At 61.1% G+C, this 55385-nt stretch carries 57 protein-coding genes and 1 pseudogene; 22 read left to right on the top strand and 36 right to left on the bottom strand.

Annotated features, from left to right (window positions below; translation table 11 throughout):
- The 4 genes from R3280_RS03820 to R3280_RS03835 form a co-directional block, all read left to right on the top strand.
- Positions 1 to 303 (top strand): 3-hydroxyacyl-CoA dehydrogenase family protein (locus tag R3280_RS03820; RefSeq protein WP_318997254.1); only part of this gene is annotated, 303 nt, incomplete at its 5' end.
- 353 nt (positions 304 to 656) lie between these two features.
- A complete protein-coding gene (gene katG / locus R3280_RS03825) occupies positions 657 to 2858 on the top strand; it encodes a catalase/peroxidase HPI (RefSeq protein ID WP_318997308.1) in 2202 nt (733 codons plus the stop codon).
- A gap of 168 nt (positions 2859 to 3026) precedes the next feature.
- The gene (gene amrS, locus R3280_RS03830; RefSeq protein ID WP_318997255.1) at positions 3027 to 4148 is read left to right on the top strand and encodes an AmmeMemoRadiSam system radical SAM enzyme; all 1122 of its coding nucleotides are present in this window, start codon (positions 3027 to 3029) and stop codon (positions 4146 to 4148) included.
- A gap of 91 nt (positions 4149 to 4239) precedes the next feature.
- Positions 4240 to 4755 carry a hypothetical protein gene (locus R3280_RS03835; RefSeq protein WP_318997256.1) on the top strand — a complete coding sequence of 172 codons (516 nt, stop codon included), beginning with the start codon at positions 4240 to 4242 and terminating at the stop codon, positions 4753 to 4755.
- Here the strand turns inward: R3280_RS03835 and R3280_RS03840 are convergent.
- Entirely contained in the window at positions 4749 to 4961 is a 213-nt protein-coding gene (locus R3280_RS03840) for a penicillin-binding protein (protein ID WP_318997257.1), read from the bottom strand. The genes R3280_RS03835 and R3280_RS03840 overlap by 7 nt on opposite strands.
- 156 nt (positions 4962 to 5117) lie before the next feature.
- On the opposite strand from R3280_RS03840, the gene R3280_RS03845 reads away from it, so the two are divergent.
- On the top strand, positions 5118 to 6695 hold the full coding sequence (locus R3280_RS03845) for a hypothetical protein (protein ID WP_318997258.1): 1578 nt from the start codon (positions 5118 to 5120) through the stop codon (positions 6693 to 6695).
- A gap of 9 nt (positions 6696 to 6704) precedes the next feature.
- Here the strand turns inward: R3280_RS03845 and R3280_RS03850 are convergent, their stop codons facing one another.
- The gene (locus tag R3280_RS03850; RefSeq protein WP_318997259.1) at positions 6705 to 7589 is read right to left on the bottom strand and encodes an alpha/beta hydrolase; all 885 of its coding nucleotides are present in this window, start codon (positions 7587 to 7589) and stop codon (positions 6705 to 6707) included.
- A gap of 167 nt (positions 7590 to 7756) precedes the next feature.
- Between R3280_RS03850 and R3280_RS03855 the strand changes: the two genes are divergently transcribed.
- Complete coding sequence (locus R3280_RS03855) at positions 7757 to 8608, top strand: PA4780 family RIO1-like protein kinase (RefSeq protein ID WP_318997260.1); 852 nt, start codon at positions 7757 to 7759, stop codon at positions 8606 to 8608.
- Between the two features lie 10 nt (positions 8609 to 8618).
- Here the strand turns inward: R3280_RS03855 and R3280_RS03860 are convergent, their stop codons facing one another.
- The 4 genes from R3280_RS03860 to ahpC all read right to left on the bottom strand — a co-directional run bounded on the left by R3280_RS03860 (position 8619) and on the right by ahpC (position 12759).
- A complete protein-coding gene (locus tag R3280_RS03860) occupies positions 8619 to 9626 on the bottom strand; it encodes a sensor domain-containing diguanylate cyclase (RefSeq protein ID WP_318997261.1) in 1008 nt (335 codons plus the stop codon).
- Between the two features lie 181 nt (positions 9627 to 9807).
- Positions 9808 to 10239, bottom strand: a complete 432-nt coding sequence (locus tag R3280_RS03865) for a hypothetical protein (RefSeq protein ID WP_318997262.1) — start codon at positions 10237 to 10239, stop codon at positions 9808 to 9810.
- A 146-nt stretch (positions 10240 to 10385) separates the two neighbouring features.
- On the bottom strand, positions 10386 to 11978 hold the full coding sequence (gene ahpF / locus R3280_RS03870) for an alkyl hydroperoxide reductase subunit F (protein WP_318997263.1): 1593 nt from the start codon (positions 11976 to 11978) through the stop codon (positions 10386 to 10388).
- A gap of 217 nt (positions 11979 to 12195) precedes the next feature.
- Positions 12196 to 12759 carry an alkyl hydroperoxide reductase subunit C gene (ahpC, locus tag R3280_RS03875; protein WP_318997264.1) on the bottom strand — a complete coding sequence of 188 codons (564 nt, stop codon included), beginning with the start codon at positions 12757 to 12759 and terminating at the stop codon, positions 12196 to 12198.
- Between the two features lie 290 nt (positions 12760 to 13049).
- Here ahpC and R3280_RS03880 point away from each other — a divergent pair, with 290 nt between their 5' ends.
- A complete protein-coding gene (locus R3280_RS03880) occupies positions 13050 to 13961 on the top strand; it encodes a pirin family protein (protein ID WP_318997265.1) in 912 nt (303 codons plus the stop codon).
- 96 nt (positions 13962 to 14057) lie between these two features.
- On the top strand, positions 14058 to 14321 hold the full coding sequence (locus R3280_RS03885) for a DUF1289 domain-containing protein (protein ID WP_318997266.1): 264 nt from the start codon (positions 14058 to 14060) through the stop codon (positions 14319 to 14321).
- 33 nt (positions 14322 to 14354) lie between these two features.
- Here the strand turns inward: R3280_RS03885 and R3280_RS03890 are convergent, their stop codons facing one another.
- The 4 genes from R3280_RS03890 to R3280_RS03905 all read right to left on the bottom strand — a co-directional run bounded on the left by R3280_RS03890 (position 14355) and on the right by R3280_RS03905 (position 20248).
- Complete coding sequence (locus R3280_RS03890) at positions 14355 to 15473, bottom strand: hypothetical protein (protein WP_318997267.1); 1119 nt, start codon at positions 15471 to 15473, stop codon at positions 14355 to 14357.
- Positions 15474 to 15525: 52 nt separating this feature from the next.
- Positions 15526 to 18333 (bottom strand): HAD-IC family P-type ATPase, encoded by a 2808-nt coding sequence (locus tag R3280_RS03895; RefSeq protein WP_318997268.1) that lies wholly within the window; start codon positions 18331 to 18333, stop codon positions 15526 to 15528.
- A gap of 238 nt (positions 18334 to 18571) precedes the next feature.
- Positions 18572 to 18889, bottom strand: coding sequence for a c-type cytochrome (locus R3280_RS03900; RefSeq protein WP_318997269.1), 318 nt, complete (start codon positions 18887 to 18889; stop codon positions 18572 to 18574).
- A 78-nt stretch (positions 18890 to 18967) separates the two neighbouring features.
- Complete coding sequence (locus R3280_RS03905) at positions 18968 to 20248, bottom strand: PQQ-dependent sugar dehydrogenase (protein ID WP_318997270.1); 1281 nt, start codon at positions 20246 to 20248, stop codon at positions 18968 to 18970.
- Between the two features lie 249 nt (positions 20249 to 20497).
- Here R3280_RS03905 and R3280_RS03910 point away from each other — a divergent pair, with 249 nt between their 5' ends.
- Positions 20498 to 21229: a tellurite resistance TerB family protein gene (locus R3280_RS03910; RefSeq protein WP_318997271.1), complete on the top strand. Its 732-nt coding sequence runs from the start codon at positions 20498 to 20500 to the stop codon at positions 21227 to 21229.
- Positions 21230 to 21298: 69 nt separating this feature from the next.
- Positions 21299 to 21517, top strand: a complete 219-nt coding sequence (locus R3280_RS03915; RefSeq protein ID WP_318997272.1) for a hypothetical protein — start codon at positions 21299 to 21301, stop codon at positions 21515 to 21517.
- Between the two features lie 6 nt (positions 21518 to 21523).
- On the opposite strand, the gene R3280_RS03920 is transcribed toward R3280_RS03915, so the two are convergent.
- The 5 genes from R3280_RS03920 to R3280_RS03940 all read right to left on the bottom strand — a co-directional run bounded on the left by R3280_RS03920 (position 21524) and on the right by R3280_RS03940 (position 26135).
- A complete protein-coding gene (locus tag R3280_RS03920; protein WP_318997273.1) occupies positions 21524 to 23194 on the bottom strand; it encodes an NAD-dependent malic enzyme in 1671 nt (556 codons plus the stop codon).
- A gap of 127 nt (positions 23195 to 23321) precedes the next feature.
- Complete coding sequence (locus tag R3280_RS03925; RefSeq protein ID WP_318997274.1) at positions 23322 to 23609, bottom strand: DUF1330 domain-containing protein; 288 nt, start codon at positions 23607 to 23609, stop codon at positions 23322 to 23324.
- A 40-nt stretch (positions 23610 to 23649) separates the two neighbouring features.
- A complete protein-coding gene (locus R3280_RS03930; RefSeq protein ID WP_318997275.1) occupies positions 23650 to 24396 on the bottom strand; it encodes a DnaJ domain-containing protein in 747 nt (248 codons plus the stop codon).
- Positions 24397 to 24441: 45 nt separating this feature from the next.
- A complete protein-coding gene (locus tag R3280_RS03935; RefSeq protein ID WP_318997276.1) occupies positions 24442 to 25137 on the bottom strand; it encodes a VWA domain-containing protein in 696 nt (231 codons plus the stop codon).
- A gap of 158 nt (positions 25138 to 25295) precedes the next feature.
- Entirely contained in the window at positions 25296 to 26135 is an 840-nt protein-coding gene (locus tag R3280_RS03940) for a putative selenate ABC transporter substrate-binding protein (RefSeq protein ID WP_318997277.1), read from the bottom strand.
- Between the two features lie 357 nt (positions 26136 to 26492).
- Here R3280_RS03940 and R3280_RS03945 point away from each other — a divergent pair, with 357 nt between their 5' ends.
- Together R3280_RS03945 and R3280_RS03950 are read left to right on the top strand one after the other, a co-directional pair.
- A complete protein-coding gene (locus R3280_RS03945) occupies positions 26493 to 27146 on the top strand; it encodes an ABC transporter ATP-binding protein (protein WP_318997309.1) in 654 nt (217 codons plus the stop codon).
- Positions 27136 to 29703 (top strand): ABC transporter permease, encoded by a 2568-nt coding sequence (locus R3280_RS03950; RefSeq protein ID WP_318997278.1) that lies wholly within the window; start codon positions 27136 to 27138, stop codon positions 29701 to 29703. Before R3280_RS03945 ends, R3280_RS03950 begins: the two co-directional genes overlap by 11 nt.
- A gap of 28 nt (positions 29704 to 29731) precedes the next feature.
- Here the strand turns inward: R3280_RS03950 and R3280_RS03955 are convergent, their stop codons facing one another.
- The gene (locus R3280_RS03955) at positions 29732 to 30601 is read right to left on the bottom strand and encodes a polysaccharide deacetylase family protein (RefSeq protein WP_318997279.1); all 870 of its coding nucleotides are present in this window, start codon (positions 30599 to 30601) and stop codon (positions 29732 to 29734) included.
- 326 nt (positions 30602 to 30927) lie between these two features.
- On the opposite strand from R3280_RS03955, the gene R3280_RS03960 reads away from it, so the two are divergent.
- From R3280_RS03960 to R3280_RS03975, 4 genes are all read left to right on the top strand, one after another.
- Positions 30928 to 31935, top strand: coding sequence for a TRAP transporter substrate-binding protein (locus R3280_RS03960; protein WP_318997280.1), 1008 nt, complete (start codon positions 30928 to 30930; stop codon positions 31933 to 31935).
- 59 nt (positions 31936 to 31994) lie between these two features.
- Positions 31995 to 32495: a TRAP transporter small permease gene (locus R3280_RS03965; RefSeq protein WP_318997281.1), complete on the top strand. Its 501-nt coding sequence runs from the start codon at positions 31995 to 31997 to the stop codon at positions 32493 to 32495.
- A complete protein-coding gene (locus R3280_RS03970) occupies positions 32488 to 33768 on the top strand; it encodes a TRAP transporter large permease (protein WP_318997282.1) in 1281 nt (426 codons plus the stop codon). Before R3280_RS03965 ends, R3280_RS03970 begins: the two co-directional genes overlap by 8 nt.
- A gap of 190 nt (positions 33769 to 33958) precedes the next feature.
- The gene (locus R3280_RS03975) at positions 33959 to 34882 is read left to right on the top strand and encodes a LysR family transcriptional regulator (protein WP_318997283.1); all 924 of its coding nucleotides are present in this window, start codon (positions 33959 to 33961) and stop codon (positions 34880 to 34882) included.
- 23 nt (positions 34883 to 34905) lie between these two features.
- Here R3280_RS03975 and R3280_RS03980 read toward each other — a convergent pair whose 3' ends face one another.
- Positions 34906 to 35520: a DJ-1/PfpI family protein gene (locus R3280_RS03980; RefSeq protein ID WP_318997284.1), complete on the bottom strand. Its 615-nt coding sequence runs from the start codon at positions 35518 to 35520 to the stop codon at positions 34906 to 34908.
- A 233-nt stretch (positions 35521 to 35753) separates the two neighbouring features.
- Here R3280_RS03980 and R3280_RS03985 point away from each other — a divergent pair, with 233 nt between their 5' ends.
- Positions 35754 to 36458, top strand: coding sequence for a hypothetical protein (locus R3280_RS03985; protein WP_318997285.1), 705 nt, complete (start codon positions 35754 to 35756; stop codon positions 36456 to 36458).
- 66 nt (positions 36459 to 36524) lie between these two features.
- Here R3280_RS03985 and R3280_RS03990 read toward each other — a convergent pair whose 3' ends face one another.
- The 9 genes from R3280_RS03990 to R3280_RS04030 all read right to left on the bottom strand — a co-directional run bounded on the left by R3280_RS03990 (position 36525) and on the right by R3280_RS04030 (position 43648).
- Positions 36525 to 36830 (bottom strand): YkgJ family cysteine cluster protein, encoded by a 306-nt coding sequence (locus R3280_RS03990; RefSeq protein ID WP_318997286.1) that lies wholly within the window; start codon positions 36828 to 36830, stop codon positions 36525 to 36527.
- Positions 36831 to 36917: 87 nt separating this feature from the next.
- Positions 36918 to 38588 (bottom strand): bifunctional diguanylate cyclase/phosphodiesterase, encoded by a 1671-nt coding sequence (locus R3280_RS03995; protein ID WP_318997287.1) that lies wholly within the window; start codon positions 38586 to 38588, stop codon positions 36918 to 36920.
- 307 nt (positions 38589 to 38895) lie between these two features.
- The gene (locus tag R3280_RS04000) at positions 38896 to 39342 is read right to left on the bottom strand and encodes a phosphate-starvation-inducible PsiE family protein (protein WP_318997288.1); all 447 of its coding nucleotides are present in this window, start codon (positions 39340 to 39342) and stop codon (positions 38896 to 38898) included.
- Positions 39343 to 39473: 131 nt separating this feature from the next.
- The gene (locus R3280_RS04005; RefSeq protein ID WP_318997289.1) at positions 39474 to 39851 is read right to left on the bottom strand and encodes a nuclear transport factor 2 family protein; all 378 of its coding nucleotides are present in this window, start codon (positions 39849 to 39851) and stop codon (positions 39474 to 39476) included.
- A gap of 94 nt (positions 39852 to 39945) precedes the next feature.
- On the bottom strand, positions 39946 to 40509 hold the full coding sequence (locus tag R3280_RS04010; protein ID WP_318997290.1) for a flavin reductase family protein: 564 nt from the start codon (positions 40507 to 40509) through the stop codon (positions 39946 to 39948).
- Positions 40510 to 40512: 3 nt separating this feature from the next.
- Entirely contained in the window at positions 40513 to 41739 is a 1227-nt protein-coding gene (locus R3280_RS04015) for a methyltransferase (RefSeq protein WP_318997291.1), read from the bottom strand.
- A gap of 82 nt (positions 41740 to 41821) precedes the next feature.
- Positions 41822 to 42109, bottom strand: coding sequence for a HigA family addiction module antitoxin (locus tag R3280_RS04020; RefSeq protein ID WP_026596149.1), 288 nt, complete (start codon positions 42107 to 42109; stop codon positions 41822 to 41824).
- A gap of 10 nt (positions 42110 to 42119) precedes the next feature.
- Positions 42120 to 42398 carry a type II toxin-antitoxin system RelE/ParE family toxin gene (locus R3280_RS04025; RefSeq protein WP_318997292.1) on the bottom strand — a complete coding sequence of 93 codons (279 nt, stop codon included), beginning with the start codon at positions 42396 to 42398 and terminating at the stop codon, positions 42120 to 42122.
- A 227-nt stretch (positions 42399 to 42625) separates the two neighbouring features.
- Positions 42626 to 43648, bottom strand: a complete 1023-nt coding sequence (locus tag R3280_RS04030) for a Fe(3+) ABC transporter substrate-binding protein (protein WP_318997293.1) — start codon at positions 43646 to 43648, stop codon at positions 42626 to 42628.
- 188 nt (positions 43649 to 43836) lie between these two features.
- Here R3280_RS04030 and R3280_RS04035 point away from each other — a divergent pair, with 188 nt between their 5' ends.
- Entirely contained in the window at positions 43837 to 44997 is a 1161-nt protein-coding gene (locus tag R3280_RS04035) for an ABC transporter ATP-binding protein (RefSeq protein WP_318997294.1), read from the top strand.
- Between the two features lie 6 nt (positions 44998 to 45003).
- Here the strand turns inward: R3280_RS04035 and R3280_RS04040 are convergent, their stop codons facing one another.
- Both R3280_RS04040 and R3280_RS04045 read right to left on the bottom strand, forming a co-directional pair.
- Positions 45004 to 46677 carry an iron ABC transporter permease gene (locus tag R3280_RS04040; RefSeq protein WP_318997295.1) on the bottom strand — a complete coding sequence of 558 codons (1674 nt, stop codon included), beginning with the start codon at positions 46675 to 46677 and terminating at the stop codon, positions 45004 to 45006.
- Positions 46678 to 46784: 107 nt separating this feature from the next.
- Complete coding sequence (locus R3280_RS04045) at positions 46785 to 47231, bottom strand: hypothetical protein (RefSeq protein WP_318997296.1); 447 nt, start codon at positions 47229 to 47231, stop codon at positions 46785 to 46787.
- 375 nt (positions 47232 to 47606) lie between these two features.
- On the opposite strand from R3280_RS04045, the gene R3280_RS04050 reads away from it, so the two are divergent.
- Complete coding sequence (locus R3280_RS04050; RefSeq protein WP_318997297.1) at positions 47607 to 48239, top strand: PEP-CTERM sorting domain-containing protein; 633 nt, start codon at positions 47607 to 47609, stop codon at positions 48237 to 48239.
- Between the two features lie 102 nt (positions 48240 to 48341).
- On the opposite strand, the gene R3280_RS04055 is transcribed toward R3280_RS04050, so the two are convergent.
- Positions 48342 to 48545 carry a DUF3185 family protein gene (locus R3280_RS04055; protein WP_318997298.1) on the bottom strand — a complete coding sequence of 68 codons (204 nt, stop codon included), beginning with the start codon at positions 48543 to 48545 and terminating at the stop codon, positions 48342 to 48344.
- 325 nt (positions 48546 to 48870) lie between these two features.
- Between R3280_RS04055 and R3280_RS04060 the strand changes: the two genes are divergently transcribed.
- Positions 48871 to 49257 (top strand): hypothetical protein, encoded by a 387-nt coding sequence (locus tag R3280_RS04060; RefSeq protein WP_318997299.1) that lies wholly within the window; start codon positions 48871 to 48873, stop codon positions 49255 to 49257.
- Between the two features lie 162 nt (positions 49258 to 49419).
- Entirely contained in the window at positions 49420 to 49743 is a 324-nt protein-coding gene (locus R3280_RS04065; protein WP_318997300.1) for a thioredoxin family protein, read from the top strand.
- A 36-nt stretch (positions 49744 to 49779) separates the two neighbouring features.
- On the opposite strand, the gene R3280_RS04070 is transcribed toward R3280_RS04065, so the two are convergent.
- Together R3280_RS04070 and R3280_RS04075 are read right to left on the bottom strand one after the other, a co-directional pair.
- Positions 49780 to 50238: a DUF4174 domain-containing protein gene (locus tag R3280_RS04070; protein ID WP_318997301.1), complete on the bottom strand. Its 459-nt coding sequence runs from the start codon at positions 50236 to 50238 to the stop codon at positions 49780 to 49782.
- A 30-nt stretch (positions 50239 to 50268) separates the two neighbouring features.
- Positions 50269 to 50535, bottom strand: coding sequence for a DksA/TraR family C4-type zinc finger protein (locus R3280_RS04075; RefSeq protein WP_318997302.1), 267 nt, complete (start codon positions 50533 to 50535; stop codon positions 50269 to 50271).
- Positions 50536 to 50789: 254 nt separating this feature from the next.
- Between R3280_RS04075 and R3280_RS04080 the strand changes: the two genes are divergently transcribed.
- Positions 50790 to 51209 (top strand): DUF2267 domain-containing protein, encoded by a 420-nt coding sequence (locus tag R3280_RS04080; protein ID WP_318997303.1) that lies wholly within the window; start codon positions 50790 to 50792, stop codon positions 51207 to 51209.
- A 149-nt stretch (positions 51210 to 51358) separates the two neighbouring features.
- Here R3280_RS04080 and R3280_RS04085 read toward each other — a convergent pair whose 3' ends face one another.
- The 5 genes and pseudogenes from R3280_RS04085 to R3280_RS04105 all read right to left on the bottom strand — a co-directional run.
- A complete protein-coding gene (locus R3280_RS04085; protein ID WP_318997304.1) occupies positions 51359 to 51898 on the bottom strand; it encodes a type 1 glutamine amidotransferase domain-containing protein in 540 nt (179 codons plus the stop codon).
- Between the two features lie 300 nt (positions 51899 to 52198).
- On the bottom strand, positions 52199 to 53041 hold the full coding sequence (locus tag R3280_RS04090) for a MipA/OmpV family protein (protein WP_318997305.1): 843 nt from the start codon (positions 53039 to 53041) through the stop codon (positions 52199 to 52201).
- A 706-nt stretch (positions 53042 to 53747) separates the two neighbouring features.
- The gene (locus tag R3280_RS04095) at positions 53748 to 54173 is read right to left on the bottom strand and encodes an N-acetyltransferase (RefSeq protein WP_318997306.1); all 426 of its coding nucleotides are present in this window, start codon (positions 54171 to 54173) and stop codon (positions 53748 to 53750) included.
- A gap of 88 nt (positions 54174 to 54261) precedes the next feature.
- Positions 54262 to 54810, bottom strand: a complete 549-nt coding sequence (locus tag R3280_RS04100) for a hypothetical protein (protein WP_318997307.1) — start codon at positions 54808 to 54810, stop codon at positions 54262 to 54264.
- A gap of 274 nt (positions 54811 to 55084) precedes the next feature.
- Positions 55085 to 55385, bottom strand: a pseudogene (locus R3280_RS04105) (NrdJb); the annotation flags it as partial.

Consider the following 55385-nt stretch of genomic DNA (forward strand, 5'->3'; position numbering starts at 1 on the left):
CGCCTGCTGCTGCCGATGCTCAATGCCTGCATGGCCTGCCTGCGGGAAGGGGTGATTGACAACGAGGAACTGGTGGATGGCGCCATGATCTTCGGCACCGGTTTTGCGCCTTTCCGCGGTGGCCCCATGAGTTATGCCCGTCAGCGTGGCTTTGACGATGTCCAGCGTTCACTGGAGACGCTGGCCAAGCGCCATGGCGACCGCTTCAAGCCCGACTCCGGCTGGTCGGAAAGCGGGGATGGCAAGAAAACCGCCGGCGGCAAGGGCAAGGCCGGCAAGGAAGCGAAGGCTGCGGCACGGTGAAGCCAGCGGTCCCCTGAAGGCGTCCCAACAGGCCTCGCAGGGCTTTCCAGGAAACTGCCCAGCCCTTCCCAACCCCCGGCCCCGGCCGGGGTTTGTTGTGTTCCTCCAATGATTCGAGAGCCTGCCCACCCACGCACCGGCCTGAGTCGTAAGTATTTGGAGCTGAGCAAGGCAACAGCAATGTGCGTCTGCTACCCTTCTAACGGTGCCCACTCAATAGCCAAACACTATCGCAATGGTATAGAAAAGGTTTTTCGTTAATCACGGAAATTTGCTCTATAGTCAAAGTTCGACGATCGGTCCCACCAATAAAGCAGTTATAACGGAGACGAGAGATGGACGGTAAAATCGATATGCAGACGCCGGGCAAGTGCCCGGTCATTCACGGCTCACGGACCAAGCTTTCCGACGAGCGCACCGGCAACCACGACTGGTGGCCGAATCAGCTCAACCTCAACATCCTCCACCAGCATCATCCCAAGGCAAACCCTCTTGGAGAGGAGTTTGACTACGCCGAAGAGTTCAAGAAGCTCGACCTGGCGGCAGTGAAAAAAGATCTTACCGCTCTGATGACCGACACTCAGGATTGGTGGCCCGCGGATTATGGCCATTACGGTCCCTTCTTTATCCGTATGGCATGGCACAGCGCCGGTACCTATCGTGTCGGTGATGGCCGTGGTGGCGCCGGCACCGGTGACCAGCGCTTTGCGCCGCTGAACAGCTGGCCCGACAACGCCAACCTGGACAAGGCCCGCCGCCTGTTGTGGCCGATCAAGAAGAAGTACGGCAACAAGCTGTCCTGGGCGGACCTGTTCATCCTGACCGGTAACGTGGCATTGGAGTCCATGGGCTTCAAGACCTTCGGTTTTGCCGGTGGCCGCGCCGACATCTACCAGCCGGAAGAGGACATCTACTGGGGCGCCGAGCGCGAGTGGCTGGGCAACAAGCGCTACAGCGGTGACCGCGAGCTTGAAAACCCTCTGGCCGCCGTGCAGATGGGCCTGATTTACGTCAACCCGGAAGGTCCGGACGGTGAGCCCGACCCGCTGGGTTCCGCTCACGACATCCGTGAGACCTTCGGCCGTATGGCCATGAACGATTACGAAACCGTGGCCCTGACCGCCGGTGGCCACACCTTCGGCAAGACCCACGGCGCCGCCGATCCCTCCCATGTGGGCCCGGAGCCCGAAGCCGGACCCATCGAGGACCAGGGCCTGGGCTGGCTGAGCGACTACAAGAGCGGCAAAGGCCGTGACACCATCACCAGTGGCCTGGAAGGCGCCTGGACACCCACACCCACCAAGTGGGACATGAGCTACTTTGATGTGCTCCTGGGTTATGAGTGGGAACTGACCAAGAGTCCGGCCGGCGCCCACCAGTGGAAGCCGAAAGGTCTGAAAGAAGAACATATGGCGCCGGACCCGGAAGATGGCAGCAAGCGCGTGCCCATCATGATGTCCACCGCCGACATGGCCATGCGGGAAGATCCGGAGTATCGCAAGATCTCCGAGCACTTCCGCGACAACCCGGAGGAGTTTGCCGATGCCTTCGCCCGCGCCTGGTTCAAGCTGACCCATCGTGACATGGGTCCGCTGGCCCGCTACCTCGGCCCGGAAGTGCCGAAAGAAGAGCTGGTATGGCAGGATCCGGTGCCGGCTGTGGATCATGGACTGGTCAACAAGCAGGACGTGGCCGAGTTGAAGGACAAGGTGCTGAAGTCAGGTCTTGGCGTGTCAGAGCTGGTATCCACCGCCTGGGCGTCGGCCTCCACCTTCCGCGGCTCCGACATGCGTGGTGGTGCCAACGGCGCCCGCGTACGCCTGGTGCCGCAGAAGGACTGGGAAGTGAACGAGCCGGAGAAACTGGCCAAGGTACTGAAGACCCTGGAAGGCATCCAGCAGGACTTCAACAAGGCCCAGTCCGGCAACAAGAAAGTGTCCCTGGCGGACCTGATCGTGCTGGCGGGCGCCGCTGGCGTGGAGAAAGCCGCCAAGGACGCCGGTCACAACGTCGAGGTGCCGTTCAACCCGGGTCGTACCGATGCGTCCCAGGACCAGACCGACATCCCCGCCTTCGACCACATGAAGCCGGAAGCGGACGGGTTCCGGAACTACCGCCGCACCAAGTTCAGCGTTTCCGAAGAGGAGCTGCTGGTGGACCGTGCCCAGCTGCTGCGCCTGAGCGCGCCGGAGATGACGGTTCTGGTGGGTGGTCTGCGTGTGCTGGACACCAACTACAAGGGCTCCAAGCACGGTGTCTTCACCAAGACTCCGGGCAAGCTCACCAACGACTTCTTCGTCAACCTGACAGACCTGAATACCCGTTGGAAGCCTTCCGAGAAGGACGAAGACGTGTACGAAGGCCGTGACATGAAGTCCGGTGAAGTGAAATGGACCGGCACCCGGGTTGACCTGGTGTTCGGCTCCAACTCACAGCTTCGGGCCCTGTCCGAGGTCTATGCCCAGGACGACGCCAAGGAGAAGTTCGTAAAGGACTTTGTCAAGGCCTGGTCCAAGGTCATGGACGCGGATCGCTTCGATCTGAAGAAGAAGTAAGACCTGCCGGGCGCCCGTCTACCTGGCGCCTTTAGCAGTAACCCGGAACGGCGTTGCAACGAGAGTTGGAACGCCGTTTTTTTGTTCCTGAAGAACTGTTCCAGTGCGCGCGCTCCACCGCCGGAAAGGGAACCCCGGTCCATAAAGGGTGTCATAGATTCATCGGAAATGCATCTACTACGAAAGGACATTACACTGACCAGTTCCCACACCATTCCCGCATCGGTTCCCACTCGCTACTGGCACGCTCTGGAAGACGGCCGCATCCAGTGCGACCTGTGCCCGCGTCACTGCAGGCTCCGCGAAGGCCAGCAGGGCCTGTGCTTCGTGCGCGCCCGCCAGAACGATCAGGTGGTGCTGACCACCTGGGGCCGCTCCTCGGGCTTCTGCGTGGATCCAGTGGAGAAAAAGCCCCTGAACCACTTCCTGCCCGGTACGCCGATCCTGTCCTTCGGCACCGCCGGCTGTAACCTGGCCTGCAAGTTCTGCCAGAACTGGGAAACCAGCAAATCCCGGCAGATGGACTCCCTGGCCGACACCGCTCGGCCAAAGGACATTGCCGACGCCGCCGAGCGGGCAGGGTGCCGCAGTGTGGCCTTCACCTACAACGATCCCATTATCTTCCTGGAGTACGCGGTGGACGTGGCGCGGGAATGCCGGGCCCGTGGCATCAAGACCGTGGCGGTGACGGCAGGCTACATCAGCCCCCAGGCGCGGGCGGATTTCTTCCCCCACTTCGATGCCGTCAACGTCGACCTGAAAGCCTTCACCGAGCGTTTCTACCGAAACATCTGCGGCGGCGAGCTGGCCAATGTGCTGGATACCCTGCGCTACATCCGGCACGAGACCGACTGCTGGCTGGAGATCACCACCTTGCTGATCCCCGGTGAGAACGACAGCCCGGAGGAGGTGGAGGCCCTGAGCCGGTGGGTGCTGGAAGCGCTGGGTCCGGATGTGCCCCTGCATTTTTCCGCCTTTCATCCGGACTGGAAGATGCCGGACACGCCGCCGACGCCGCCGGAGACCCTGCAGCGCTCGCGGATGATCGCCCTGGAGGTGGGCCTGCGCCACGTCTATACCGGCAATGTCCACGACGCCGAGGGCGCCAGCACCTGGTGCAGCGGCTGCGGCGAGCTGCTGATCGAGCGTGACTGGTATCAGCTGGGGGCATGGAATCTGGATGCCTCGGGCTGTTGCCGACACTGTGGTACCGCCGCTCCGGGGGTGTTCGAGCGGTCTCCGGGGACCTGGGGGCGCCGGCGGCGTCCCATTGCCATCAGCGCCGCCTGACCCGAGGGGGAAATCCCGCTGAACGGGCGGCACTGGATGTTAACCGGTATGGCTCTTATGCTTTTTGAAACACTCTGGCCCCGGGATTGCCATGACCGCACAAGACGTCGGATTCGCCCTGATGCTGCTGGGGGTACTGCTGCTGGTGGGCAAGTTCCTGCGGGTCACCTGCGGCCCCCTGCAGCGGCTGTTCCTGCCCAGTTCCATCATTGCCGGCAGCCTGGGTCTGCTGCTGGGTTCGCAGGTGCTGGGGCGCCTGGCGGACCCGGAGCACCGCTCGCCGGCGCTGGAGGCCTTCGGCTACAAGCAGCTGCTGTTCGAGCCCATCGTCGCGGGCGGGCTGTTCACCGCGGTCTCGGTGCCCCTGATCTTCCAGTTTGGGCCCTGGCCGGTACTCCTGCTGGCGGCGGCTCTGACCCTGAGCTGGGGCCTGCTGGGGGCTTCTACTTCGGCCGCCTGTCGGAATCCGGCCAGCACGAGCGCTGAGCCCGGCTCAGGGCCTGACCATCAGCTGGTCGCGCCCGTCCACCAGGCCGCGGCTGCGCTCCGCCGCCCGGCGGGATCAAGGGCTGAGGGTCAAAAACGGAGGGAAGACTCGCCTCAGTAGCAGGAATTGGGGGAGGTGTCCGGATTGATGTCCCCGGCCACCTCGTCCGGGTCGACGCCGTGGCTCAGCAGTACCTCCCGGACGAAATTGATCTGCGCCAGGATGCGGTCGGCGTCATCGCCGTATTCGTAGCGATTCACCTCCACCGGCTGGGGCATGAAGGTAAAGGCCGTTTTCAGGGCCGTCAGGGTGTCGTCATTAACCATGGCATGGTCTCCGCAAGCAGGTATGTCCGGGGTCTGCTGCCACTATATCGCCTGTGAATCCAGGATACAGCCCACTCTTCGAGGTGGCGCTTTAACAGAAGTGTCATCCCGCGCCACTAAGCTCTGCCTGCCGTTTTGTCAGGAGAGCAGTATCTTATGACCCAGGATTCCTCCCTTCTCGTCGAGAAACTCTGGCGCCTCAAGCGCCAGATCGATAAAGGCGCCTGCCCCGGTGTCGAGTTCGTTCACCTGAACACCCTGCTCAGGGAGCCCGCCTACCGGGCCGATGTACTGCGTCGTGTGGAGCTGTCGGGCTCCGCCGGTCTCAAGGCCCTGGCCCATGAAATCCAGCTCAATGACAACGGCCAGCCACTGATGGCCAGGGACAATACCGTCGAGCGGCACCAACCGCGCGCGGAAGCCAACGGCCGGAAGAGCTGGGGGCGCCGCAACCTGCTCGTGTTGGGGCCGGTGCTGGCGGTGACCTGTGTCGCCATGGGTTTTACCGCGTTCGAGAACCGGAGCGTGCGCATCAGCTCGGACATCACCACCGACACCACCTGGGAGGCGGGCAGGGAGTACATCCTTGAAGAGACCGTCTACGTGGAGAACGCCAGCCTCACCATCGAGCCCGGTGTCACCATTGCCGGCGAAAACGGCTCGGCGCTGGTGGTGACGCCGTCGGCCAGGCTCTTCGCCCGGGGCCGCCCGGACCGGCCGGTGGTGTTCACCAGCGCCCAGCCCGAGAAGCAGCGCAGCCGTGGCGACTGGGGCGGCGTGGTGCTGCTGGGCAATGCCCCGGTCAACCAGATCAACGCCGGCATCGAGGGCCTGCCCGAGGGCGAGGTTCGGGGTTTCTTTGGCGGCAGCGACGCCAGCCATTCCTGTGGTGTTGTCGAGTACACCCGCATTGAATTTGCCGGTTTCGAGGTCTACCAGGGCAATGAGCTCAACGGCCTCACCCTGGGTGGCTGTGGCAGCAACACCATCATCCGCAATGTCCAGGTCCACCGGCCGCTGGATGACGGCATCGAGATGTTCGGCGGCAACGTCGACCTGAAGAACATCGTGGTGTCGGGTCCTGGCGACGACGGCATCGACTGGGACTGGGGTTGGACCGGGCGGGTCCAGTTTGCGGTGGTCCAGCAGCATCCGGACGCCGGTGACAACGCTTTCGAAGGCGACAACAACGGCAGTGACCACCAGGCCATGCCCCGTTCCCAGCCCCATTTCTACAATGTCACTCTGGTGGGCAGTGGCTACGCCCAGAAGCGCCACCGGGGCATCGTGGTCCGGGAAGGTTCCGGCGGCCACTTCCATAACATGCTGATCGACAGCTACGGCATCGAGGCGGTTGACACCCGCGACGAGGTCCTGGCGCTGACCACCCGCGGCACGCTGACCTTTGGCAACAACCACCTGGCCAACCTGGGCCAGCTTGGCCAGGTCGAGCAGGAAAACGCTGAAAACGACGACGATTTCGGCTTCAGCGAACAGGACTGGTTGGCCCAGGCTGCCAGTAACAATCGCTTCACCATCGAAACCGCGCTGTTTCCGGCCGCCAGGGATCTGGTCAGCCCAAACTTCATGCCCCGGCTGCAGGCTCGGCAGATGAACGGTATCCGGCCGCCCCAGAGCGAGTTCTTCGACGAATCCGCCACCTTTGTTGGTGCCGTCAGCCCCGCCTCAGCGGACAGCTGGCTGGACGGCTGGACCAGCTTCCCGGATTCCTGAAGCCGGACTTCAGCGCAAGAAAAACCGGTGCAGGGCGTCCAGGGTGGGGCCCGGCGCCTCCTCCGGCAGGAAGTGGCCGCAGGGCAGGGTGTGGCCTTCCACCCGGGTGGCGTATTCCCGCCACACCGCCAGCACATCGTAGCTGCGATGGACGAAACCTTGTTCGCCCCATAGCACCAGCAGCGGGCACTCCACCTTGCGGCCGGCGCGGAAGTCCTCGGTATCGTGGACCAGGTCGATCCCCGCCGCCGCCCGGTAGTCCTCGCAACTGGCGTGGATCGTGTCCGGGTCGGAGAAGCAGCGCTCGTACTCGGCCATTACATCGGGGTTGAACCCGGCATTCGGGCCGCTCCAGCGGTTCAGTTTCTCCCGCAGGTAATAGCACGGGTCCTGGCCGATCATGTGTTCCGGCAGGCCATCGCTCTGGATCAGGAAGAACCAGTGGTAATAGCCGGTGGCAAAGGCCTGGTCGGTGTGGCGGAACATGTGCAGGGTGGGGGCGATGTCCATGACACAGGCCCGCTCGACCCGCTCCGGATAATCCAGGCAGAGCCGGTGGCAGACCCGGGCGCCGCGGTCGTGACCGGCAACCGCGAAACGCTGGTGGCCGAGTTCCGTCATCAGCTCCACCATATCCCGGGCCATGGCGCGCTTGCTGTAGGCGCTGTGATCGTCCGGGGAGGGCGGCTTGTCGCTGTCGCCATAGCCCCGCAGATCCGGGCAGATTACCTGGAAGTCCCGGGCCAGCGCTTCCGCCACCCCATGCCACATCAGATGGGTCTCCGGGTAGCCGTGCAACAGCAGCAGCGGCGGCCCGTCGCCGGCGTACTCCACATTGAGTGTAACCTCGCCCAGCCCGATGCGGCGGTTGGTGAAGTGTTTGCCCAGTTTCATGATGGCTCCTCTGGCACTTGCGGCAGCTTTCCCAGAGCTTAGCTGGTTTTCCGGCGCTGCAACCAGCGGCGAGAAATCACAGCAAAGCGGCGCGCTTTCTGCGAAACTGAGGGACTGTTTTTCGGTTTGCGTGGCCAAGGCCGCGCGGTTTCAGCACCCAAGGATCTATGAAGACACCAAAGAGATTGCAGTCCCTGGTGGACGACGGCCTGATTGACGACGTGGTTGCCCAGTTGATGAGCGGCAAGGAAGCTCAGGTCTACGTGGTCATGCGGGATGGCCAGCGGCTGTGTGCCAAGGTTTTCAAGGAAGCCAGCAAGCGCAGTTTCAAACAGGCGGTGCAGTACCAGGAGGGGCGTCAGGTGCGCAACAGCCGCCGGGCCCGGGCCATGTCGAAGAAAACCCGCTACGGCCAGAAGGAACAGGAGGACGCCTGGCTCAACGCTGAGGTGGACGCGCTTTATCGTCTGGCGTCGGCCGGTGTGCGGGTGCCCAAGCCCCATGCGTTCGTGGATGGCGTGCTGCTGATGGAGCTGGTGGAGGACGGCGAGGGCGCCGCGGCCCCCCGCCTCGATGATGTCAGCTTCAGCGCCGAGCAGGCGCGGGACTTCCACGGCCGCATCATCCGCGAGGTGGTGCGCATGCTGTGCGCGGGCCTGGTGCATGGCGACCTGTCGGAATTCAATGTGTTGGTGGATAGCCAGGGACCGGTCATCATCGACCTCCCCCAGGCCGTGAACGCCGCCGGTAACAACAGCGCCGAACGCATGCTGGAGCGGGACGTGGACAACATGCGCCGCTACTTCGGCCGCTTTGACCATGAGCTGCTGAAGACCGACTACGGCAAGGAAATCTGGGCCCTGTACGAGAGCGGTGAGCTCTACCCGGACAGTGTGCTCACCGGCTGCTTCAAGCATCCCACCGCCCGGGCCGACATAGCCGAGCTCATGCAGGTGATGGAAGCGGCCCGCCAGGAAGAAGAGGACCGCCTCGAGCGTCTGCGGGAAGACGACGACTGATCCGGAAGACTCAGTTCCCGTTCGACTTACGCTGCCGTTTGATGCTGTACATGGCGTCATCGGCCCGGGCCAGCAGCGCCTCACAGCTGTGTTCTCCGGCATTGGAGGTGACCACACCGACACTGGCACCCGGGTAGTCCAGGGAGTGGCCATCCAGCGGGAAGACCCCACTGGTGAGCTCCTCGATACGTTCCCGGATGGCAGCCCGGCTTGCCTCCAGGTTGGCCGCGCAGGCCGGACCGAAAACCACGAACTCATCGCCGCCATAACGCGCCAGGAAGTCGCCGTCCCGGACGCCGGTCTTCAGTCGTTCCGCAATCTGGATCAGAAACCGGTCGCCGGCATCGTGCCCGTAGCGGTCATTAATAGCCTTGAAGCCGTCCAGGTCGATAAAGGCCAGATGCAGGCTCTGGCCGGTGCGGCGGCCGTTGGCCAGCGCCCGGGAAAGCTCCTGCAGCAGCGCCCGCCGGTTGGGGATGCCGGTCAGCGGGTCGGACAGGGCGTAGTGGCTGTACACCAGGTTCTCCCGCTTGAGCTGAGCCAGCAGTTTCTCCCGCTCCAGGTGGTGGGCGATGATCCGGGCCAACATGCCCAACAGGCGCTGGCTTTGCGGACTTACCCGAACTTTCGAGCCGCTGGCGCCGCATAGGGTACCGAAAAGCTCGCCTTCGCCAATCCGCACCGGTGCGCTGAGGTAGGTGGTGATGCCCAGCTTCTTTGCCGCGTCAGAGTCTCCCCACCGGCCGGGCACATCGTCCGTGTAGGTGCAGTCCTCGTCCAGCGCCCGCTTGCACAGGGTGTCGCTCCAGGTCACCGAAAGCCCCTCAGGGATTTGGAGCTCCCGGGCATTGCGGGCGAAAAGAATTTTCTGCACACCGGCGGCTTCATCAACGCGGGTCAGATAGGTGGACTCCAGACCGGTGGCGGCCTCCAGGATTTCCAGGAAGGGCCGCACCAGGCCTTCCAGGTCATCGCTTCTGGTAATCGCTGTTGCCAGCCTGTCGAGAAGGTTATCCATACTCGAATTCATTGGCTCACCTTTCGCCTACGAGCGGGACTTTGCTCTTAAGATTGCAAAATGCACCTATCTGTTACGCTAGCAGACATCCGGGGCCTGGGCCATTGGCCCGGTTCGCAAACCAGACCCACGCATCGGCCAAAGCCAAACCGCAGAAACGGCCCGCCGCTGTCCCCGGTGCCTACTTGCCGCCGGATTCCGGCCAGATCAGCCTGAACAGGGCGCGACGTTGCGGCGAGGGGAATTGTAGGGTGCGACTGGAGTCCCGAATGGCCAGCACCTCCCCGAGCATGCGGAACAGGTCGATGTGCTGGTGGATACAGGCGGGAATCGCCGTGTCCTGCAGGTAGGTGAGGTAGCGAGCCAGATTTTCCTCGTCGCTGCGCCAGTGGTCTCGGAAACCCTGGTCGAACAGTGCCCGGCAGGCGATACGCTCCCATTCGTCCCGATAGCTGGATTCCAGGCGTTCCGGATAGCTGTAGAGATCCCGGATGTCCTGCTCGATATCCATGGCGGGGTGGTCCGGAGGAAACATCAGCCGTATCGCCAGCAGGTCGTATACATCGCCAAGTTCATCGGCGACTGCCTGACGGATCAAGTCGAGTCGGTTCATGCATTGCCTCCTGACAAATCTGCAGTAGGTACGTCTGCAATCGACATTCCGGACGAAAAAAACCCGCTGTCCGTTAACCGGACCGCGGGTCGAAAACACGACCTGAACAAGGTGAGCCGTGTGTGAACCTGTTTTCAGGCGGGACTTTACGCCGCCCGTTCGCTTTCGCCGGATTCGTCCAGCGAATTGCGGATCAGGAAGTCAAATGCGCTGAGGGCGGCTTTCGAGCCTTCGCCCATGGAAATCACGATCTGCTTGTAGGGCACGGTGGTGGCGTCGCCGGCGGCGAATACGCCCGGGATCGAGGTTTCGCCACGTTCATCGACGATGATCTCGCCATGCTGGCTGAGCTCGATGTCGCCCTTCAGCCACTCGGTGTTGGGCACCAGGCCAATCTGGACGAACACGCCTTCCAGGGCCACGTGATGCTCCTCGCCGGTGGTGCGGTCCTTGTAATTCAGGCCGCTGACCTTGCCGTTCTCGCCCACCACTTCGGTGGTCTGGGCGGAAGTGAGGATCTCCACGTTCTTCAGGCTGCGCAGCTTTCTCTGCAGTACCTCGTCGGCCTTCATGTCAGCGGCGAATTCCAGCAGGGTGACATGCCCGACGATACCCGCCAGGTCGATGGCCGCCTCCACACCGGAGTTGCCGCCACCAATCACCGCTACGCGCTTGCCCTTGAACAGCGGGCCATCGCAGTGGGGGCAGTAGGCCACGCCCTTGTTGCGGTACTCCTCCTCGCCGGGGACCCCCAACTGGCGCCAGCGGGCACCGGGGGACAGCACCAGGGTGCGGGACTTGAGGGAGGCGCCATTGGCCAGGCGGATCTCGTGGTACTCGCCACGGCGGGCGGCCGGAATCAGTTTTTCGGCGCGCTGCAGGTTCATGATGTCCACGTCATACTCCTTGACGTGCTGTTCCATGGCCGCCACCAGTTTGGGACCCTCGGTGTAGGGCACGGAGATCAGGTTCTCGATACCCATGGTGTCGGCCACCTGGCCACCAAAACGCTCCGCCACGATACCGGTGGCGATACCCTTGCGGGCCGCATAGATGGCGGCGGAGGAACCGGCGGGTCCGCCACCGATGACCAGCACCTCGAAGGGGGCCTTGTGCTTGAGCTTCTCGGCTTCGCGGGCCTCGGAGCCGGTGTCCAGCTTGGCGATGATCTGCTCCAGGGTCATGCGGCCCTGTCCGAACGGCTTGCCGTTCAGGTAGACGCTGGGCACAGCCATGACCTCACGCTGCTCCACTTCGTCCTGGAACAGGGCGCCGTCGATGGCAGTGTGCTTGATCCGCGGGTTGAGTACGCTCATCAGGTTCAGCGCCTGCACCACATCCGGACAGTTCTGGCACGACAGCGAGAAGTAGGTCTCGAACTCGAAGTCGCCGTCCAGCGACTTCACCTGCTCGATAACGTCTTCGCTGGCTTTGGGCGGATGGCCGCCCACCTGCAGCAGAGCCAGTACCAGGGAGGTGAACTCGTGGCCCATGGGAATGCCGGCGAACCGGACCCCGATGTCGCTGCCGACACGGTTGATGGCAAACGAGGGCCGGCGCGCATCCGGGGACTCCTCGGTGCGCTGGCTGATCTTGTCGGACATGGGCTCCAGTTCGTCCAACAGCTGCTTGAGTTCCTGCGATTTCTTGCTGTCGTCGTAGGCGGCCACCAGCTCGATGGGTTGCTGCAGCTTCGCCATATAAGTTTTCAGTTGTTCCTTGATACCGGCATCCAACATGAACGTTTCCTCTCTGAATCGGGTCGAACTGATCGTCTGACTCAAAATGAGCGACAAGATGAATATGGCAATACCATACAGATCAACAATATAAGGTGAAAATTGATTAATTAAAGATGTTTGATATGTGCAAACTATTAGGGGGTCAAGCGGTATAACAGATGCAAAAAAAAGCCCGCAGAGCGGGCCTTTTTCAAACTTCAACGGCTCGGATGGCTTAGATCTTGCCAACGAGGTCCAGTGACGGAGACAGAGTCTCTTCGCCTTCTTTCCACTTGGCCGGGCAGACTTCGCCGGGGTGGTTGCGAACGTACTGGGCAGCCTTGACCTTGCGCAGCAGGTCGTCGGCGTCACGGCCGATGCCCTCGGCGGTGATTTCCATGGCCTGGATGATGCCGTCCGGATCCACCAGGAAGGTGGCACGATCCGCCAGACCCTGGCCTTCACGCATCACACCGAAGTTGTTGGTGATGGTGCCGGTCTGGTCGCCAACCATGTAGTAGTTGATCTTGCCGATGGTGGCAGAGCTGTCATGCCAAGCCTTGTGGGTGAAGTGGGTGTCGGTGGACACAGAGAAAACCTCAACGCCCAGCTTCTGCAGCTCGTCGTACTTGTCGGCCACGTCGCCCAGCTCGGTGGGGCAGACAAAGGTGAAGTCAGCCGGGTAGAAGAAAAATACAGCCCATTTGCCTTTTACGTCCTTGTCAGAGATCTCAACGAACTCGCCGTTGCGGTATGCGGTTGCGTTGAAGGGCTTGATCTCGCTGTTAATAATTCCCATCAGTCAATGCTCCTGTTGCTTAAGGGGGTGTGAAGTAGTTTGTGGTGGCCAAGATATTGATTTGCAGGCTACTGGTGAAATTAATTGTCCCAAACTGGCCAATAGGAACAGCATATCATATCTCGGGTCCCGTGGTCTGGCCCGGCGCCGTGCTGTCGTCCCCTGAACCAACGCGGTCATCGGCTCGAAACATGAAAAAGAGGGGGCCAATGCCCTTGCGGTATGGCAAGCTCAAGACTGTGGCCGCGCCGAGAGGCCGGAGGCGGCATTTGCCCGGGAGGAAGGTTGCCATGAGTAATCTGTTCGAGTCTGCGGAGCAGCGCTGTGACGCCTTGAACGCGGGCTGCAGCGCCATTGAAGTGCTGCTGAACCCCCGGGTGGCCGACCTGGGCGGGTTCTCGGTCCGGCGCCTGCTGCCAACGGCGAAGCGCCGGATGGTGGGACCCTGGATCTTCTTCGACGAGATGGGGCCGGCGGATTTCGCCGCCGGGCAGGGGATCAACGTCCGGCCGCACCCCCACATTGGCATCGCCACCGTAACCTATCTGTTCGAGGGCGAAATACTGCACCGGGATTCCGTGGGCAGCCGGCAGGCCATACGGCCAACCGATATCAACCTGATGGTGGCCGGTCGTGGCATCACCCATTCCGAGCGGGGACGGCCCGAAATAACGGCCAGCGACCATCGGCTGCACGGTCTTCAGCTCTGGCTGGCACTGCCGGAGGCGGACGAGGAGACCGAGCCGGCATTCGATCACTTCCCGGGGGATACCCTGCCCACGGCGGTTGTGGATGGTGTTCCGGTGAGGGTCATGATTGGCAGCGCCTACGGCGTCACCTCGCCGGTGCGCCAGTTCAGCGACACCCTGTATCTGGAAGCCAGCCTCCAGCCCGGACAGAGGCTTGTGTTGCCGGAGGCGCCGGAACGGGCGGTCTATGTCGTTGAAGGTGCGCTGCAGGCGCAGGGCACGGAGATTCCCGCCCACAGCATGGCAGTATTTGCGCCGGAGGCCGGCGTTGCGATCACTGCCACCGAGGCGACCCGTCTGGTGCTGATCGGGGGCGAACCTCTGGGCCGGCGCTACATCGAATGGAACTTCGTGTCTTCCCGCAAGGCGCGAATCGACCAGGCCAGGGAAGACTGGCGGGCAGGGCGGTTCGCCAAGGTTCTCGGCGACGAGGTGGAGTTCATCCCCTACTAGGCGGTCTCGGTTTTCCACGGGCCGTCGGCCTTGTAACCGGCGACGGCTTTGCGCAATCCTGAGGCTTCACCCGGCCGGAGGGGGTAGCCCGAGTTCATGGAGCCAGTCACCACGAATCCCGTCACCAAGAAGCCTTGCATCGACATCTGCGAGTTCAACAAGAAAGACATCTGCAAAGCCTGTGGGCGCACCTATCAGGAAAAGAAGGAGTGGAAGCGCCTGTCCGATGACCAGAAGCAGGCGATCTGGCAGCGCATCCTGGTGTCCCACGGCTCGGGCAAGGGCAAGCAGCCCCGTGCCCTGCGGGCGCTTTACGAGAAGGCGAAACACAAGAAGCCCAAGCACAAGAAGAAAAACTGATCTTGAAGGCCCAGCCAGCCTGGCGTTTGAGCCTCAGTCGAACCGGTCCAGTGACCGGCGCCTGCCGGCGCCGGACAGGGCCGCCACAAGCCCGCTCAGTAGGGCGAGCGCTGGCCGTACCACGAAGCGCAGCAGCCAGCTGGCGAGGTAGAGCGCCGGCAGCAACAGCAGCAGCCAGCCGACGAACTGCACCAGCCAGGTCGGAAAACCCAGAACGCCCGCTACGCCGGCGAAAAAATCGCTGATGATGGCGGGGTGGGACACCAGCAGGTAGCCCACCCCAATCACCGCCGGCCATTTGGCGTAGCGGGCGCTGTTCAAGACCATGCGGCCGCTATTGCCGAGCCGGGCGGCGAAGGCGGCGGAGCGGGTGCTTCTGGCACCACCCTTGGTGGCGGCGGCAGTGGCCCGGCCCGCCCGCAGAACCTTCAGCGCGCTGGCAAACACCAGCACATCCACCGAAGCCCAGCCCACGTCAGCGGCGGAAATCTCCTCACCGGTGCGGTGCCGGATCTCCAGGTTGCGGATGCCACTGGCGAAAAACTGATTCAGCCCCTCCAGCACGCGCTCGGTCCGGATCCAGGTCACCGAGCCGTCGGGCTTCACCACGAACTGGCCCAGGAAATCGTGGCCCTCATCCTGGATGAAATTGACGGCGTACCAGCCCCGCTCAACGGGTTCCAGGCTCTCCGGCTCGGGCGTGTTGCGCTCCTCCGCGGCCGCAAGCTTGTCGGTACCGCTGAAGTAGTCCTTGACGCTCTCGTACTTGCGGGCGGCGCGGGCCATCAGCTCGATGGAGCCGATCGGCCGGCCCAGAAAGTAATCGATGGGCGGCAGGATATTCTCGCCATAGAGCCGTAGGATCTCCCGGAATTCCCGCTCCGGGCCATACAGGGGAAAGATCTCGCGGGTCATCTCCGGGTAGCGCAGGTAGGCGGCGCGGGCCTTGAGCAACAGCAGTTCGTCGTCCGCCATATCCAGCAGCGCCGCCTGCAGCTCAACCGGCTCCTCGCCGAGATCCGGAAAACCCTCGAGCAACTCGGTTGCCTGAACCCTGATCAGCCTTTCCTCGATGGCCATGGGGTCGGAGCTGACGGTGGCCGTGAGCGCAAGCACCAGCGCCAGCAAGAGAAGGAGATAGAATTTTGTCATGCATGCACCAATGGAGGCATCGAAAGGCAGGCCCTGACAGCGTGTCTCCTGATCATAGCACCCGATCACATGAATCGATGTGTTCAGTTGGCCGTGAGAGTGGTGACTGACGCCGGTCAGGCCAGAGGCGGCTGCGAATCCAGGTTTCGATTTCCAGGATGATCAGCACGCAGACTCCGGCAAGGCCGGCAAACACCAACATCTCCCAGGATAACGGGGACGTTCCGAACAGCGCCTGGAACCAGGGCAGGTAAGTGAACAGCAGTTGCAGACCAGCAACCGTCGCCACTGCGGCCAGCACCACCGGCGTACCCAGCACACCACGCAGCGTGAGTGAGGGCGTATCGAGGTATCGCACCGCGAACAGGTAAAAAACCTCCATGGCGATCAGGGTATTGACGGACAGGGTCCGGGCGATGCTCTGGTCAGCATGATGATGCATCGCCCAGAACCATGCGCTGAAAATTCCGGTCAGGAACACCAACGAGACGAAGACCACGCGCCATACTAGGAAGCCCCGTAACAGGGGTTCAGAGCGCGGCCGCGGCGGTCTCTTCATGATGTCCGGTTCCGCAGGTTCGAAGGCCAGCGTCATGGCCAGTACAACCGAGCTCACCATATTCACCCAAAGGATCTGCAGCGCCGAAATGGGTAGGGCCAGACCCAGGAGCAGAGCGATCACCAGGCTGATGGACTCACCGCCGTTGATGGGCAGCATGAAGGCGATGGCTTTCTTGAGGTTGGTGTAGACGGTACGGCCTTCACGGACCGCGGCGGCAATGCTGGCAAAGTTGTCGTCCAGCAGCACCACCGATGAGGCTTCCCTGGCCGCCTCCGAGCCCTTGACCCCCATGGCGATGCCAACGTCTGCCCGTTTCAGGGCCGGGGCGTCGTTGACGCCGTCGCCGGTCATGGCAACCACCCCATGGCTGGCCTGCAGGGCCTCGACCAAGCGGAGTTTGTGCTCGGGGCTGGTCCGGGCGAACACGTCCACCTCGCTCGCCAGCTGTTGCAGGGCCTGCGCGCTGAGACCGTCCAGATCCTTCCCGGTCAGCACCTGCCCGGTGTTCTTCAGCCCGAGCTTCCGGGCGATGGCGCCCGCTGTCAGCGCGTGATCCCCGGTGATCATCTTGACCCGAATACCGGCATCGTGGCAGTCGGCAATGGCGCGGATGGCTTCCTGGCGTGGCGGGTCCAGCAAACCAACCACTCCCAGCAGCTCGACACCGGTGTTCAGATCCTCAACAGCGAGGTCTGTGGTGTTCCGGGGCACCGGTTTGCGGGCGAGGGCGAGCACCCGAAGACCCTCGGACGCCATGGTGGCAATGGCGTCATCCCACCAGCCGCGGTCAAGAGCGGTGGCCGCCGCATTACTGGTCAGTTCCGACACGCACATGTCCAGGATGCGCTCCGGGGCGCCCTTTACAAAAATGAAGCTGTGGCCATGGTGATCGTGGTTGAGGGTCGCCATAAAGCGGGTCTGAGTATCGAAGGGTATCTCATCCTTGCGGGGCCACGCCGTCGCACCGCTCTCAATGTCGAAGGCAGCTTTGTGGGTGAAGACTTTCAGCGCGGCCTCCATGGGATCACCCTGGATGCTTGGCGGCAGGGCCCCGAAATCGAGATGGGCGTCATTGCACAGAGCGGCAGCCCGGGCCAGTTCCTGCAGCCCGGCGCCGGCCTCCGCGGGCTGGCCTGCGTGATGTAACTGGCCGTCAGTGGAATAGCCTTCGCCGGTGACATCCCATCGCTGCCGGCCCTGAACGGCGGTGGTCACCATCATTTCATTGCGGGTGAGGGTGCCGGTCTTGTCGGAGCAGATCACCGAGACCGCGCCCAGGGACTCGATCACCGGCATTCTGCGAACCACCGCCTTGCGCCGCGCCATCTCCCGCACACCGATGGCCAGAGTGATCGTCAGTATGGCGGGCAGGCCCTCGGGTATGGCAGCGACGGTGAGGCCCACCACGGCCATGAACAGCTCGGGGAAAGGCAGGCCACTGAGAGTAAGACCGCTCACCAGAATGGCGACGCCCGCGGCAATCACAACGAGAGACAGGATCCGGGCGAAGCCGTCCATCTGTTCCAGCAACGGGGTCTTGAGGCTTGTGGTGCTGGCAAGAAGCCCCGAAATGCGGCCGATCTCGGTCGAAGCCCCTGTTCGCACCACAACACCGCAACCGGTACCGGTGGCCACCATGGTGCCCGAGAACGCCATGCTGGTCTGATCCCCGAGGGCCGAATCCTTCCCGACCGGCTGGTGGGATTTTTCCACGGTCTGAGATTCCCCCGTAAGGATGGCTTCATCGACTCTCAGGTTATGGCACTTCTCGAGCCGGATATCCGCAGGCACCCGGTCTCCGGCCTCGAGCAGAACCGTGTCTCCCGGCACCAGCTGGCTGGCGTCCAGCTGCTGCTGGCCGTTTTCCCGGATAACCCGGGCCTTGGGTGCCAGCATGTGACGGATGGCCGACAGGGCCTGCTCGGCCTTGCCTTCCTGGATGAAGCCCACCAGGGTCTGGATCACCACCACCGCCATGATGACGCCTGCATCGACCCAGTGGCCCAGCGCCGCGGTTATCGCCACCGCGCCGAGCAGGACATAAATCAGAAAGTTACGAAGTTGTCGGCCGAGCCGGGCCCATGGACTGCTCGCCTGCCTTTCGGGGAGCTGATTGGGGCCATAGAGGGCGCGCTTCGAAGCGGCCGCATGGTCGCTCAAAGGATGTGCTACCTGCAGTTGCGCCCGGGCCTGTTCGGCAGTCATGGTGTGCCAGGACTGTTCCGGAGCCGGTGAGGCTGAATTCGCCGGTGACCGGGATGGATTCACGGCCTGGTTGTGGTTCGATCTGGAGTTCATGAAGTTTCCTGAGGCGGCGGACTGGTGCGCTGCTAAGTCGCAACCACTATCGGGCGTCTCGGGGAGGGGCGTAATGACCGGCGTCAAATCGGCTACAGAATTCCTCCGCTAGCTGAGGGAACCGGGTCGGAAGCAGAAATGGGGGGCGTCCGATTGGAGCAGGCCGGGGCCTGGCGGCCCCGAACCATGCATCGATTCAGGCAGGAATGTCTATTTCTCCGGGCCGCGGGACACCGCGTTACTTGAAGTTGCTGGAGATATACGCGGCCAGGTTGCGGATATCGTCATCGGACAGGCCTTTGGCGTTGGCAATCATCACGCCGGAATTGGCCCCTACCTTCTCACCGGCCCGGTAGGTCTTGAGGCGGGAGGCAATGTAGTCGGCATCGCGGCCCTGCAGGGAAGGGAAGATCGCCATGCCCTGGCCTTCCTTGCCGTGGCATTGAGCGCATTTGCCCGCGTAGAGGCTTTTGCCGGCCTCAGTATCCGCATCCTGGGCATGGGCGGTGGCGGCTGTCATAGCAAATACGGCGGCACAGGTCAGGGCAAATCTCATGGTAGCTCCTTGGTCGCTCAGGGAAAGCCGAACGGCCCACACCGTAGCAGGGGCCGTTCGGCCTGGGCTGAAGCAGGCTCAGTTCGGCGTGATGCGGTAGATCATGCCTTCATCCACTGCAGTGTACAGATCGCCATCGGGACCTTGAACCACTGAGCGGAAACGGTGCGATCCCATGGGAACAGGCATTTCGGTGGCTTCTTTCACCGAGTTGCCGCTATCGGTGAGATCCAGCAGCGTGATGCGCTGGCCCACCGGGGTTCCGCCGAAGCCGATGCCCAGGAAACCGATCGCCATGTGGCCCTCCCAGTCGCCCCACTGGTCGCCGGTCAGGAAGGTTGTGCCGTTGATGCCCTGGGACAGGCCATTATTGCCCCAGACCGGGGTCATGGCGTCCGGGTAGGTGTCGGTGTCGGTCATCGGCATGTAGGCACGCCGCTTGGCCGGATCCATGCCTTCGCCCTGGTTGGGCTGGTAACCGCAGTAGTCGTCCGGGCAGTCATCCCGGCCGGCCATGTTCGGGCGCGGGTCCCAGCCGCTGTTTCCGCCGGCCACAAGGGCATTGACTTCATCCGAGTGCCAGGGCCCGTGCTCGGTCACGTAGGGCTGGCCGGTTTCGGGGTGGAAGGCCAGGCCCTGCACGTTGCGATGACCGTAGGTGAAGATCCTCGGGTCGAAGCCATCCGGTGTGGCTTCGGCATTGCCGGGGACCGCTTTGCCGTCCCGGTCGACCCGCAGCACCTTGCCACCCAGAGAGTCCCCGGATTGCGGCAGCTGGCTGTTGTGGTTGTCGCCGGTGGGCACGAACAGGTAGCCATCCGGGCTGAACCGGATGCGGCCACCGTTGTGGGCGCCGGGCCCGCCAAAGGGATGGTCACTGGCCTCCATCTTGTAAGGAATGTCTTCGACGATATCGGTGCGGTTCGCGACCGCGCTGAAATTGTCACTCACCGTCATCCGGATGACCCGGTTGGTGTGGGGGTCACTCTTCTTGGAGGTAGAGTAGACGTACACCGCCCGGTTCTCGGCAAAGTTGGGGTCGAAGGCAACCCCGTTCATGCCGGCCTGGCCCTCGCAGAACAGATCGTCCGCGGTGGTGGCGTAGCCTTCGGTTCCAGTCATGCCCAGCAGGTTGTTGACGCTGCCATCGGGCAACCGCACGGAAAGACCCTTGCACTTCTCGCTGTACAGCATGGTGCCGTCAGGCAGGAACGCTATATCCCACGGGCTCTCAAGGCCCGAGAGTACGGTGGTGTGTTTCAATTCGGGGGTATCGGCTAGCGCCGCCATCGGCAGGCCGGCCATCAGGGCAGAGGCGGCGATGGCTCCGATCGACCGCGTCATCAGTGTTTTCGTCATTGCACTTACTCCGGATATTGTGATTGTTCTGATCTCTCGAGGTGCGTTATTGAGTGTAGATTCAGCTAATGGCCGGTCAAGTTTTGTACGGTTTTTCTGATGGATCTTTAACCAACGTCGATGCCCGCGTCTGGTAGAGTCGAGGTCAAGCGGTCCAACAGTCGGTCGGGGTGTCAGCGGGCCCGAGCCTTCGGATCCTCCGCGGCTCACGACTTTAAGGTTCCGACAAACCCAGAAGGAGTCATCGCAATGAACGTATCTTCGATCCTGAATCAGCTGGTCAAGCAGGCCACCGGCCAGACCCCCGGTCAGACGTCCGGTGGGGGTCAGGGCATGGATGTGGGCAAGGTGATGGACAGCCTGTCATCCCAGTTCAAGGGTGGCCAGGGTTCCGGTGGCGGCATAGACGTCAAGAGCCTGCTGGGCGGTGGCGCCCTGGGGCTGATGGTGGGCTCCAAGCGGGGCCGCAAGATGGATGGGCAGGCGTTGAAGTACGGCGCGCTCGCCGGGGTCGGTGTGCTGGCGTGGAAGGCCTACCAGAACTATCAGAGCGGGGCCGCCAAGGCCAACCCGCCCACCGATGCAAACCAGGGCCAACCCCTGGAGCAGCTCAGCGGCCAGGCCCAGGAGCAGCGCGGCCTGGAGATCCTGCAGGCGATGATCATGGCGGCGCGGGCCGACGGTCATATCGATGCCAACGAACGGGCCGCGCTGACCCGCGAGATCGAGAACCTCGGGGCGGACGACGAGTTGCACGCCTGGATCCAGAAACAGTTTGACGCGCCCCTGGACGCCCAGGCGCTGGCGCAACAGGCCGACTCGCCGCAGGCGGCCCGGGAGATGTACCTGGTCAGCGCGGTGATCATCGACGACCAGAACCCGATGGAGCGAGCCTGGCTGGAGCAACTGGCCAACGCCCTGAAACTGCCCCAGGCCATGGCCCGTGAGCTGGATCGCCAGGTGCTTGAGCGGGTGGAGTAGTGCCCCGAACCATGGCGGGCTGCACGCTGATTTCTGCTATTGTTCGGGCTGGTTCACGAGGGTAAGTGTATGAAGGAAGTACCTCAGAAGCAGTCCGGCACCAGCGGCTATTCCTGGAAACTGTCCGCCGTGGCGGCCGTGGCATCGGTGATCGGGGCGCTGGTGACCCTGGGCGAAGTGTCGCCCATCATCACCGGCCTGATCCTGCTGACCGCGGTTGGCTGGGGATTCACCGCCAGGGACAACCGGCGGGCCCAGCAGGAGCGGGACCAGGCGCAGGGCGGCTGATCCCCGTCAGAACGAGCGCCGCTGGTAGCGCCGGTAACGGGGCCGCCAGAAATGGCGCTCGATGGACTTCCGGATGGTGTCGTCGTCGGAGCGCAGGGCAACCCGGTCTCCCTGGGCCTGCTTGGCCACATCAAAGGCGATGGCGCGGCTGATGTCCTGGATCCGGGCCAGGTCCGGCAGCAGCCGGTCACCGGTCTGCTGGACAATCGGAGCCTGGTTGGCCAGGGCATTGGCGGCGGCCATCAGCATGGTGTCGGTCACCCGGGTCGCGCCGGCAGCAATCACACCAAGGCCGATGCCGGGGAAGATATAGGCGTTGTTGCACTGGGCGATGGGGTAGCTCTTGCCGTTCAGCTGCACCGGTTTGAACGGACTGCCGGCGGCCACCAGGGCTTCCCCATTGGTCCAGGTCAGGATCTCCTCCGGCGTTGCCTCCACTTTGGAGGTGGGGTTCGACAGGGGCAACACCAGCGGCCGGGCACAGCCGGCGTGCAGGGTCTTGATCACCTCCTCACTGAACAGGCCACGCTGGCCGGAGACACCGATCATTACCGTCGGTTTTGCCTGCTTCACCACATCCACCAGTTGCCGGCCCTCCAGTCTGGCGGGGTCCTGCGCGAGGGCCAGCTGGAAATCCTGCAGGTCGGTCATGTCGCTGGTGAGCAGACCGGGCCGGTCGATCATGTAGACACGCCGGCGGGCCTCGGCCTCCGGCAGACCCTCGTCCGTCATGGCCACGATGATCTGCTCAGCGATGCCGCAGCCGGCGGAGCCGGCCCCCACGAACACCACGGTCTGGTCGCTGACCTTCTCATTCTTGGTCTTGCAGGCAGCGAGCAGGGTGGCCAGGCACACCGAGGCGGTGCCCTGGATGTCGTCGTTGAAGCAGCAGGCCTCGTCCCGGTATTTCTTGAGCAGGCGCATGGCGTTGTTCTGGGCAAAATCCTCGAACTGAACCAGAACGTGGGGCCAGCGGCGCTTCACCGCCGCCAGGAATTCCGCCACGAAGGCGTCGTACTCGTCCTTGCCGATGCGCTTGTGGCGCCAGCCCATGTACATGGGGTCGTCCAGCAGGGCCTGGTTGTTGGTGCCCACATCCAGGGTGATGGGCAGGGTGTAGGCCGGGCTGATACCGCCGCAGGCGGTGTAGAGGGACAGCTTGCCGATGGGGATGCCCATGCCGCCGATGCCCTGGTCCCCCAGGCCCAGGATGCGCTCTCCGTCGGTCACCACGATGACCTTCACCTTCTCCTTGGTGGCGCTGCGCAGCAGGTAGTCCATGTGCTCCCGGTCGGGGTAGGATACGAACAGGCCGCGGTGGTTGCGGTAGATGTTGGAAAATTCCTCGCAGGCCTCACCCACGGTGGGGGTGTAGATGATGGGCAGCATCTCCTCCAGGTGGTCGTCCAGCAGCCGGTAGAACAGAGTTTCGTTATCGTCCTGGATCGCCCGCAGGGTGATGTGCCGGTCAAGATCACTCTGGCAGAGCCGGTATTGCTTGTAGGCCCGCTCTGCCTGTTCCTCGATGGTCTCCACGTTCTGGGGCAGCAGCCCGATCAGGTTGAAGTCCATGCGTTCCTGGTGGGTGAAAGCACTGCCTTTGTTCAGCAGCGGCATTTCCAGCAGGGAGGGTCCGGCGTAGGGAATGTACAGGGGGCGTTTTTCGGCGTTGTTCATGGTCACCTCGTGAAGCGAGCGGACGTCGAACGGACCAGGCTCAGTGCAAAAGGGTGAGTGGACGATGTCATCCATAAAGATAGCAGCCGGCGTCAAGCTCGTCCGCCGGACCATGGACAGGGCGGCTTCAGTCGGCCTGGTAGCTGACCAGGTCGACGTCAGCCGCTTCCTGGCGCAGGGGCACCAGGGCCTGGTAGGCGGGGGAGTCGTGCCAGCCGGTGACCGCCTGCCGGTTCGGGAAGCGGATCACCACCGTATCGGTGCGGCGAAAGTCGCCGCTGAGTACGACGGCGTCGGTACCCCGCAGCAGCAGTTCGCCGCCCCAGGGCGCCAGGGTGTCGGCCACGCGGCTGCGGTACTCCGCCCATTTGGCGGGGTCTTTAATGGTGATGTGTCCGATGGCGTAGGCTGTCATGGCGGTTACTGTTCAGCGGTTGATTTCTGGGCAAAGGGAGTCAGGAGCCCGGTACCAGGCTCAGCAGGTATTCCTTGGCCTCGTTGATGCGGGCCGCCAGATAGTTGCTGCCGCCCCGGTCCGGGTGCACCTTCTGCATCATGCGCCGGTGCGCCTGGATGATTTCTTCCCGGCTGGCGCCGGGCTGCAGGCCCAGTATGTCCAGGGCGTCGTTCTCGTTGAGAGCGCCGTTGCCGCTGGTGCCGTTGTTACCACGGCCGGATTCACCATCGGCGGCGCCGGCCTGGTCATCGGCGCGCCAGGAATCGCCAAAGCGGCGGTCCAGGTAGGTCTCCAGCAGCCGTGCGGAGTCGTCATCCTGTTCCCGGCAGTAGCGCAATAGCTCCAGGAACTCGCTCTCCCCCAGGTCCGCCAGTGCCCGGCCCTCCATGGGGCCTTTCAGCACGGTCCCGCTCATGCCGCCGGAGTCGTGATCCAGGGTCATCTCCAGGATGTCGCTGGTCACCCGGGACTGGTTGCCGGTGCTGGCTTTTGCGCCACCGGACGCGGCACCCATGAGCCCCCGCATCAGCAGCGAGGGCAGCACCCGGCGCAGCAACGGGAGCAGGAACGCCAGCCCGGCGAACAGGAAATGCAGCCGGCCGGTGAGGGCCAGCACCACCAGCGTGCCAATGCCGGCGGCCAGCGCCAGCTTGATGATGGCCGGTTTGCGCTGGGCGGGTGGCTGGTTGCGCAACCATACCCAGGCAATCACTGCCAGAACAATGACCAGTAGCGTTAACGGCACTCGGATACCCCGGGCTCATGGGCCCTTCAGTGTGTTGCTCAGGCGCTAGCGGATCTGCCGGGTGAGGCGCCTGACTTCCGGGGAACTGCGGCTGGAAAAATCCTCCAGGGCCTTGGTTCCCCCGGAAGCATAGACCGCAACCGCGGCCATAAGATCCTTGAGTACCTGCGGACTGTTGCGATCAAAGGGCGCGTAGGCGCCGCCGGAAAGCTTGCTGACCTGCTGGAAGACCGCCCGGGCGTGGGCATCCGAGCCCTCATGGAACATGAACACCGGCGTTCTGAGCAGGCCCAGCTCACCGGCGCTGTGGCAGAGCTCGTCCACTGGCTCCTCGCAGCAGTCGCCGATGAACACCACGGCCTTCACCGGTTTGGTGCGGGTTTCCTTGACCGCATGGCTCAGCACACGGCCGATCTGGGTGTGGCCACCCAGGCAGGTGACGCCGTTCATCAGGTTCAGCAACTGGCCGGTCTGGTTGACGAAGGTGGTGGCCTTGAACTCGCCAAAACCCCGGTAGTAACACAGCTGGATCGACAGCCCGCCCAGATCGCGGGTGGCCAGGAAAAGCTCGCTCTGCAGGTGGCAGGCCTGGTCCCAGGTGGCTTCCCGGCTGGCGGTGGCATCCAGGGCGAAGATCAGCCGGCCCTGGCTGCCATCCTGTTTGGGCAGGGTGCGGACCTTGTGGATAAACTGGTCGATGGCCTTGCGATCGGACCGGGTGCGGAGCTCTTTGTCGGACATGGGCCTCGTTGCAACCGCGTGGATGAGTCAATGACTGACTGAAATCTTAGGGCAAAGGCAGGTCGTTTCACAGGCCCACCCGGCCTGGAACAAAAAAGCGGGCCGAAGCCCGCGGATTTTGGCCGGTGCCGCAAAGACACCGGTCTGTCGCACCGACATCAGTCGAGGATGCCGACTTCCTTGCCGACCTTCCTGATGGGTTCGTAAAGGTCATTGGAGGCGGGGATGAACGAGGTACGGGGGAAGCTGTCCAGCAGTTCCCGGTCTTCCAGATCCAGCAGCGCCTGGGTAACGCGCTCCTTGAAGCCCTCGCCGAACTTTTCATTCACACCGGCACGGATGGTCCACTGGTAGTTGGGGTAGGGCGGCGTGGTCCAGATGATCTGCACCTGGTCGGTGTCGATGTTGCCGTCCTCTTTCTCCTTCTGCCACACTTTGAAGTTGACCGCGCCCACCTGATAGGTGCCCGCCTCCACCAGCCGCAGGGTGCGGGTGTGGTTGCCGCTGTAGCCGACCCGGGAAAAGACCTCGTCCGGCGCCTCACCAAAGGCCTCACGGATGTGGTATTCCGGCATCAGGCGGCCCGAGGTGGAACCCTTGGAGCCGAAGGTGAAGGTCTTGCCCCGCAGCTCCTCGGACAGCTCGTCCATGGGCTCCAGGTTGGCGCTTTTATGGGCGATGAAATGGGATACGAAATTGGAGGCGTCCTCGGTACCCTGGGCAATGGCTTCGGAGCCCGGCACCAGGTCGCGCGCCTGGACGCCGGACAGACCGCCGAACCAGGCCAACTGCACCTGGTTGTTGCGGAACGCCGAGATGGCTGCGGCATAGGATTTCACCGGCACATAGCGGACGTCCACGTCCAGTTCCTGGGAAAGGTACTCCGCCATGCCGCTGAAACGCTCGATCAGCTTGGTCTCATCCTCATCGGGGATGGCGGTAAAAACGAAGGTTTCCGCCACAACCGGCGCGCTGATCATCAGCGAGGCTGTGAACACGATGCTCAATTTCCGTAGCAATTGGTTAATCATAGAGTCCCTGCATTTTTTGATGGGTGGGTTTCCTGATTTTCCTGCATGGGCTGGTGCCCGTGTTGTACAGTCGGCAGGCGCCCCGTCGGGCACTGCCTTTGAGGCATACGAGTGGTGGAATCATTTGGGCAAGACCCAGTGCGCTGACGATTAACCGGCCGCTTGTGCGCCAGTCCCTTCCGCCACACGTACACTAGGCTGTCCTTCTGGCGAGGCGTTTCGACCATGCCTGCGCGAAGGGCAGCCGCATCGCCAGTCTAGAGCCTCTTTGGCAGGAAATCCTCTTTGGCCGGAAAAGGTGCCCGCGTGTCCATCAGTGTCCAGATGAACGATATCCACCTAGCTTATGCCACTGAGTCCGGTACAGTTTCAGTGCTCAACAGCGTGTCACTCAAGGTGCCGCCGGGTGAAACCCTGGCTATCACCGGCCCGTCCGGCAGCGGCAAGACCTCGCTTTTGCTGCTCTTGTCCGGCCTGCAGCGGCCGGATCAGGGCGAGATCCTGGTAGGCAGCCGGCGCCTCGGAGACATGGACGCCAACACCCTGGCGGACTGGCGCAGTGAACATCTGGGCATCGTCTTCCAGTCCTTCCATCTGCTGCCCGGGCTGACGGCGCTGGCCAATGTCAGCCTGCCCCTGGAGATCGCCGGCCAGGGCGGGGCCCCCGAGCGGGCAATCGCCATGCTGGACGCGGTTGGACTGAGCCACCGCTTGCAGCATTACCCCGGCCAGCTGTCCGGCGGTGAGCAGCAGCGGGTTGCCATCGCCCGGGCCCTGGTGCACCAGCCGAGCCTGCTGCTGGGGGACGAGCCCACCGGCAACCTTGACCAGAAAACCGGTGAAAAGGTGCTCTCCCTGCTGTTCGACCTGCACCGGGAGAGCCGATCCACCCTGGTGCTGGTGACCCATGACGAGCGGGTGGCCAAGCGCTGTCAGCACAGGGTCCGGATGGAGGGTGGGCGCCTCTATGAAGCGTGAACGCGCCACCAGCCCCCTGTGGATGCTGCGTTTTGCCCTCACGGACCTGCGCTCGCGCATCTCGGCTCTCAAGGTCTTCCTGGCCTGCCTGATCCTCGGCGTCACCCTGGTGGCCGCCACCGCCAGTCTCTACCGGGTGATCGAGCAGAGCCTGCTGGCGGACACGCGCGCGCTGCTGGGCGGCGACGTGGAGCTGGACACCAACGAGCCCCTGCCGGACCCGGTGCTGGCATGGGTTCGCGAGACCGGCAGCCTGTCGCTTGTGCGGGAGTTCGACACCCTGGTCAGCAGCGCCGACGGCGACGGCTTCTTCCGGGCCGAGATCCTGATTCCCGATGCGGCCTATCCGCTCTACGGCGAACTGGAGCTGACGCCAGACCGGCCCCGCCCGGAGCTGACCGACCGGCAGGATGGCCTCTGGGGCGCCATCCTGGACCCATTGCTGGCGGAGCGCCTGGGTCAGGGCATTGGTGACCGCATCGAGATCGGCGCCGGGAGCTTTCGCATCAGCGGGCTGATCGAGAACCAGCCAGACCGTAACCTGAATGCCAACTGGCGTGGCCTGCCTATCATCATTTCCGAGCAGGCGCTGGAGGCCACCAACCTGATCCGTCCCGGCAGCCGGGTCGACTACGAATACCGCATCAAGACCGACCGCGACCTGACCGCCTGGCTCCGTGAGTTCGAACAGGTATTTCCGGACACCAACTGGGACACCACCACATTTGCCGAGCGCAGCGAGCGGATTTCCGAGCGCCTGGACCAGATCGCCACCGCACTCATCCTGATCGCGTTCACCACTCTGTTCATTGGCGGCCTGGGGGTGGCGAACAGCATCCACGCCTACCTTGACGAGAAACTGGATACGATCGCCACCCTGCAGACACTGGGCCTGCGGCGCCGGCCCCTTGTGGCCATCTACCTGCTTCAGGTCGGCATCATGGGCACCCTGGCCGGCCTCATCGGTGGCGGCATCGGGCTGGGGCTGTCCGCCGTGGCCATCGGCCTGGCTGGTGAGGCCTTCGCACTGTCCGGCCCCGGTGGCGCAGGGGGCTGGCTTATGCTCTGGCTTGTGCCGCTGCTGTTGAGCTGGCTGTTCGCCGTGCTGACGGCCTACGTATTCGCGTTACCGGCCCTTGCCCGGGCGCTGGCGGCCTCACCGGCGGGGCTGTTCCGGGGTCAGGTGCAGGCTGCCCCCAATGAGCCACGGGCCTGGCGCATCGCCAGTTATCTGCTGCTGGCGGTCTACATCGCGGCCACCCTGTTCTGGCTGCCATCACCGCATCTTGGGTTCCTGTTTCTGCTGGCGGTGATGGTTCTGTGGGGGCTGCTGGAGGCGTTGATCCGGGGTTTGCGGCGCGGCGCCCGGGCCCTGGAGAACAGTGGTTTTGCCGAGCGCAGGTTCGCCCGCCGGCTGGCCCTGGCCAATCTCCACCGGCCGGACTCGCCATTGCGGGCAACCTTGCTGTCGCTGGGCACCGCGCTGACCCTGGTGGTGGCCTGCACCCTGATGGTGGCCACGCTGCTGCGGGCACTGGAAACCACCATACCGGCCCGGGCGCCGGCGCTGATCCTGTATGAAGTGTTCCCCGACCAGATGGAAACGTTGCGGGAAGGTGTGAATAGCCTGGACCCGACCAGCCGGGTCGAACTGCTGCCGCTGGTGCGTGCCCGCCTTGCCAGAATCAACGACGAGGCCGTGGCGGAGGTACTGGCGGACGATCCCCGTGCCAGGCGCGAGGCCATGGGGGACGAATACAAACTCAGCTACCTCTCGGGCAATCCGGAAGACCTGGAACTGGTGTCTGGGAACTGGTGGAGCGAACCGGCGCTGGCTGGGGAGCCGGCCCTCATGGCCATGGAAGACCGCGAAGCCAACGAACTGGGCCTGGGTGTCGGTGACCGGGTCACCTTCACCGCCCAGGACCAGACCATTGCCGCCGAAATCCGCGCCATCTACCGCCAGAAAGGTCTGCAGACCCGGTTCTGGTTCGAAGGGATCCTCCAGGACGGTGCCCTCGACGGGCTGATCGGACGTTACGTCGGGGCGGTCTACCAGAGCGATGCCGCCGCCCGGGAGTCCCAGCAATGGCTGGCCAGGAATCTCCCCAACGTCATCACCCTGCGCACCGCCGACTGGCTGGAGACCGCCGGCGACCTGCTCAACAAGGCGGCCGCCGGTCTGGCTGCCGTGGCCGCCGTGAGTCTGGTGGCCAGCCTGCTGGTGCTCTCCAGCGTGGTGAGCGTCAGTCGCCGCCGCCAGCTCTACGAAGCCAACCTGCTGCATTGCCTGGGCGCCCGGCACCAGGCCATCCGCCGCTCCATGCTGCTTGAAACCGGCCTGCTGACCCTGCTGGCGACGGTATTCGCCACCGGCCTGGGAGCGTTGATTGCCCTGCCGGTGGCGGACCTGGCGCTGAAACTGCCGGCCGGGGATCTGTGGTGGCTGGGGGCCCTGGTGGCTGCCGGGATCAGTTCGCTGGCCCTTCTTGGGGGCTTGCTACCCACGTTGAGAGCGATGCGGCTGGACCCGGCGGTGCTGTTGCGGGACGGGTGAGGGAAAAGAATCTCGCCGTTGGCCAAGTTCAGGCGCCGAAAAAGGGGCGAGCGTAGTTGAAAATCTTTCCTCTTGTGGTCAGCCACAGTTCTTTTTCCTGTGAGCAGCGCTTCACAATCTCCTCGAAAGCCCAGGCGCCTGCGGGTCTGCCATAACAGTGACCATGGACGATGACATCCAGAATGAGAGTCTCTCTGTTACTATCCAGAAGCCTTTCCAGAGTACTCATAAACATCTGCACAAATTGCTCCGGCGTCCTCCCAAAACGCATCGCGTGAGGAAGATCGTTGAAATCAATAGTCACCGGGATCGCCATGATTTCGCTGTCGGAGAACCGCTGCAGATAGGGCAAATCATCATCGAGAGCATCTCCGTGCCAACTGTATCCGTGCCGTGAGAGTCGCCGTTGTACATCCAGATCCGAGGTTATGCGCGGGCTGATCCATCCTTGAGGTCGTTGGCCTGTCGCATGCTCTATCGTCTTGGTCGAAATCGAAATGTTGTCTTCTTTTTCCTGCTCGTTCAGATAGGGGAAGAGCAGGTTTTGTCCATAACTGTGGCCAATGATTTCGTGCCCAAAATCTGCCAAATATTTTAAGTGGTCCGCATGATTCTCGGCGACCAGACCCGATGTAAATATACTTGTTACCACACCGTGTCTCTCCGCGATATCAAACAATCGCCTGCAACCACGATTTGCATTATATCGACCATAACTGTCGGCATTTGGATCGACGATATCCCCGGAGAGCACATTACCCATCGGGTTAACAGTGGAAAAGTTTCCGGGCGTCCACATTTCATAGGCAACATTAAATATGACCGCCAGGCGTCTGTCCTTAGGCCACCGAAAATCATTTTTTAAATGTTCGGTCTTACAGGCGATTTCTTCTGGCATCTCAGTATTCCTCCAGGCTGTGGAAACGGCCACTTACACATCGGAAGTGAATATATCCTGACAAAACTTAATTTAAAAGTATTATTGTTTATTGAATTTCGTGCATTTTAAAATGCACGAGATTAAAAATGATCTAATTGAATTATATTCAGCTTCACATGCATTACATTAAGTTTGCGCTTGCATTTTCTTTGCCCTATATTTTTATCGCCGATCTAAATCGGAGGATTAAAAACGAAATCCAGCTGCGCTAAATGTTTTCCTCTGAAAACAAATAGCCCCATGTTCAGCTTGATTTCCAGTTTTCCCTGCATCGGAGAAAAACAATGACAATCTTCAATCGTAAGTATCTGACATCTGCTGTTAGCGGCATTGCGGCGGCCGTCCTGCTGGGATCGGCGACGGTCGGTCATGCCCAGACCACGATCAAGCTCGGATGGACCACGGCGGACAGCAAAGTGGACCCCTATGCCATTGCCGCTCATTACTTCGCGGAAGAACTTGAAGCTGCAGCGCCCGGTGAGTTTGATGTTCAGTTTTTCCCCAACCACCAGTTGGGGGATGACACGGCCATGTTGCAGGCCATGCAGTTTGGAACCATGGGCGCCGGCGTCATCACGGGAACCCAGGTAGGCACCCTCGAGCCTGCGTTCCAGCTCAACGATCTGCCATTCCTGTATGCCAATAATCAGCAGGCTCACCGGGTTCTCGACGGAGAAGTGGGCCAGGAGCTGCTTTCGCTGTTGGATTCCAAGGGTATCGTGGGGCTGGGCTTCCCCGAGGCGGGTTTCCGCCACACCATTAACAACAAGGGTCCGATTCGCACGCCGGAGGACTTCAAGGGCGTGAAGTTGCGGGTTCAGCCCAGTGATCTCTTCATAGCCAGCTTCCGCGCCATTGGCGCCAATCCGGTGCCCATGGCCTGGAGTGATGTGTTTACTGCCGTTCAGCAGGGCACCGTCGATGGCCTGGAGATCCCGTTGCCGGTGATCTATGCCAACAAATACCCGGAAGTGACCAACTACCTCTCACTCACCAGTCATACCTACAACGCCCTGGCCCTGCTTATGTCCAAGCAGACCTTCGAAAAGCTATCTCTGGAGAACCAGGAAGCGGTCCATGAGGCCGCCAAACGGGCAATTGAGCGTCAGCGGGCGACCGTCGCCGCCAATAACGACGAGGTGCTGGCCCAGATCAAGGCAGCGGGCATGTCCGTGAACGAAGTGGAGGACGTCGGCGCTTTCCGCAACAAGGTCGCGAGCGTCTACGACGAGTACCGCGGCAAAATTGGTGCCGATATCGTCAACACGGCCCTGGAGCAGGTGGCCGAGTAAAGACCACCCAGCTCATAAACACCGGCTACCTTGATGCTTTTAAACCAGGAACCGAACTGATGTATCACTACCTAGATAACCTGGGACGTGGTTTAGCTTACGGGGCTCAGGTAGCCGGAGCGTTCGCCGCATTGGTAATGGTTGGGAGCCTCCTGCTTGGAATCTTCTACCGGTACGTTCTGGCGGATTCACTGGTATGGAGCGACGAGATCGCCTCGCTGGCCTTTAACTGGACCATGTTCCTGTTTGCCAGCGCGCTTGTCCGGGAGGGCGGGCACGTGCGCGTCACCGTGCTGGTGGATGCTTTACCGCCGCTGGTTTCCGAATGCCTCGAGCGAACCATCATGCTGCTCATTTTTGGGTTCGGCATCCTTATGCTATGGACGGGGTGGAACTTCGCCGAGTTCACAGCCGGACAGGTGTCGCCTGCCGTCAGGTACCCAGTCTGGCTGAAAAATGCCGCCGTGCCCGCCTGTGGCCTGCTCATCAGTGTCCATGCGTTCACTCTCTTAGTTCGTCCAAGGCCGATTCGTAACCTGGTGGAGTCAAAACATGAGTGACATTGGCGCAGTCATGGTGATCGGCCTCATCGTTATGTTGGCGTTGGGTGTACCCATTGCCTTCACGATAGGCTTGCTAGCCGCTATCGGTATCTGGATGGCGGACATTAATCCGATGATTCTGCCTCAGCAGTTTCTGGCCGGGAGCAGCGTTACAAGTCTGCTCGCCATCCCCGGATTTATTCTGGCAGGTGAGCTAATGAGTGCCGGTGGCCTGTCCCGGAGGCTGGTTCGCGTTGCCGAGACTTTCTTCGGCCACCTGACCGGCGGCCTTTCCATGTCCACCGTGGCCGCAGGCACGTTTTTTGGCGCGATTTCAGGCTCTGCACCCGCCACCACGGCCGCGGTGGGTTCCATCATGATTGATGAATTGGAAGGCCGTGGCTATCAACGGGGGTACGCCGCAGCATTATCAACGGCGGTCGGTCCGCTTGGACAGATGATCCCACCGTCCATTCCGATGGTGATCTGGGGCGTGCTGGCAGAAGAATCCATCGCAAAACTCTTTCTGGCAGGCATTCTTCCTGGTCTGATTGCGGCCGCAGGCTTCTGTTTGGTGAGTGTGCTCTATGCCCGCCGTCGTGGTATTGCCAGGGAGCGACGCTCAACCGGCAGAGAGATCCTGTATGCCATTAAAGATGGTGTATGGGCGCTTCTGGCCCCCATTGTGATTCTGGGTGGTATTTACAGTGGCATGTTCACGCCAACGGAAGCGGCCATGGTCGGGGCACTCTACAGTGCCGTGGTCGGGCTGTTTTTGTATCGCAACCTGAAATTGCGACAGATACCCGAGATTCTGATGAGTTCCATGAGAACCACTGCGGTCATCATGTTCATCGTTGCTGTCGCCTATGGCTTCGCCTGGGTCATGGCCAGTGAACAGATACCGGGCAATCTGACCGCCGCGCTGCTCCTGCTCACGGATAATCCGATCGTACTGCTGATCATCATCAACGTTATTCTGCTTTTACTGGGGGCGGTGATGGATAACATTTCCGCGATGGTCATTCTGAGTGGCGTACTGATCGGTCTGGGTCAGCAGATCGGTCTGGATCCGATCCAGCTCGGGGCCATGGTGGTGATTAACTTTGCCGTGGGCATGGTGACCCCTCCGGTCGGATACTCCATCTTTGTCGCCTCCAGTATCAGCGGTCTGCGGGTGGAGACCGTGGCTCGGCATATCTGGCCGTTTATGGTGGTCCTAATCCTCGTTGTCGCCCTGGTGGCCTACGTTCCCGCAATCACCCTCTGGCTGCCGGAAAAATTTGGCTGACTGGCTGCCTCCTACATCCTGTTCGGGTATACCGGTCGCTCTGGCTGTGGCCGAATCCGGCCCCTTCTGCAACACTCCATGGGAGCCCACGGAAATTTCAGCCAGGCGAGGAGGGTACGGAATTGAGCACTGCCCAGCGCCATAAAAACCAACAAGAAAATCGGACCGTGAACTGCGAGCACCAACAACGATGGTGAATTTAAGGGATTTTGACCTGAATCTGCTGGTCATCTTCAAGAACATCATGGATCAGCGGTCAATTTCAAAAGCCGCCAATGAACTGGGGCTGTCGCCCTCCGCTGTGAGCCATGCCCTGGGCCGACTGCGGGGGATGTTGAACGACCAGTTGTTCTATCGGACTGCCAAGGGCCTGGAGCCCACCGAAAGGGCCAAAGAGATCATCCTTCAGGTGGACGAAGGCCTCAACTCGCTATCAGGTGCGATCAGTGCCCAGCAGCAGTTCATGCCTGCGGCTTCCACCCGTGTATTCAGTATGCAGGTTGCCGACTACGTCTCAGGATTTTTTCTGCCCAGTTTCGCCCGCCGGATTCGTACCGAGGCGCCCAACATCACCATCGATATCCTGCCTTTTTCCATAACTACAGACTGTGTCTGGGACCGGGTCGATGTGCAGATCCGCTTAACGCCGGGCCGCCTGAAGCCGAAGGAGGTTCGCAGTAAACGATTGATGCTCGATGATGTCGTCGTGATCATGCGACCCGATCACCCCGCCGCGTCGGAACCCATGACCCCGGAGCTTTACGCGAGTCTGCCCCATGTGAAGCTGTCGCAGTCGTCGACGGGTACCACGGTGATCGATGATGCCCTGGCCGAACGGGGCCTTCAAAGACACTCTGCGCTGATTGTCTCCAGCTGGGACACAATTCCCGATTTGCTGATGACAACGGATTTGATCGCCATTGCGCCTAGCCACCTGCTATCGCTTGACCCTCGGCTGAAAAGCCTCAAGTCCTCACCGCTTCCTCTGGAGGAGGTAGTTTTCTCATTTGACCTGTGTTGGGATAAGAGTTCGGAGAATGAATCTGGCCATCAATGGCTATGTGAAACCGTGGCGGAGGTTTTCCACGCGCAAATCCGGGAAATCCAGAAATAGGCCCGGACCCGGTCCGATTTTCCTCAGCTCGCAACAGGACCACTTCCCGTTTCGATCCCCTCCCGCCGCCAGCGGAACTCCATCTGCCGGGCCGTCCGCACCGCCAGCTGATCGCTGTGCAGCCGGCTGACCAGGTGCAGGCTCATGTCGATACCGGCGGAGATGCCGCCGGAGGTGACCAGCGCGCCCTGATCCACCCACGGCAGGTCATGGAGCACCGTCAGGCGGTCAAACCGGGCCTGCAGGTCGGGGACGTCCTCCCAGTGGGTGGCGACGTTCCCGGACACAGACTCGCTGGCCTGGGCCAGGATGAAGATCCCGGTGCAGACCGTGGCCACCAGCCGGACCGAATCCGCCTGTCGCTTCAGCCAGGCCAGGGTTGGTTCGTTGGTCATTTCCCCGGTGTGAACGCCTCCAGACACGATCAGCACGTCCAGTGGCGGGTGATCGCCAAAGCCGTAGTCTGCCAGCACCCGGTAACCGCCCCTGGCGGTCACCGGCCCGGCCGTCTCGGCAATCAGGAACACCCGGAAGGGCCGCTCGTCACCGCACAGCCGGGAGGCTGTGGAGAACACCTCGAAAGGCCCTGAGAAATCCAGAACCTCCGCGTCGGAATAGATAAAGATGCCGATATTCAAGAACTTCTCCTTCTGACTGGCTGCGGCTGTACCGCACGCAGGCCTGTTGTCCGACCCATGGATGATCCGGGCTGATAATTAATAGCAGCAAACGTGAATCCACTCCCAAAATGCTCTATTCCGTTTCGCCGGATGCCATTAGGATTAAGCCGTTCCGGTGCCGGAACTCATGTCACGGCGACTGTGGGCGTGTGGGACGCGGAGCCGATCAGGGAACTCACAGAGGAATCAGCATGAAGCTACATGGATGGTTTGGTGTGTCGTGCGTTTTGATGCTTGCCGCTTGCTCCGGTGAGACCTCGGACCCGGTGTCTGCCCCGGCCGATGAGGGCCGCCAGCAGCCGGCCGCAGAGATCAGTCAGGAGAGTGAGACTGTCAGTGAGGAGATGGAGACGGTCGCGGCGGAATGCCCCGGCTTCGAGGCTCTGTTTGCCATGTTGCCAGAGCAGCTCGCCGGCGAGTCGATCGGTGAGCGCTATCTTTCCTGTGATGCGTTGGCCCCTACGGCACTCGCGCATTTCACCAGTGAGGACCAGGGCACTTACTGGACCTTCGCGGTCACAAGCCTCGAGCTGGATGTGGACCCGGCCCGGCCAAGGTGGGACCTTGCCGGTGTCGACGATGCCCAGAAGGCCCGCCTCAGGAAAGGCGTGAAGGCGGCTGTGGATGGCGAGGCACTGCTGTTCGACAACTGCGTGAACACTCTGCAGGTTGCGGGTGCGCCCGAGTGGCACCTGACGAATCGGGTCAATGCCGGCCCCCACGACGTCTGCATTGGAACGGATGCCCAGCCGATCGAGGACGGCGGCTGGGTTGGCCGCGCGAAGTCGACGCAATACCTGTATGCCCTGCGAATCGAGGGAGATAAGGCCGCCCGGTTCAGCAACGCCCAAGAGGCCACAGCCTACGTGGAGGGCCTGTTCCGTCAGTTCCGATGACGGTCCGGGCCAGGTTCAGTGGCGTAGCGACATGAAAGCGAGAACGCGATGCGGTGACACTTGCGGTCAGTCGTGACGTCTCTCTTCGCGGCATTCGTAGGATCCCATCTCGAACTCCCGGCAGATCCACGGGCGGTTCTCGTAGATGGTGCAGAGTAAGGTCTGCCGGTCCAGCGCGGAGCACCAGCCGTCGTCCAGGCGCCTCATGGTCTCGCCACCCCATTCATCCGTGGCAATGTGCCGCGCCGGTACCCCGGTGTCGGAAATGAGCATGACCTCCAGCCGGCAGCAGCAGGCCCGGCAGCTGGCGCAGGTGACCTCGGGGTCGGTCACGTCTGTGGTCTCGGCAATCCTTGACCAGCTCTCGGTCATAACAGACTCCGATGGGTGGAGGTCGATGGTGGACAGGGGCCGAAACGGTCCCACGAAGCCGATACAGGCGGAGGTTTCAGCAAGGGCTCACGGGTCGGTCCTGGCAACCACCACCGGTACGCCGTCCCGCTTTGCGCAATACATGGCCCTGTCGCTGGCTTCCATCAGTTCGGCCTGAGTCTCGCCGTGTCTCGGGTAGACGGCGATGCCGATACTCGCCTCGACGGCAAGATTGTGGTTGTTGATCCGCATCCTGGCGCTGATGGCTTTGGCAATGCGCATTGCCAGAGCACTGTAGTCCCGTTCGTGCGGTAAACCCGCGACGATGGCAAAGAACTCATCCCCGCCGATTCGCGACACCGTATCCTCCGCCCGCAGAACCTCGGAAATCCGTTTGCCCACCGCTTTGAGCACCTGGTCGCCAACGGCATGGCCATAGCGGTCATTCACCGGCTTGAAGCCGTCAAGGTCCAGATACAAGCAGGCAAAGGTAGTGCCCTGACGCCGGGCAGTACTGACCGCAACTTCGAACCGGTCGTTCAGCAGCAGCCGGTTTGGCAGATCCGTGAGGGAATCGTGACCGGCATAGTACCGTAATTTTTCCTCGGTAATACTCCGCTCACTGAAATCGCTGAGGATAAGAATGAAATGGGCATCCGAGGGTGCGCCGTGCTGGGCCTTGGTCATGGCGGCCCAGGTAACGCGGATACCACCCAGTGAGTCACGCAGCCAGAGCTCGCCGCGCCAGTTCATGTCGGACTCCATGCAGGGCCAGATGGTGGACGGAAACAGGTCTTCCGACGGACTTTCCAGGGTCAGGGCGTCGACAGGCCGGCCCAGCCAGACTGTCTTGTCCTCCTGCACAAGCCGCTCAAAGGCCTCATTGACGTCCCGAACCACGCCATCGGCATCCATGATCACAATCGCCTCACCGCTGAAACGATAAACGGTGGACCAGCGCTGCAGCTGCCGCTCACGCTCGATCATCTCCGTCACATCGTCGAACGAAGCGACGACCAGGGCCCGCAGGTTCCGGTCACTGCTGCCAGCAGGAATCGGCCGTGAGTTGACCGAGATCCAGCGGCGGGATTGCCAACGGGGGTTGTGGATGCCCATCAGAACGTGACTGCAGGGCTCCCCGGTTCGCAGGGTGACCACTGTCGGGTGAGCTTCGGCGGGGAAGGGGGTGCCGTCGGGGTAAATGGCATCCCACAGCGGGTCGCAGGACAGCAGCCCGTTCAGCTCTTCGCTGCTCAGGCCGAGAATCCTGGTGGCCTGGGGATTGTGGGCTACGATCCGGCCCTCGACATCAAGCAGCACCACACCTTCCTCCAGACTGTCCATCGACACCCTGTAAAGCGCCTCGCTCTCCGCCAGAGCCTTTTCCAGCTTGCACTGCTCGGTGACGTCGCGGGAGGTGGTGTGAAGTTCGATGATTTCGCCGTCGCCGTTCGCGATCGGCTGTGTCAGGGTCTCGAACCAGATGTACTGACCGTCGGAGCGGCGAATCCGGTAGCGGATGAGGATATTGCCATCACCGGTCACCGCAGGTTCGTGGGTCTTGCTGCGAATCGACAGGCGGTCGTCGGCATGAAACAGGTCGTAGGGGTCTGTTCCGATAAGCTCTTCCGGCGAATAACCGAGGATCCTGTTGACCGACGGGCTGACCCAGAGAAAGCGGCCGTCTGGTGAATGCAGCGACACCATGTCGCTCATGTTCTCGGCTAACCGCTTGTAGATACTTTCGCTCGACTCCATCGCTCACCCTGACCTGATGCGGTTGTTTCCCTCGAGACCTCGTCAATTCGGAGGCAGGCTTCAATGGCGGGATCGTCACCTATCTTTTCACCCGCGCGACGCCAGGCAACCTTCGGGGAAGCCATATGTACGTTGCAGCGCCCCATATCCGTCCAATGGTAGCGCCCTGTTTGGCCAGAGCAATGCGACTTTGCGGGTGGTCGGAGCCTTTATGGCCACAGGTTCATACAACCGGGCGGGGGCAGGCGACTCCGGCGGAATCCGGCAAGCAGGCGGACACCCATACGGGATTTCATCGACAGACATCTCAGCGCTTCGGCACCCGCAGGATGAACATGGCGGCGATGGCCAGCAGAACGATGGAGCCGGCCTCGTAGAGGATGTTCAGGGGGTCCATCTCCTTGCCCTGCAGCACGATCAGACGGGCGAGGGCGGTGATGGCGATGAAGATGGGGTAGATGAAAGGCGATCCCTGGCCGGTGTAGAACACTGCCACCATGGCGATCACCTCGGTGTAGAGGAACATCAGCAGGATGTCCGCCAGCTCCACCGTTCCGCTGCGGTACACACTCACGATCTCGATGGCCACTGCGACCAGTGTCAGCAGGGCAGTGAGGATCAGCATCAGTTTCTCGACCACCCGAAAACTTCGTGCCGCAACGGCGCGCTCGGTGGGTCCTACGGCGGCTATATCCGATTCCGTTGCTTTCTTGTCGGCGTGCTGCTGATCGCGTTCGAGCCCGGTGTCATGCATTCTGGAATCATCCAACGGCAAAGTTATGAATGTACTGGCTTTGTCCTACTATAGCCGTCAATTCCGGGCATTGCGCAGTCACGCTTGAACCGGCAGCGTACCTGTTTCAAGCGGGCTGCCCACTTTGTGCATTACTCCGGCGTGGGCAGGTTGCCGCCCAGCATGTTCTCCACCACCGCCGCGTTGTAGAAGGCCTCTACCGTCTGGATCTTGTCGTTGCGCACCCGGAACCAGACCGCAAGCCGCACGTCGCCGATGGGTTCGAAGTTGGTGCGGTAGTCCAGGATCGCGAAGACATGATCGCCGTCGGCGCTGATCTGGCGCAGCACCAGGTCTTTCTGGATGGCCGCCATGCCGAACTGGTAGGACAGCATGTCGTCCGGCCGGAGGAAGCGCATGTTCGGCCCCACGTACTCGAACCCGTCGGTCGCCAGCAAGGCCTTGGCCTCATCAAAACGCTGGGCGTGGATATGGGCGATGTATTGCGCAACGATGTCTTTTGGCTCCATGAACGAACTCCAGTATTCCGATGGGGGCAGCCGGGGTATGCCGGCGGGGCTGGCTGCGTGTGGTGCCTACATTAGTGGAGGCCCGCGGCTTTGGCTATTCCAGCATGTCTTTCGAGAACAATTTGCTACGGTCGATCATCTCGCCGGCCACCATGAAGATGCCACCGCCGGTGTAATGCAGGGTCGTTGGATATTCCGGCTTTGGCGCCACGTGGGCCGCAACTATCTCGAATATGAAGAAGTTATTGGCCTCCACCAGGGCGTCTTCATAGAGGCGACATTCGAAACTGGCATGGCACTCTCCGATCAGGGGCGCCGCCACATGGCGGGCCTTTTCCTCGGTGAGCTCGAACTCGGCGAACTTGTCGACCCGGGCACCGGACACGTTGCCGATGCCCACCACCTGATCGGTCAGATCCGTCGTGGGCACATTGATCACGCATTCGCCGCTTTCCCGGATCATCCGATGGCTGTGGTTGCCGGCCGAGATCATACAGCCAACCAGCGAGGGCGAGAACTCCAGAATCGTGTGCCAGCCCAGCGTCATGATGTTGGATTCGCCCTCGTACCGTGAGCTCACCAGCACCACCGGGCCGGGCTCCAGGTAGCGACGGGCCTTGCTGACCGGAAAGTCCTGCTTTGCGATGGTGGCACCCATGACTCAGCCCTCCTGATCTTTTGCCTCCAAATCGCCGGCCGCTGGCTGGCGGACAGCCCTGATCATCAGGTTACGGGGTGTGAGGGCTCGGGGGCAAAAACTCCCCACTTCCACCTGATAGCCCTGCTCCTGGAGGTAGAGCGCCCGGTCCAGCACCAGCCAGGTTTCCAGCGGCCGGCGGAACAACTGGATGACCAGTTCCATGCGTCGGGTTCGCGCGGCGCGCCGGTAGCCGATCTGCTCGAACTCCTGGTGGGGCGGGTCAGGGGGCAGCTCCATGCCCTTGGCGGCCGCCGCCCAGGCGCAGAAGCCTGAAAAATCGCCGGACAGCAGCACCTTGGCAAACGAAGGCACCGGCAGGTACTCATCCTTGCCGCGCAGCTCACGCTGTAGCTCGTCAAACCCCAGCCGCCAGGCGATCTCGATATCCCGGAGCCTGCTCACCCGCCGCCCGGCGGTCACCGTCTCCTGCACCGCCAGGGCCAGATCCTGGCGGCTCAGGGCCAGAACGCTCCGGCTGGCGGCGCGGGAGAACGCCACATACTGCGGTGCCGAGGTGCGGTGGTAGCAACAGGGGGAAAGGCTCAGTGCCGGAACCCGATTGGCGCAGACCAGCTCAAGCAGCCGGCCGTGGAGATCACCACAGGCGTGCAGGGCAACGGCGTGGGTATCCGGCCCCAGGTGTTCGCGAGCGTCCTGCGCCAGGACATCCTGAGGGACCAGTCGCGTCTGACTGTCAAAGCGTGAGGCCAGGGCGTCGCCCGCCTGGCAGAGCGCCGGGTCGATCTCCAGCCCGGTAACCGGCTGCCCGCGGACCTGAGCCAGCAGCCGGCCCAGGTGACCCTTGCCGGCGCACCACTCGAGCATCGGGTGCTCCACCGTCGGCACGTGGCGGGCGAAGGCCAGGATCTGATCCCATTTGCGACCGGGGATCTGGTAACTCCAGCGAGCATCCCAGCGAAAATCCGCGGCAGACAGCGGTGCAAAGTCCGTCAGCGACAGACCCTCGCAAGCTTGGGGCAGCCAGGGGCCGAGGGCCGAGGCCAGGGCGGCAGGGTCCTGCGTGAGCCGGTCCAGCTGCGCATCGTCCAGACCCTCCAGCCAATCGGACAGGTCCGCCAGCTCGCCAGTCCAGGGCATTTGCCGGTAATGGAAAGGCTGGATCTGCCAGAAGGCGCGATGGTTGCCGAGGAACCGGTCGAGTTGGTGAAAGCGTTCTGCGAGGGTCATGGCCGCTACCTGAGAAGGCGGCCATTGTAGGCGATTCGGGTGTTTCCCGCATGGAATGGATCTGAAACGGATTATCGCTGCTTCAGGCCGCAACGAGTTTTTTCACTTTCAGTTCTTTCCGATGCTGTTCCGCATGCCAGAGCTCATACTGGGACTGCTGATTCAGCCAGCTTTCTGCCGATGTATCAAAGGCGATGGAGAGCCGTATCGCCATTTCGGGGCTGATACCGGCCTTGCCGTTCAATACAGCACTCAGGGTTTTGCGGCTGACGCCCAGGGCCTCAGCGGCGGCTGTAACAGAAAGGCCGAGGGGCTCCAGACAAAGTTCTCGCAATACTTCGCCCGGGTGTGGGGGGTTGTGCATCAACATTGGCGATACCTCAATGGTAATCCTCGTAATTGACAATCTCGGCGTCGCCATCCTCGAAGCGGAAGGTGATACGCCAGTTGCCGCTGACCGTGACTGACCAGATTCCGGCACGGTTGCCAGAGAGTTCGTGCAAGCGAAGACCTGGCAAGTCCATATCCTTGGCATCCGTAGCTGCGTTCAGTCTACCTAGAATAAGCCGAAGTCTCTTCGCATGGGCGGCCTGAATCCCCGCAGTGCTGCCGGACTTGTAGAATTTTGCCAACCCCTTGTGTTTGAAGCTTCGAATCATCCTCCGAGCGTACCCTGTAACGTAACAGGTGTCAAAATGCCGATGAGGTTTTACCTGGAGGTCCGAAGGTCGGAAATGCAGATAGGTCCCGGTATTTCACAAGGGTATTTACTCGGTAATTCTTACGATCGGCACAAAAAAAGCTGGTACCGCAATTCGCAGTACCAGCTTTTGGTGTCGGAACCGGTGTTCCGACGGGTCGTCAGGCTAAACCGGCGATGCCGGTATCAGCGCCAGCCGACCCGATCGAAAATGCGCACGGCTTCGGGATTGTTCTCGCCGTACACGCTGACGTTGATGTCGTCGATCTTCAAGTTGCCCCAGGTGTCCAGAACCGGGTTGCGGAGCACACCGTCCACCGCCGGGAATTCGTGGTTGCTGCCAGCGAAGACTTCCTGGGCTGTGTCAGAGGTCAGGAACTCCAGGAAGCGAACAGCGTTGTCACGGTTCGGGGCTGTTGCAATCACGCCACCGCCGCTGATGTTGGCATGAACGCCACGGCCGGACTGGTTCGGGAAGATGATACCGACCTTGCGGGCAGCTTCGCGGTCTTCGACCTTGTCCGAATTGAGCAGGCGGGCATAGTAGTAGTGGTTACCGACCGCCAGGTTGCACTCACCCGCTGCAACGGCGAGGATCTGGTCGGTATCGCCGCCCTGGGGCGCGCGCGCCATGTTGTCGACCACGCCCTGGGCCCAGGCTTCGGCGCCTTCCACGTCATGATGCTCGATCATGCTGGCCAGCAGCGACTGGTTGTAGATGTTGCTGGAGGAGCGGATGCAGATCTCGCCCTTGAATTCCGGCTTGGCCAGATCCTCGTAAGTGCTGATCTGTGACGGGTCGAAGTCCGAGCGATCGTAGTAGATCACCCGCAGACGCTGGCTGAAACCGAACCAGTGGCCTTCCGGGTGCTGCAGGTTGTCAGGCAGGCGCTTATCCAGCGCCTCCGACTTCACCGGCTGGAAAATGCCGGCCTGGTCGGCGCGCCAGAGGTTGCCGGCGTCCACGGTGATCAGCACGTCAGCGGGGCTGGCGGCGCCTTCACGCTCGATGCGCTCGATCAGGGCGTTGGAATCGCCCTCGATCAGGTTGACCTTGATGCCGGTTTCCTTGGTAAAGGCGTCGTAGATCGTCTGGTCGGAGTCGTAGTGGCGAGCGGAGTAGAGGTTAACCTCGTTTGCGGACGCGGTTGCGGTCGCGGATGCTGCAGCCACTGCAGCGGCCATCAGTTTTGTTTTCAGTGATAGCACGGTATTCTTCTCCTTAGACTTGGCGATAAAGTTAGTGATAATGATTTCCATTCGAAAGGCAGTAAATCGGAAATCGCCTGTTGTGTCAATGCATGGGAAAGGCCACTGAATTTTTGCCAACGGAGAATCAGCGCTTGCATGGGGGCCCCCTGGCGCCAGTTGCTCGATCACAGAGGTGGGTAATCAGAATGAACGCTTTTCAACGGAAATTTCTCGGCCGCCTTTCCCTCAACGATGGCCTGCTCAACGTAAACCCTGGCAGCGAGCCCCCGGCCAGCGAGCGTTCGGCCGAGTCCATACTGTCCCTTGATCAGGTGCACTGCCAGTTTCACAAGCAAAAGGTGGTGTCCGATGTCAGCCTGGATATCAAGCCGGGCGAGGTGGTCTGTCTGCTGGGGCCCTCGGGCTGCGGCAAGACCACGCTGCTGCGGATAGCCGCCGGCCTGCAGGAGCCCACTCAGGGCAGGGTGGTTCTGGGCGGCGACCTGGTGGCCTCACCGGGCCGTATCCACCGGCCGCCTGAGCGGCGCAACGTGGGGCTGGCGTTCCAGGAGTCGGCGCTCTTTCCCCACCTGACGATTCTCGAAAACGTCTGCTTCGGGATCCAGTCGCTACCAAAGCCCGAACGGCGGGCCAAGGCCACGCACCTGCTGGAACGGCTCGGCATGGCGGGCCACGCCCAGGCCTATCCCCACACGCTCTCCGGCGGTCAGCAGCAGAGGGTGGCGCTGGCCAGGGCACTGGCGCCTTCGCCCCGGGTGATGCTGCTGGACGAGCCCTTCTCGAGCCTGGACGCGCGCCTGCGGGACCAGATCCGCGATGACACCCTGCACGTGCTCAAGGAAATGGAAACGGCGACCCTGCTGGTGACTCACGATCCCGAGGAGGCCATGTTCATGGCCGACCGCATCGTCCTGATGCGGGAGGGCAAGGTGGTGCAGACCGGGTCCCCCGCGGATCTCTACTGCCGGCCGGTGGACCCGTTCGTGGTCAATTTCTTTGGTCAGGTCAACGTCTATTCTGCCCGGGTCCACAACGGTGAGGTGGCAACCCCTGTCGGACACCTGAAAGCCGAGGGAGTGTCCGAGGGCCGAGAGGTCAAGGTGATGATCCGGCCAGAGGCCGTTCGGGTAACACCGCTGAACAAGGGTGGTCACGACGAAAAAAACAGCCACGTGGTGATGTCACGGCTTCTTGGCCCCAGCAGCCTGGTGCACATCTGCGCCCACGGCTGGGAAGATCAGGAAATGCACCTGCACGCCCGCGTCCCCGGGGTTTTCCTGCCGCCGGAGGGTCAGGCGGTGGCACTGTCGCTGGATCTGTCCCAGGTCTTCATCTTTGAGCAGTAAGACCGGTCACTTGCTGCCCGGGCGGGAGCGGCGCATGGCCAGGCTGAGCAGGATAACCGGGATGATCCCCACTACCACAATGGACAGCGAAGACAGCGCTGATTCAGCCAGGCGCTCGTCCGATGCCAGGCTATATGCCCGCACCGCCAGGGTGTCGAAATTGAACGGCCTGAGGATGATGGTGGCCGGCAGCTCCTTCATCACATCCACAAACACCAGGATTCCCGCCGCCAGCAGGCTGCTGCGCATGATCGGCGTGTGGATCTTGCGAAGGGTACCGCCCGCGGTCTGTCCCAGGGTGCGGGAGGCCGCGTCCATGGACGGCGTGACCTTGCCGAGACTGGCCTCGATGGTGTTGAAGGAGACCGCCAGGAAGCGGACCGTGTAGGCATAGACCAGCACCAGGGCACTGCCGCTGAACACCAGCCCCACCATGGACCCGAAGTATTCGCGGGTGAACAGATTCAGTTTCTGGTCCAGCCAGGTCAGCGGGATCAGGATGCCCACCGCAATCACCGAACCCGGAATGGCATAGCCGATGGCCGCCACCCGGTTTGCCCCGCGCACCCAGCGGTTGGGATTCAGCCGCGCGCCATAGTTGAGTAGCACCGCCAGACCGACGGCAACCACCGCCGTGGTGGACGCCAGGAACAGGCTGTTGCCGGCAAAGGGCAGAAAGCGCGAGCCAAACAGCGCGTCGCCGGTGGTGATGGCCATTTCCAGCAGTATCAGCGCCGGCACCACGAAGCCGATCAGAACCGGCAGAAAACAGACCAGAAAGGCCAGTGCGGCACCACCCGCGTGCAGGCGGTATTCCGGCAGTGCCTGGTAACGGGCCGAGGCATGGTAGCGTTTACCGCCCCGGGACGCCCGCTCCAGCAGCACCACCACCAACACGAACACCAGCAGGCAGGCAGCCAGTTGCGCGGCGGCCACCTGCTCACCCAGCCCGAACCAGGTGCGGTAGATGCCGGTGGTGAAGGTATCCACCCCGAAGAATTGCACGGCGCCGAACTCGTTGAGGGTCTCCATCAGCACCAGGGACACCCCGCCGATGATGGCCGGCCGGGCCATGGGCAGCGCCACCCGGGTGAACATCCGCCAGGGGCCAAGGCCGAGCGTGCGGCTGACATCCAGGGCGCTGACGGATTGCTCCATGAACGAGGCGCGGGCCAGCAGGTACACGTAGGGGTAGAGCACCATGGTGATCAGCAGACAGGCACCGCCCAGGGAGCGCACATTCGGGAAATAGTAGTCACCGAACTCCCAGCCAAACCACTCCCGCAGCGTGCTTTGCAGGGGGCCGGTGAACTGCAGGAAGTCGGTATAGGCGTAGGCAATGACATAGGTGGGCACAGCCAGGGGCAGCAGCAGCGCCCACTCGAAAATACGTCGGCCCGGAAACCGGCACATCACCACCAGCCAGGCACAGGCGGTTCCGATAATCGTGGTACCCACGCCGACGGTGACACCCAGCACCAGGGTATTGCTCAGGTAGCGGGGCAGCACCGTGCTGGCCAGATGCTGCCAGACCTCGCCGGAGGGAAACAGCACGTGGACCAGGATTACGATAACGGGAGTGGCCACCAGCAGGGCGATGACAAAGGTGCTTGCCGACCAGACGTTCAGGGAGCCGGTACGCCGGCTCTTGGCACTGGAGGTTGTCTGGACGTCGGGCAAAGCGTGCTCCGGCTGGCTTCGAAGTGGGGACAGAACTCACATTGGCAAAGTGAGGCGAGCATTATAGTGAAGTCGCAAGCGCAAGCCCAACGCATTCGCATTAAGGCTTAACCCCAGATCCCCAGCATCGCACCGGCGCCCAGCACCAGGGCCCCGCCCACTTCCCCCGCAATCAGCAGCCCCATAAACACCCCGGTCGTCCAGGACGGCAGGTTGCGGCTGCCCAGCCGGTGCGGGCGGCGTAGCTGGTTGTCGGTGTCCTGCAGGATGCCGTGAATGATGTAGGTGACGATCGCCAGGGCAAAGAAGGCGAGGGCGGAGACGGCGGCGAGGGTATTCACCCACCCGGCGAACACGCTGCGGGCACTGAAGGCCGCCAGCAGCAGTGCGGCGAAGCTGTACATCAGGGAACTGCGATGGGCGATGTCCACATAGACCGGGGCCGTGGCATCGACGGTGCGCGCCATGTGCCGGTATTTCCAGATGCCGGTGAGCAGCCCGGTCAGGAAGAACACGAACGCCGCGGACAGACAGATTTTTTCGGCCAGGGCCATGGTGATACTCCGGGATGACTGGAAGGTGACTGCGGGAGATCGGGAGTATACCGGCTCAGGGGGCGGGCCACCTGGGAATTCAGGACAAACTGGTCTCAGGGATAGAGCCAAGTGTCCAATTCCTTAACATGCCGTTGAAAGATAGGCTTGGCGCGCTGTCATGCCGGAGAGCAGGGGAAAATCAATCTATTTTGGCTTGAGGGCTGATCAGACCACCGTCAAACAGTCGATATCCTTTACAGGTAACAGAAGCCCAAAAAACAGGTATCTGATTTGCGGGATATTAAATTCATCGGCATGGTTTGTGCGTTTTTCGTTCGTGGAGGAAAAACCACTTCTTCCAGACTTATGCATAAAGGAATTGAAGGAGGACACATGAATAAGCCGATATTTACATTGGTGCTTGCGTCATCCGTCTCGATGATGGCGAGCCATGCTTATGCGGTGCCTTTCGGTGGTGTTGAGTTCCCGGATGGAGCTCGAAGTTTTGCCGACACTGTTATTTCGTATTCGGAGGGTGACGGTGTTGGGTCGGGTTGGCGTGATCCCAGTGCCGCCCTGGGAGCCCCCGATGGCGAAGATGTTTCACTTGGAAAGGGCGGCTCGCTGATTCTTCAGTTTACCGATAATTCGCTGACCACCTCTGGCGACGGTTCGGAAGACCTTTGGATATTTGAGGTTGGCCCCGCCGTTGAAGCATTCAACGTTGGAATTTCCACTGACAACACAAGCTGGATTGACCTTGGTGATGTCTCAGGGCAGCCCACAGGCATTGATATCGACAGTCTCGCCGGTGTGGTCTCGGGTGCCTTCTACAGTTTTGTCCGTCTGACAGACGTATCACCCGACGAGTCAGGCTTTCCTTTCGCCGAAGCAGATATCGATGCCGTAGGCGCCATATCAAGCGCGGATCCGGTTGAGATTCCTGTCCCTGTGCCTGAGCCAGGTACGCTTGCTTTGCTGGGCATGGGCCTGGCCGGACTGGGACTCGCCCGGCGAAAAAACTAGCACATTCACTTTTTCTGTTCCGATGCCCCGCCCAGTCCGGCGGGGTGTCCGTCGACGCTATTCCGGCGTTCCGGCACCCTTCACCGGTAAGCCTCGCCAGAGCTATTTCCTGAAAAACGTGAGGAAAGCCCCCGCAGCCGTCGCGGCGGCGCCGCCAATCAGGTACAGCATGGTCTCATCGGTAAAGCGGCCGGTGACCGTCTCCGTCAGCTGGTTGCCGATGGACTGGGTGGACTGGTAGCCAAAGTAGAGCAGCCCAACGCCAACCACCAATAAAACCACACCGAGCAGTTTCGAACTTGCCATCGTATCCTCCTTTGTTGTGCAGGGATTGTAGCAGCCTCGCCTGACTGTGATACCCGGAGCCGCGATGGAACCATTTGTCGGTGATAACCAGAACAGATCGCTTGCTTAGGCGGAGGAGTGTTACGAGCGTGAGGTGGAAATCAATCCGTCTAAATTTTTTCAGCGTCGGGAAATGGCCACCGTCTGCCGGTGATTTGACTACCGAGAGGCGGCGGGCATACATTCAGGGAATGCTGCCAGGCTTTGAAGGCAAGAGCCCGGCAGGACTCTTCATTGCCGGCAGCACCACAGGGATTCAAGCCGCCAAGGCAAGGAGGGAGTGTCTATGCGAATCGCAAAAGCGGATATACCTGTTGAGATTGACGTGCCCGGTGCCAAGGCGCGGCAGCAGACCGGCTTTGGCGATGTGACGGGCTACGGCACGATGGGAGCGGAGTATTTCTCGTTCGGTGCCGGGACCGATATCACGGAACTGTTGCACGGGCTCAAGGACGACAGTTGTCAGAGCCCCCATTGGCGCTATGTGGTTGAAGGCGAAATCACGGCGTTGTATACGGATGGTAGCGAGGAAACATCCCGTAGCGGTGACCTGTTCTACTGGCCACCCGGCCACAGCGTCAGGGCCGAGAAAGACACCGAAATCGTGATGTTCAGCCCGCAACACGAGCACGGCGTGGTGATCGACCATATTCAGCGTCAGGTCAGCGGCTGAACCGCCGTCTGTCGTCCGAATTCACCATTCACCTTTCAACTGCAGGGAGGGGGACTTGCTTCCCTTCCTTGCAGGCGCAGAGTAATTACCGCTTCCGGCCGGAAAGCGGGTCAGACCTGATCTGCAGGCCAGTACGCTTTTCCACTCCAGCAAGGAAACGCCATGCCATTTGCCAGCCAATACACACCCGAATCCGTCAGCCGGGACGAGATAGACCAGAGCCAGGGCCCATTGCTGATTGAATTCGGCACCAACTGGTGCGGCCACTGCCAGGCCGCCCAGCCTCGTATCAAGGCCGCCCTGGAGCATCACGCCGAAGTCCGCCACCTGAAGATCGAGGACGGCAAGGGCCGCCGGCTGGGGCGGACCTTTGGTGTCAAACTCTGGCCTACGCTGATCTTCATGAAAGACGGGGAGGAGGTGGAACGGCTTGTTCGGCCTGGCAGCAGCCGGGAGATCGATGAGGCGTTGGGGCGAATTGGTTAATCGGGCAGTAAATCTGTGGGTTTTCCCATGACCGATTTATTCGCTGTCGCTGTTACGATTGGAGCGCATTTCGCGAATGCGCATCGGCATGGCGTCGATCCGGCGGAAAATAGCGTCAAGATCCAGGTCAGGGTCACGGCTTTTGATACCGCCGTCCTTTCCTATCAACAGCACCCGGTTATCCGATGGGCTCTCTTCCAGGAGATCTTTGATGTCATTTGCAAGGCTGCTCGAAACCGTTTCCTGATTTGAAATCAGATCCGACCCTGTGTTCACAAACCAGACAGTATCACGGTCATCAATCTCGTTCCTGGCCTGTCTTAGCGTTCTGATCTCATCATCGCCGCCACTTGCTGCCTGCACCAGGATGAGCCGGTTTTGCCACTGGTAGTCGCTTAATCTGTCCATGTCAGCCCCGTGAGTCGTCATCGTCATAAGCGAAACCAACACCGCCAGAAAGATCTGCCTTTTGGTGACCAAATAATTGGTATTCATCTTTTTGTTCGCTCAACTATTTTATGCTGCTTACCTGAGCTGGCTGTCCTTGCTGCCCCGGCGGTTAATGCCACCTGAAAAGGATTCCTGTTTCTCACGGGCGGCCTGACAAGCGATACACAGCCGAACACCCGGAATGGCCCTGCGGCGCGCTTCCGGAATAATGCTCTCACACTCGTCACAGCGGACCGCACTCTCGCCCGCCGTCAACCGGCTCCGCGCCCGCTGCACCGCATCCTCGACGCTGGCGTCAATCTGATCCTGAACAGCGCCGTCTCGTGACCATCCACCTGCCATACCAGCCTCCTATCTCCGTAAGGGAAGATGTTGGGGCATGTAAGCCTGGCATCAAGAACTGTAGGGACCGTTCAGAGCAGATAGGCGTTATCCTGTTTGGTTTGTCGGTCTGGCCGGAGATACAGTACAGCGGTCCCGGGTCCCGGTCCCGGATTTCGAGCCCGGACTTCAGCCTTCTGTTCTTGAAACCACGGCGTATGACCTCACGGTTTCTGGCATGTACTCACTGATTGGTTCGCGAGAAGGAGGTTTTGATGCAATCGAGTGTCAACATTGTCGATCAGAACGTAAAGACCATGAACACCTGGCTCAAAGACATCTCGGATGAGCTGGGCTCTATCGGTGAGGAAGAGGCCTGGGTCCGCCTAAAAGCCGTATTGCAAACCTTGAGAGACCGCATCACGGTCGATGAAGCCGCCGATTTTGCGGCCCAGTTACCGATCATTGCCAGGGGGCTTTTCTTCGAAGGCTGGAAGCCGGCAGAAACGCCCCGTAAATGGCGGGACAGAGAGCACTACATGAAGGCCTTTCAGCAGACGCTCGTTGGTGAGGTTGATGCAGAGCACACCCTGAAAGCCGTGCTGAAGGTGCTTGATCGTTATCTTGACAGCAATGAGCTGATCAAGGTCAAAAAGATGCATCCCAAGGAAGTCTGGGATTTATGGCCTCAGTAAGCCTCGTTCTGCAGGCATTCTGTGTGGCGGGGGCGGAAAAGACATCTGCCGACCAGAGGTTGTGAGTCCGTGCCAGGGGCGCGGATCCGCACCCACGAGTTTGAGTGGAGCGCTCTCGCACGGGCTCCGGGCTCAACCAGCTCAGGTTCTCAAGCAGCGATCGCCCTCACCAGTTCGCTGCAGAAGGCATCCAGATCGTCGGGTCTGCGACTGGTGATCAGGCCGCCCTCGTGGCAGAGCTCCCGGTCAACCCAATGGCCGCCGGCATTGTTGATATCGGTTTGCAGGCTGGGGAACGAGGTCAGCGTTTTCCCTCGGACGACACCAGCCTCTACCAACAGCCAGGGAGCATGGCAGATCGCTGCCACGGGTTTCCCCGCTGCCACGAACCCGGCAACGAACGCCACGGCGTCCTTATCCAGACGCAAGGCATCCGGATTCGCGACGCCGCCGGGCAATACCAGCGCATCGTAGTCAGCAATGCTTGCCTGCCGGACGGTTTTGTCCACGCTGAAGCGGTCTGCCTTATCCAGGTGTTTATAGCCTTCGATACTGTCGGACTTGATTGAAACAAGCTCGACCTTTGCCCCGGCAGACTCCAGCTCCTTCCAGGGTCGTGTTAATTCAACCTGCTCGACACCGTCTGTTGCCATGATTGCGACGGTTTTTCCTTCCAGAGGGTGGCTCATGGTTCGACTCCTTTTCTGGTCAGTTGGTCAGGATTTTGTGACTCGTGTTCGGGGCTGGATGATAGGTCTGGATATTCAGCCGGTTCCCAGCCAGCGTTTGGTTTGATGAGCTGATATCGTAAATCGTTTGGTGCGACCGATCGAAAATTCAATGGCTTATCAAGGTACAACTCAGAAGAGAAGATGCCGTCAAAAAAAGGCGCCCCTGACCGGAAAAACGCAGGGCGGAAGGAAATGGATCTTTTCCGGATTTACGGTGACGAGTTTCGCGGACTTCCGGAAAATGACTCTGTCCTGGCTTCAGAACACGTAAAGCGCCCCAACACCCACTTCCGCTTCGTAATCGCTGCGCGCAATTGGGCTGTCCCTGACATCGCTACTATAGTGTTCGTAAAGTGCCTCGCCAAAAACCTGCCAGTGGTCGCTCACAAAATAGCGGAAGGTATAGTTGAGCCCCACCGATCGAACGCCACCGTCGAGATCGGTTTGCGCCAGCCCGGAATTGGCGGACTGTTCCGCGTCTATACCAAAATCTCGGTTGGCGTAGTCGCTGTCGTGAAAAACCACAACAAGCCCCAGTTCCGAGCCGGTACCATCGGTCTGATCACCGAAGCGACGCCCGGGCCCAACCAGGAATAGGTTTCCGTCCTCGCTGGTAACCAGTCGTGCGTCCAGCCAGTAACGCCAGTCCGAATCGAAGGCACGACGCGCCTGCAACACGAGTTCTGTGCTCCCCTCGACATCACCCAGACCTTCAAGGCGACCGTCCTCGGAATCACTCTCTTCGCGGCCCTCCTCGACAGGAAAGGCCACAGACGCATCCAGCAGCCAGGTTTCAGATCGAAGCCCTCGCCAGCCCAGCGCCGCGCCCGCGAAATAGTAGATATTATCGCCGTCCCGCCATTGCAAAGCGCCCGCAGGATTGGGCTCAAACTCAAACTCATCGGATCCTTCGTAGGCAGATTCGTATTCAACACTCAGACCCAGCCCGACCCCCCAGCCATCCTCGCCCCCGGTGAAGTCATCAACCGAGGGCAATGGCACCAACGCTGTCCGTGTCTCTTCTGCAAGTGCGGCCTGAATGAGCAGCCCGTTTACAAGTGCAGCCAGCGTCAAACCCATAAACATTTTCACTTCGTTCACACTCCAGCCAGCTTGGGTATACAAACAAGCTTACCCTTTGCTCTTTTTTGTTCAATATCGTGCAGAACCGGCACAGACGTGTTTCTGGATGAGAAAGTAAATCTGAAAATCATGTAGCCAGCCTCCCATAGCCCGTCACCCGGAGCAGGCTGGTAGCCGGCAAACTCACCTGCCGCGACAGGAGGCTGACATGACCCTATTGCGCGCCATCGACCTGCACTCCAACAACAGCGTGGTTGTCGTTCTCCACGAGAACGACGCTGTGCTTTCTCAGGAACGCCTGCCCAACGGCTAAGCAACGGTAATGCCAAGGGCTGGAACAACACGCGCAATGGCAACAGGTACCTGGGCTGGGCCTTTGTTGAGGCTGGCGCCACAGGTTGGCAAACCACCGCATTTGAATCCACTTGGACACGATCAGGCACTGACGGTTTTCCGGGGCTTCGGCCAGGGGCCGCCCTGACGGGCGGCCTTGATCCTGATGGGTGTCTGGTGCGGATCAGTCCGCAACCACCATTGAGAACAACGGAAGCGCATTGGAAGGGAGGAACCACCACAACCAGCGGTTATGGTGGGTTGGTATTGCGCTGACTATAGCTGGCTAATGGGTGCCCCGGATTTCGTCCCAAATTGTTACTAACGCAAAGCACAGCGGCGCGAGTTTACGAGCGTCCGGCGGCCAACGGCCGCGTACTGCTGCGCCTTGTTACGAGTGATACTCCATGATGAGCTCAGGGTGCCCGGTGTGCTCATCGATTTGCTCTCCAAGTAAAGTGAATCCGTGTTTTTCATAGAACTTGATGCTCGGATTATTTTCTTTGTAAACAGTGAGCTGTAAGCACTCTCGCCTATTCTTAGCATCGTTAAGCAAGACTGAGCCCAACCCCTTGCCCTGTGAGCCTGGTGCCACAAAGATCGCAGCAAGATTGTTCTCATATAGGCTATAGAACCCAACGACTTCTCCCTCAGCTTCATACACAAGCGTCTCCGATGCCGGGATGTATACTTCACGCATCTCGCTAATCTTCGATTGCCAAAACGCAGATTCGATGAAGTCATGGGCTTTAATTGATGCAGATAGCCAGATTGCCAAGATTTGATCAATATCGGCTGTCCGATAATCGCGAATCATTTGGTTGCTCCCGAGTACTCGTAACGCTTGCGTAACGGGCCGATTTGTGGAGCGGCAGCGGAACAAAGCGGTCCCGTTGACGCACTGGTTAAGCATTTGCTCGATGCCACTTCATCAGCTCCCGTATTTCACTTACTAATTTTGAAAAGTCTTTTTCTTGATCCTCGGTATAGAAAAATATGCCTTGGGACTTTTGGGGAGTGAGCATAATTGCCTGAAAGGCTTCGTCGCAGGCATCTAAGATAGAAGGCTTATGAATCGCATAACTGTCAGTATTAAAATGGACTAATCCGTTGCGTGTTTCGTTTAGCCACTCGATGTTGCCCCTGTCCAACATGCCTTCGTTTTCAAACAGCTTATCGTAGAGCTCCAAAAAGAAATTCAGTTTTGGATCAGGTAGATCATCACCTTTCCTGTAAGCCTCAAGCCATTTTTTTAAATGACGCTCATTCCATGTTTGGAAAGCATTTCCATTTCTTAGAGCTATGCAAATGCAACCTTGAAGAGCATTGTGTGCGGAAATCATCACGTACTTCCAGGCTCTATCGGAGTGTTTTGCCCTTTCCAAACTGGCACAAAACTCCTCCAAGGAAGAAAGTACGTCTTCCTGACGGTCAAAATCTAGGTAGTCTTCCATTTTTATTGCTTAACAGCGTATTAGACAGAACGCGTTATTATTGCAATAACACCGAAGTCACGATATTACGTCATGCTTCGCATGCTAATAATAAAGAGTCCCCTGAAATCAGCATCTTGCACAGCCATTCCTCATTACGCCAGTAATATCACCGCGTAATAACGAAGAATGCTCAATTATTACAGGGGACGTCCCAGGGATTTCTTCTTTCCAAAGCAAAAAGGCCCGAAGCTTTCACCCCAGGCCTTCTCGTCACTCACTGCGGTCAATCACCTCAACCACACTTACTATCCCCACAGGACAGACAGGTCGCACACCCGTCCATCACGATCACCGCCTTGGTGCTGCACTTGCCGCAGAGGGTGGCGTTGGCGGGGTAGTCGGTGACTTTTTCGTCGTTCACCGGAGCCTTGTTGGATTCGAACTCGGCGCGCTTCTCGGCGAGGATGCGCTTGGTGGTTTCGCTCATTTCCTCGCTTTCCAGCAGGCCGATGGCCTTGAGGTGCTTCTCGATCACAGCGCCGATCTCGGCCACCAGGGAGGGCATGAACACGCCGCCTTTCTTGAAGTAGCCG

The sequence above is a fragment of the Marinobacter sp. genome (assembly GCF_033722195.1).
GTDB lineage: Bacteria > Pseudomonadota > Gammaproteobacteria > Pseudomonadales > Oleiphilaceae > Marinobacter.

Bases quoted from the DNA above. Each gene is read 5' to 3' on its own strand.
- katG (WP_318997308.1), top strand. From the start codon at position 657: ATGCAGACGCCGGGCAAGTGCCCGGTCATTCACGGCTCACGGACCAAG.
- amrS (WP_318997255.1), top strand. From the start codon at position 3,027: ATGCATCTACTACGAAAGGACATTACACTGACCAGTTCCCACACCATT.
- R3280_RS03835 (WP_318997256.1), top strand. From the start codon at position 4,240: ATGACCGCACAAGACGTCGGATTCGCCCTGATGCTGCTGGGGGTACTG.
- R3280_RS03840 (WP_318997257.1), bottom strand. From the start codon at position 4,961: ATGGTTAATGACGACACCCTGACGGCCCTGAAAACGGCCTTTACCTTC.
- R3280_RS03845 (WP_318997258.1), top strand. From the start codon at position 5,118: ATGACCCAGGATTCCTCCCTTCTCGTCGAGAAACTCTGGCGCCTCAAG.
- R3280_RS03850 (WP_318997259.1), bottom strand. From the start codon at position 7,589: ATGAAACTGGGCAAACACTTCACCAACCGCCGCATCGGGCTGGGCGAG.
- R3280_RS03855 (WP_318997260.1), top strand. From the start codon at position 7,757: ATGAAGACACCAAAGAGATTGCAGTCCCTGGTGGACGACGGCCTGATT.
- R3280_RS03860 (WP_318997261.1), bottom strand. From the start codon at position 9,626: ATGGATAACCTTCTCGACAGGCTGGCAACAGCGATTACCAGAAGCGAT.
- R3280_RS03865 (WP_318997262.1), bottom strand. From the start codon at position 10,239: ATGAACCGACTCGACTTGATCCGTCAGGCAGTCGCCGATGAACTTGGC.
- ahpF (WP_318997263.1), bottom strand. From the start codon at position 11,978: ATGTTGGATGCCGGTATCAAGGAACAACTGAAAACTTATATGGCGAAG.
- ahpC (WP_318997264.1), bottom strand. From the start codon at position 12,759: ATGGGAATTATTAACAGCGAGATCAAGCCCTTCAACGCAACCGCATAC.
- R3280_RS03880 (WP_318997265.1), top strand. From the start codon at position 13,050: ATGAGTAATCTGTTCGAGTCTGCGGAGCAGCGCTGTGACGCCTTGAAC.
- R3280_RS03885 (WP_318997266.1), top strand. From the start codon at position 14,058: ATGGAGCCAGTCACCACGAATCCCGTCACCAAGAAGCCTTGCATCGAC.
- R3280_RS03890 (WP_318997267.1), bottom strand. From the start codon at position 15,473: ATGACAAAATTCTATCTCCTTCTCTTGCTGGCGCTGGTGCTTGCGCTC.
- R3280_RS03895 (WP_318997268.1), bottom strand. From the start codon at position 18,333: ATGAACTCCAGATCGAACCACAACCAGGCCGTGAATCCATCCCGGTCA.
- R3280_RS03900 (WP_318997269.1), bottom strand. From the start codon at position 18,889: ATGAGATTTGCCCTGACCTGTGCCGCCGTATTTGCTATGACAGCCGCC.
- R3280_RS03905 (WP_318997270.1), bottom strand. From the start codon at position 20,248: ATGACGAAAACACTGATGACGCGGTCGATCGGAGCCATCGCCGCCTCT.
- R3280_RS03910 (WP_318997271.1), top strand. From the start codon at position 20,498: ATGAACGTATCTTCGATCCTGAATCAGCTGGTCAAGCAGGCCACCGGC.
- R3280_RS03915 (WP_318997272.1), top strand. From the start codon at position 21,299: ATGAAGGAAGTACCTCAGAAGCAGTCCGGCACCAGCGGCTATTCCTGG.
- R3280_RS03920 (WP_318997273.1), bottom strand. From the start codon at position 23,194: ATGAACAACGCCGAAAAACGCCCCCTGTACATTCCCTACGCCGGACCC.
- R3280_RS03925 (WP_318997274.1), bottom strand. From the start codon at position 23,609: ATGACAGCCTACGCCATCGGACACATCACCATTAAAGACCCCGCCAAA.
- R3280_RS03935 (WP_318997276.1), bottom strand. From the start codon at position 25,137: ATGTCCGACAAAGAGCTCCGCACCCGGTCCGATCGCAAGGCCATCGAC.
- R3280_RS03945 (WP_318997309.1), top strand. From the start codon at position 26,493: ATGAACGATATCCACCTAGCTTATGCCACTGAGTCCGGTACAGTTTCA.
- R3280_RS03950 (WP_318997278.1), top strand. From the start codon at position 27,136: ATGAAGCGTGAACGCGCCACCAGCCCCCTGTGGATGCTGCGTTTTGCC.
- R3280_RS03955 (WP_318997279.1), bottom strand. From the start codon at position 30,601: ATGCCAGAAGAAATCGCCTGTAAGACCGAACATTTAAAAAATGATTTT.
- R3280_RS03960 (WP_318997280.1), top strand. From the start codon at position 30,928: ATGACAATCTTCAATCGTAAGTATCTGACATCTGCTGTTAGCGGCATT.
- R3280_RS03965 (WP_318997281.1), top strand. From the start codon at position 31,995: ATGTATCACTACCTAGATAACCTGGGACGTGGTTTAGCTTACGGGGCT.
- R3280_RS03970 (WP_318997282.1), top strand. From the start codon at position 32,488: ATGAGTGACATTGGCGCAGTCATGGTGATCGGCCTCATCGTTATGTTG.
- R3280_RS03975 (WP_318997283.1), top strand. From the start codon at position 33,959: ATGGTGAATTTAAGGGATTTTGACCTGAATCTGCTGGTCATCTTCAAG.
- R3280_RS03985 (WP_318997285.1), top strand. From the start codon at position 35,754: ATGAAGCTACATGGATGGTTTGGTGTGTCGTGCGTTTTGATGCTTGCC.
- R3280_RS03990 (WP_318997286.1), bottom strand. From the start codon at position 36,830: ATGACCGAGAGCTGGTCAAGGATTGCCGAGACCACAGACGTGACCGAC.
- R3280_RS03995 (WP_318997287.1), bottom strand. From the start codon at position 38,588: ATGGAGTCGAGCGAAAGTATCTACAAGCGGTTAGCCGAGAACATGAGC.
- R3280_RS04000 (WP_318997288.1), bottom strand. From the start codon at position 39,342: ATGCATGACACCGGGCTCGAACGCGATCAGCAGCACGCCGACAAGAAA.
- R3280_RS04005 (WP_318997289.1), bottom strand. From the start codon at position 39,851: ATGGAGCCAAAAGACATCGTTGCGCAATACATCGCCCATATCCACGCC.
- R3280_RS04010 (WP_318997290.1), bottom strand. From the start codon at position 40,509: ATGGGTGCCACCATCGCAAAGCAGGACTTTCCGGTCAGCAAGGCCCGT.
- R3280_RS04015 (WP_318997291.1), bottom strand. From the start codon at position 41,739: ATGACCCTCGCAGAACGCTTTCACCAACTCGACCGGTTCCTCGGCAAC.
- R3280_RS04020 (WP_026596149.1), bottom strand. From the start codon at position 42,109: ATGTTGATGCACAACCCCCCACACCCGGGCGAAGTATTGCGAGAACTT.
- R3280_RS04025 (WP_318997292.1), bottom strand. From the start codon at position 42,398: ATGATTCGAAGCTTCAAACACAAGGGGTTGGCAAAATTCTACAAGTCC.
- R3280_RS04035 (WP_318997294.1), top strand. From the start codon at position 43,837: ATGAACGCTTTTCAACGGAAATTTCTCGGCCGCCTTTCCCTCAACGAT.
- R3280_RS04045 (WP_318997296.1), bottom strand. From the start codon at position 47,231: ATGGCCCTGGCCGAAAAAATCTGTCTGTCCGCGGCGTTCGTGTTCTTC.
- R3280_RS04050 (WP_318997297.1), top strand. From the start codon at position 47,607: ATGAATAAGCCGATATTTACATTGGTGCTTGCGTCATCCGTCTCGATG.
- R3280_RS04055 (WP_318997298.1), bottom strand. From the start codon at position 48,545: ATGGCAAGTTCGAAACTGCTCGGTGTGGTTTTATTGGTGGTTGGCGTT.
- R3280_RS04060 (WP_318997299.1), top strand. From the start codon at position 48,871: ATGCGAATCGCAAAAGCGGATATACCTGTTGAGATTGACGTGCCCGGT.
- R3280_RS04065 (WP_318997300.1), top strand. From the start codon at position 49,420: ATGCCATTTGCCAGCCAATACACACCCGAATCCGTCAGCCGGGACGAG.
- R3280_RS04070 (WP_318997301.1), bottom strand. From the start codon at position 50,238: ATGAATACCAATTATTTGGTCACCAAAAGGCAGATCTTTCTGGCGGTG.
- R3280_RS04075 (WP_318997302.1), bottom strand. From the start codon at position 50,535: ATGGCAGGTGGATGGTCACGAGACGGCGCTGTTCAGGATCAGATTGAC.
- R3280_RS04080 (WP_318997303.1), top strand. From the start codon at position 50,790: ATGCAATCGAGTGTCAACATTGTCGATCAGAACGTAAAGACCATGAAC.
- R3280_RS04085 (WP_318997304.1), bottom strand. From the start codon at position 51,898: ATGAGCCACCCTCTGGAAGGAAAAACCGTCGCAATCATGGCAACAGAC.
- R3280_RS04095 (WP_318997306.1), bottom strand. From the start codon at position 54,173: ATGATTCGCGATTATCGGACAGCCGATATTGATCAAATCTTGGCAATC.
- R3280_RS04100 (WP_318997307.1), bottom strand. From the start codon at position 54,810: ATGGAAGACTACCTAGATTTTGACCGTCAGGAAGACGTACTTTCTTCC.